52 protein-coding genes, 6 tRNA genes, 3 rRNA genes and 1 riboswitch (2 of these 62 running past the window's edge) are annotated in these 57,177 nt (G+C 45.3%); of the genes, 33 read left to right on the top strand and 28 right to left on the bottom strand.

Annotated features, from left to right (window positions below):
* The 8 genes from dgcA to phnE (OCV12_RS24835) form a co-directional block, all read left to right on the top strand.
* A protein-coding gene (dgcA, locus tag OCV12_RS24870; protein WP_261886529.1) for an N-acetyl-D-Glu racemase DgcA crosses the window boundary here: on the top strand, positions 1–202 show its 3' portion. It extends 785 nt beyond the left edge of the window; only the last 202 of its 987 coding nucleotides appear in the window; the start codon falls outside the window, past its left edge; the stop codon is at positions 200–202.
* A 299-nt stretch (positions 203–501) separates the two neighbouring features.
* Positions 502–2,475 carry an ATP-binding protein gene (locus OCV12_RS24865; protein ID WP_261886528.1) on the top strand — a complete coding sequence of 658 codons (1,974 nt, stop codon included), beginning with the start codon at positions 502–504 and terminating at the stop codon, positions 2,473–2,475.
* Positions 2,472–3,824: a sigma-54-dependent transcriptional regulator gene (locus OCV12_RS24860; protein WP_261886527.1), complete on the top strand. Its 1,353-nt coding sequence runs from the start codon at positions 2,472–2,474 to the stop codon at positions 3,822–3,824. The genes OCV12_RS24865 and OCV12_RS24860 overlap by 4 nt, the downstream gene beginning before the upstream one ends.
* A 253-nt stretch (positions 3,825–4,077) precedes the next feature.
* Entirely contained in the window at positions 4,078–5,298 is a 1,221-nt protein-coding gene (locus OCV12_RS24855; RefSeq protein WP_261886526.1) for a glycerophosphodiester phosphodiesterase family protein, read from the top strand.
* Positions 5,299–5,553: 255 nt separating this feature from the next.
* Positions 5,554–6,594, top strand: coding sequence for a phosphate/phosphite/phosphonate ABC transporter substrate-binding protein (phnD, locus tag OCV12_RS24850; RefSeq protein WP_261886525.1), 1,041 nt, complete (start codon positions 5,554–5,556; stop codon positions 6,592–6,594).
* A 130-nt stretch (positions 6,595–6,724) separates the two neighbouring features.
* Positions 6,725–7,495 carry a phosphonate ABC transporter ATP-binding protein gene (phnC, locus tag OCV12_RS24845; protein ID WP_261886524.1) on the top strand — a complete coding sequence of 257 codons (771 nt, stop codon included), beginning with the start codon at positions 6,725–6,727 and terminating at the stop codon, positions 7,493–7,495.
* Positions 7,483–8,307, top strand: coding sequence for a phosphonate ABC transporter, permease protein PhnE (phnE, locus tag OCV12_RS24840; RefSeq protein WP_210474039.1), 825 nt, complete (start codon positions 7,483–7,485; stop codon positions 8,305–8,307). Before phnC ends, phnE (OCV12_RS24840) begins: the two co-directional genes overlap by 13 nt.
* Positions 8,307–9,110: a phosphonate ABC transporter, permease protein PhnE gene (gene phnE, locus OCV12_RS24835; protein ID WP_017631563.1), complete on the top strand. Its 804-nt coding sequence runs from the start codon at positions 8,307–8,309 to the stop codon at positions 9,108–9,110. The genes phnE (OCV12_RS24840) and phnE (OCV12_RS24835) overlap by 1 nt, the downstream gene beginning before the upstream one ends.
* A gap of 163 nt (positions 9,111–9,273) precedes the next feature.
* On the opposite strand, the gene OCV12_RS24830 is transcribed toward phnE (OCV12_RS24835), so the two are convergent.
* From OCV12_RS24830 to OCV12_RS24800, 7 genes are all read right to left on the bottom strand, one after another.
* Positions 9,274–9,429, bottom strand: coding sequence for a DUF3012 domain-containing protein (locus tag OCV12_RS24830; protein ID WP_017631564.1), 156 nt, complete (start codon positions 9,427–9,429; stop codon positions 9,274–9,276).
* Positions 9,430–9,667: 238 nt separating this feature from the next.
* Positions 9,668–10,024, bottom strand: coding sequence for a ribosome hibernation-promoting factor, HPF/YfiA family (gene hpf, locus OCV12_RS24825; RefSeq protein WP_017631565.1), 357 nt, complete (start codon positions 10,022–10,024; stop codon positions 9,668–9,670).
* A gap of 317 nt (positions 10,025–10,341) precedes the next feature.
* Positions 10,342–10,809, bottom strand: a complete 468-nt coding sequence (locus OCV12_RS24820) for a hypothetical protein (protein WP_261886523.1) — start codon at positions 10,807–10,809, stop codon at positions 10,342–10,344.
* A 1-nt stretch (position 10,810) separates the two neighbouring features.
* On the bottom strand, positions 10,811–11,218 hold the full coding sequence (locus tag OCV12_RS24815; protein WP_261886522.1) for a hypothetical protein: 408 nt from the start codon (positions 11,216–11,218) through the stop codon (positions 10,811–10,813).
* A gap of 59 nt (positions 11,219–11,277) precedes the next feature.
* Positions 11,278–11,772, bottom strand: coding sequence for a hypothetical protein (locus tag OCV12_RS24810; RefSeq protein WP_261886521.1), 495 nt, complete (start codon positions 11,770–11,772; stop codon positions 11,278–11,280).
* 3 nt (positions 11,773–11,775) lie between these two features.
* The gene (locus OCV12_RS24805) at positions 11,776–12,261 is read right to left on the bottom strand and encodes a hypothetical protein (protein ID WP_261886520.1); all 486 of its coding nucleotides are present in this window, start codon (positions 12,259–12,261) and stop codon (positions 11,776–11,778) included.
* Positions 12,262–12,283: 22 nt separating this feature from the next.
* Positions 12,284–12,631: a hypothetical protein gene (locus OCV12_RS24800; RefSeq protein WP_261886519.1), complete on the bottom strand. Its 348-nt coding sequence runs from the start codon at positions 12,629–12,631 to the stop codon at positions 12,284–12,286.
* Positions 12,632–12,923: 292 nt separating this feature from the next.
* Between OCV12_RS24800 and OCV12_RS24795 the strand changes: the two genes are divergently transcribed.
* Together OCV12_RS24795 and OCV12_RS24790 are read left to right on the top strand one after the other, a co-directional pair.
* Positions 12,924–13,508 carry a hypothetical protein gene (locus OCV12_RS24795; protein WP_261886518.1) on the top strand — a complete coding sequence of 195 codons (585 nt, stop codon included), beginning with the start codon at positions 12,924–12,926 and terminating at the stop codon, positions 13,506–13,508.
* Between the two features lie 426 nt (positions 13,509–13,934).
* A complete protein-coding gene (locus OCV12_RS24790; RefSeq protein ID WP_261886517.1) occupies positions 13,935–15,365 on the top strand; it encodes a YfcC family protein in 1,431 nt (476 codons plus the stop codon).
* Positions 15,366–15,474: 109 nt separating this feature from the next.
* Here the strand turns inward: OCV12_RS24790 and glgC are convergent, their stop codons facing one another.
* On the bottom strand, positions 15,475–16,695 hold the full coding sequence (gene glgC / locus OCV12_RS24785; RefSeq protein WP_176678819.1) for a glucose-1-phosphate adenylyltransferase: 1,221 nt from the start codon (positions 16,693–16,695) through the stop codon (positions 15,475–15,477).
* Positions 16,696–17,095: 400 nt separating this feature from the next.
* Between glgC and ompW the strand changes: the two genes are divergently transcribed.
* Positions 17,096–17,737: an outer membrane protein OmpW gene (gene ompW / locus OCV12_RS24780; protein WP_017631574.1), complete on the top strand. Its 642-nt coding sequence runs from the start codon at positions 17,096–17,098 to the stop codon at positions 17,735–17,737.
* 201 nt (positions 17,738–17,938) lie between these two features.
* Complete coding sequence (locus tag OCV12_RS24775) at positions 17,939–19,747, top strand: choice-of-anchor I family protein (RefSeq protein ID WP_261886516.1); 1,809 nt, start codon at positions 17,939–17,941, stop codon at positions 19,745–19,747.
* Positions 19,748–19,866: 119 nt separating this feature from the next.
* On the opposite strand, the gene OCV12_RS24770 is transcribed toward OCV12_RS24775, so the two are convergent.
* Positions 19,867–20,586 carry an SDR family oxidoreductase gene (locus tag OCV12_RS24770; protein ID WP_010433036.1) on the bottom strand — a complete coding sequence of 240 codons (720 nt, stop codon included), beginning with the start codon at positions 20,584–20,586 and terminating at the stop codon, positions 19,867–19,869.
* Between the two features lie 240 nt (positions 20,587–20,826).
* Between OCV12_RS24770 and OCV12_RS24765 the strand changes: the two genes are divergently transcribed.
* A complete protein-coding gene (locus OCV12_RS24765; protein WP_261886515.1) occupies positions 20,827–21,732 on the top strand; it encodes a LysR family transcriptional regulator in 906 nt (301 codons plus the stop codon).
* 41 nt (positions 21,733–21,773) lie between these two features.
* Here OCV12_RS24765 and OCV12_RS24760 read toward each other — a convergent pair whose 3' ends face one another.
* Complete coding sequence (locus tag OCV12_RS24760; RefSeq protein ID WP_004741127.1) at positions 21,774–22,112, bottom strand: winged helix-turn-helix transcriptional regulator; 339 nt, start codon at positions 22,110–22,112, stop codon at positions 21,774–21,776.
* 105 nt (positions 22,113–22,217) lie between these two features.
* Here OCV12_RS24760 and OCV12_RS24755 point away from each other — a divergent pair, with 105 nt between their 5' ends.
* The gene (locus tag OCV12_RS24755; RefSeq protein WP_261886514.1) at positions 22,218–22,985 is read left to right on the top strand and encodes an SDR family NAD(P)-dependent oxidoreductase; all 768 of its coding nucleotides are present in this window, start codon (positions 22,218–22,220) and stop codon (positions 22,983–22,985) included.
* A gap of 192 nt (positions 22,986–23,177) precedes the next feature.
* The gene (locus OCV12_RS24750) at positions 23,178–23,831 is read left to right on the top strand and encodes a cupin domain-containing protein (RefSeq protein WP_261886513.1); all 654 of its coding nucleotides are present in this window, start codon (positions 23,178–23,180) and stop codon (positions 23,829–23,831) included.
* 98 nt (positions 23,832–23,929) lie between these two features.
* On the opposite strand, the gene OCV12_RS24745 is transcribed toward OCV12_RS24750, so the two are convergent.
* Positions 23,930–24,568, bottom strand: coding sequence for an NAD(P)-dependent oxidoreductase (locus tag OCV12_RS24745; RefSeq protein WP_261886512.1), 639 nt, complete (start codon positions 24,566–24,568; stop codon positions 23,930–23,932).
* Positions 24,569–24,730: 162 nt separating this feature from the next.
* On the opposite strand from OCV12_RS24745, the gene OCV12_RS24740 reads away from it, so the two are divergent.
* Entirely contained in the window at positions 24,731–25,627 is an 897-nt protein-coding gene (locus tag OCV12_RS24740; RefSeq protein WP_261886511.1) for a LysR family transcriptional regulator, read from the top strand.
* A gap of 131 nt (positions 25,628–25,758) precedes the next feature.
* Here OCV12_RS24740 and OCV12_RS24735 read toward each other — a convergent pair whose 3' ends face one another.
* On the bottom strand, positions 25,759–26,607 hold the full coding sequence (locus OCV12_RS24735; protein WP_261886510.1) for a hypothetical protein: 849 nt from the start codon (positions 26,605–26,607) through the stop codon (positions 25,759–25,761).
* Positions 26,608–26,997: 390 nt separating this feature from the next.
* On the bottom strand, positions 26,998–27,654 hold the full coding sequence (gene ribB, locus OCV12_RS24730) for a 3,4-dihydroxy-2-butanone-4-phosphate synthase (RefSeq protein WP_017054827.1): 657 nt from the start codon (positions 27,652–27,654) through the stop codon (positions 26,998–27,000).
* A gap of 187 nt (positions 27,655–27,841) precedes the next feature.
* A riboswitch (FMN riboswitch) is annotated at positions 27,842–27,992 on the bottom strand.
* 374 nt (positions 27,993–28,366) lie between these two features.
* Here ribB and OCV12_RS24725 point away from each other — a divergent pair.
* Entirely contained in the window at positions 28,367–29,110 is a 744-nt protein-coding gene (locus tag OCV12_RS24725) for a phosphatase PAP2 family protein (RefSeq protein WP_261886509.1), read from the top strand.
* Between the two features lie 91 nt (positions 29,111–29,201).
* Here the strand turns inward: OCV12_RS24725 and OCV12_RS24720 are convergent, their stop codons facing one another.
* The 4 genes from OCV12_RS24720 to OCV12_RS24705 all read right to left on the bottom strand — a co-directional run bounded on the left by OCV12_RS24720 (position 29,202) and on the right by OCV12_RS24705 (position 32,051).
* On the bottom strand, positions 29,202–29,564 hold the full coding sequence (locus tag OCV12_RS24720) for an MmcQ/YjbR family DNA-binding protein (protein ID WP_261886508.1): 363 nt from the start codon (positions 29,562–29,564) through the stop codon (positions 29,202–29,204).
* 82 nt (positions 29,565–29,646) lie between these two features.
* Positions 29,647–30,372 (bottom strand): sulfite exporter TauE/SafE family protein, encoded by a 726-nt coding sequence (locus tag OCV12_RS24715; RefSeq protein WP_165905208.1) that lies wholly within the window; start codon positions 30,370–30,372, stop codon positions 29,647–29,649.
* Between the two features lie 224 nt (positions 30,373–30,596).
* The gene (locus tag OCV12_RS24710) at positions 30,597–31,808 is read right to left on the bottom strand and encodes an MFS transporter (protein WP_261886507.1); all 1,212 of its coding nucleotides are present in this window, start codon (positions 31,806–31,808) and stop codon (positions 30,597–30,599) included.
* Positions 31,809–31,823: 15 nt separating this feature from the next.
* Entirely contained in the window at positions 31,824–32,051 is a 228-nt protein-coding gene (locus tag OCV12_RS24705) for a hypothetical protein (RefSeq protein ID WP_076668359.1), read from the bottom strand.
* Positions 32,052–32,459: 408 nt separating this feature from the next.
* Between OCV12_RS24705 and OCV12_RS24700 the strand changes: the two genes are divergently transcribed.
* Positions 32,460–33,074: a YitT family protein gene (locus OCV12_RS24700; RefSeq protein ID WP_017065874.1), complete on the top strand. Its 615-nt coding sequence runs from the start codon at positions 32,460–32,462 to the stop codon at positions 33,072–33,074.
* A gap of 150 nt (positions 33,075–33,224) precedes the next feature.
* Here the strand turns inward: OCV12_RS24700 and sigZ are convergent, their stop codons facing one another.
* Positions 33,225–33,839, bottom strand: a complete 615-nt coding sequence (gene sigZ / locus OCV12_RS24695; protein WP_261886506.1) for an RNA polymerase sigma factor SigZ — start codon at positions 33,837–33,839, stop codon at positions 33,225–33,227.
* Positions 33,823–34,119, bottom strand: coding sequence for an ArsR/SmtB family transcription factor (locus OCV12_RS24690; RefSeq protein WP_004733042.1), 297 nt, complete (start codon positions 34,117–34,119; stop codon positions 33,823–33,825). Before OCV12_RS24690 ends, sigZ begins: the two co-directional genes overlap by 17 nt.
* A gap of 233 nt (positions 34,120–34,352) precedes the next feature.
* On the opposite strand from OCV12_RS24690, the gene OCV12_RS24685 reads away from it, so the two are divergent.
* Positions 34,353–35,453 carry a permease gene (locus OCV12_RS24685; protein ID WP_261886505.1) on the top strand — a complete coding sequence of 367 codons (1,101 nt, stop codon included), beginning with the start codon at positions 34,353–34,355 and terminating at the stop codon, positions 35,451–35,453.
* A gap of 126 nt (positions 35,454–35,579) precedes the next feature.
* Here the strand turns inward: OCV12_RS24685 and OCV12_RS24680 are convergent, their stop codons facing one another.
* A complete protein-coding gene (locus tag OCV12_RS24680) occupies positions 35,580–36,782 on the bottom strand; it encodes a hypothetical protein (RefSeq protein WP_261886504.1) in 1,203 nt (400 codons plus the stop codon).
* 381 nt (positions 36,783–37,163) lie between these two features.
* Here OCV12_RS24680 and OCV12_RS24675 point away from each other — a divergent pair, with 381 nt between their 5' ends.
* Positions 37,164–37,466: a hypothetical protein gene (locus OCV12_RS24675; RefSeq protein ID WP_076656387.1), complete on the top strand. Its 303-nt coding sequence runs from the start codon at positions 37,164–37,166 to the stop codon at positions 37,464–37,466.
* A 115-nt stretch (positions 37,467–37,581) separates the two neighbouring features.
* Here the strand turns inward: OCV12_RS24675 and trmY are convergent, their stop codons facing one another.
* A complete protein-coding gene (trmY, locus tag OCV12_RS24670; protein ID WP_261886503.1) occupies positions 37,582–38,181 on the bottom strand; it encodes a tRNA (pseudouridine(54)-N(1))-methyltransferase TrmY in 600 nt (199 codons plus the stop codon).
* Positions 38,182–38,437: 256 nt separating this feature from the next.
* Between trmY and OCV12_RS24665 the strand changes: the two genes are divergently transcribed.
* From OCV12_RS24665 to OCV12_RS24620, 10 genes are all read left to right on the top strand, one after another.
* Complete coding sequence (locus tag OCV12_RS24665) at positions 38,438–38,962, top strand: DUF3087 domain-containing protein (RefSeq protein WP_261886502.1); 525 nt, start codon at positions 38,438–38,440, stop codon at positions 38,960–38,962.
* 582 nt (positions 38,963–39,544) lie between these two features.
* Positions 39,545–41,099, top strand: a 16S ribosomal RNA gene (locus OCV12_RS24660).
* 124 nt (positions 41,100–41,223) lie between these two features.
* A tRNA-Glu gene (locus OCV12_RS24655) sits at positions 41,224–41,299 on the top strand.
* Positions 41,300–41,301: 2 nt separating this feature from the next.
* Positions 41,302–41,377: transfer RNA gene (locus tag OCV12_RS24650), tRNA-Lys, on the top strand.
* A 25-nt stretch (positions 41,378–41,402) separates the two neighbouring features.
* Positions 41,403–41,478: transfer RNA gene (locus OCV12_RS24645), tRNA-Val, on the top strand.
* A gap of 25 nt (positions 41,479–41,503) precedes the next feature.
* Positions 41,504–41,579, top strand: a tRNA-Ala gene (locus OCV12_RS24640).
* A gap of 68 nt (positions 41,580–41,647) precedes the next feature.
* Positions 41,648–41,723: transfer RNA gene (locus OCV12_RS24635), tRNA-Val, on the top strand.
* Between the two features lie 326 nt (positions 41,724–42,049).
* Positions 42,050–44,941: ribosomal RNA gene (locus OCV12_RS24630) — 23S ribosomal RNA — on the top strand.
* A gap of 128 nt (positions 44,942–45,069) precedes the next feature.
* Positions 45,070–45,185 (top strand): 5S ribosomal RNA (rrf, locus tag OCV12_RS24625).
* The 16S, 23S and 5S rRNA genes sit together here with 6 tRNA genes alongside, the layout of an rRNA operon.
* A gap of 84 nt (positions 45,186–45,269) precedes the next feature.
* Positions 45,270–45,360 (top strand) — tRNA-Ser (locus OCV12_RS24620).
* Between the two features lie 189 nt (positions 45,361–45,549).
* On the opposite strand, the gene OCV12_RS24615 is transcribed toward OCV12_RS24620, so the two are convergent.
* The 5 genes from OCV12_RS24615 to OCV12_RS24595 all read right to left on the bottom strand — a co-directional run bounded on the left by OCV12_RS24615 (position 45,550) and on the right by OCV12_RS24595 (position 51,302).
* Positions 45,550–46,872 (bottom strand): CoA-disulfide reductase, encoded by a 1,323-nt coding sequence (locus OCV12_RS24615; protein WP_261886501.1) that lies wholly within the window; start codon positions 46,870–46,872, stop codon positions 45,550–45,552.
* 77 nt (positions 46,873–46,949) lie between these two features.
* Positions 46,950–48,356, bottom strand: coding sequence for a cation:dicarboxylate symporter family transporter (locus tag OCV12_RS24610; RefSeq protein WP_017111551.1), 1,407 nt, complete (start codon positions 48,354–48,356; stop codon positions 46,950–46,952).
* Between the two features lie 37 nt (positions 48,357–48,393).
* Positions 48,394–48,777, bottom strand: a complete 384-nt coding sequence (locus OCV12_RS24605; RefSeq protein ID WP_017111552.1) for a RidA family protein — start codon at positions 48,775–48,777, stop codon at positions 48,394–48,396.
* 24 nt (positions 48,778–48,801) lie between these two features.
* Entirely contained in the window at positions 48,802–49,467 is a 666-nt protein-coding gene (locus tag OCV12_RS24600) for a helix-turn-helix transcriptional regulator (RefSeq protein WP_261886500.1), read from the bottom strand.
* A gap of 497 nt (positions 49,468–49,964) precedes the next feature.
* On the bottom strand, positions 49,965–51,302 hold the full coding sequence (locus OCV12_RS24595) for an MATE family efflux transporter (RefSeq protein WP_261886499.1): 1,338 nt from the start codon (positions 51,300–51,302) through the stop codon (positions 49,965–49,967).
* A gap of 320 nt (positions 51,303–51,622) precedes the next feature.
* On the opposite strand from OCV12_RS24595, the gene OCV12_RS24590 reads away from it, so the two are divergent.
* Positions 51,623–52,738, top strand: coding sequence for a hypothetical protein (locus OCV12_RS24590; protein ID WP_261886498.1), 1,116 nt, complete (start codon positions 51,623–51,625; stop codon positions 52,736–52,738).
* A gap of 23 nt (positions 52,739–52,761) precedes the next feature.
* Here OCV12_RS24590 and OCV12_RS24585 read toward each other — a convergent pair whose 3' ends face one another.
* Complete coding sequence (locus OCV12_RS24585) at positions 52,762–53,766, bottom strand: helix-turn-helix domain-containing protein (RefSeq protein ID WP_261886497.1); 1,005 nt, start codon at positions 53,764–53,766, stop codon at positions 52,762–52,764.
* 94 nt (positions 53,767–53,860) lie between these two features.
* Here OCV12_RS24585 and OCV12_RS24580 point away from each other — a divergent pair, with 94 nt between their 5' ends.
* Together OCV12_RS24580 and OCV12_RS24575 are read left to right on the top strand one after the other, a co-directional pair.
* Positions 53,861–55,231, top strand: a complete 1,371-nt coding sequence (locus OCV12_RS24580; RefSeq protein ID WP_261886496.1) for a serine hydrolase domain-containing protein — start codon at positions 53,861–53,863, stop codon at positions 55,229–55,231.
* Between the two features lie 66 nt (positions 55,232–55,297).
* Positions 55,298–56,083, top strand: a complete 786-nt coding sequence (locus tag OCV12_RS24575; protein WP_176680035.1) for a hypothetical protein — start codon at positions 55,298–55,300, stop codon at positions 56,081–56,083.
* Between the two features lie 85 nt (positions 56,084–56,168).
* On the opposite strand, the gene ppsA is transcribed toward OCV12_RS24575, so the two are convergent.
* Positions 56,169–57,177: the 3' portion of a phosphoenolpyruvate synthase gene (ppsA, locus tag OCV12_RS24570; RefSeq protein WP_261886495.1), read on the bottom strand. It continues 1,364 nt past the right edge of the window; only the last 1,009 of its 2,373 coding nucleotides appear in the window; its start codon lies off the right edge, out of view — the gene reads right to left on this strand; the stop codon is at positions 56,169–56,171.

Below are 57,177 nucleotides of genomic sequence, written 5' to 3'. Positions count from 1 at the left end.
AGAAGCGTTAGCGCTTGCCGAAGAAGCGCAAAGGCTTGGCTTTACTCTAATGTCTGGCTGTATGCTTGGTACCTCACTGGCCATGCGTGCAGCGCTGCCTATTGCTGTGCAATCTGAGATTATCGACCTCGACGGCCCTGTATTACTTGGTCAAGACGTGTCGCCAGCACTGACTTATCGAGATGGGATGATCATTCTTTAACTCGTTGAGTCTCGACCATTAAATTGACGTGATACTGATGAAATCGCATAGGTGAAAGCCTATGCGATTTTTTGTATTGATAGAGTAATCACGTTTCTGTCGGTGAAGTCACTTTCTTCTCTCTCAAAACAGACAGTCTGGGGTTTATAAAATAATTGTTATGGTGTTTTATGTGAAATGTTAATGATTACTCTTGTTTTCATAGTTTCACTAAAACTATTTGAAGTGGCTTTAAGTCGGGCTAACCACCTAACTGATTGAATCATTGACATTTACTGTTGGTTTTTGATGAGAAGAGGGTGGGGCGAGTGAGTAGTCGTGTCTCAGAGGTGATAGACAACAAGGACCGTTTTGAACGTCCATTTCCGATCAAGATTCCGCGTCGTAAGTGGTTTGGTTGGAAAGGCATAGAGCTGCGTTTGGTGTTGGCGTTAGCCATGTTATCGATGACCACCATCTTCCTCTCGGTCGTCTCCAGTTTCACTTTTGATAACCTAAATCAACGCCTTGTTGAGCTAAAAGAAAGTGAAATTCCCGCTTTAGATAACGCTGCTCGCTTAAATGACATGGTGCGCGCCATTATCACAACTTCATCGCAACTCAGTGATGCGGAATCCAATTTAGAGCGCAAACAAGCGATGTTCAAAATTGAAGACGCTATTTCGGTCATGAATAGCGTTATGGTGCAATTCCCCGATTATCATTCCTATTTTAAAGATCTTATCGCCCAAGTTAACAATAGCCTCAGTCTGTTGTACCAAAGTGAGATTGAATCTGAACAGCTCAACCAAGAACTTCGTAATCTACTCGAAGGCTTTTACCCGCTATTGCAGCAAGCCAGTGATTCCCTCGATCGGTTGCCTGACTCAGCCAAAGAGCAGGTTCAATTCACGCAATTAAAGTCTCTGCTGTACTACCAACTAGGCTTGGTAGAAAAACTGTATAACGACTCGAGCTTTAATGAGCTAGATTACACCAGTTTACGACTCGAGCAGGTTGGAGAAGAGTGGTGGCAGCTTTGGGTCAGTGGTGATTTAAGAAGTATCTTTCCGGAATTGGATCATCAACTTACCGTGATTTACAACCTAGCCTCTAGTGATAGCAGCTTGTACGGGCTGAAAAACAAAGCGCTCGATCATCTCTATCAAGAGCAGTATTTCTTACAAAACAGCCGTGAGCATTTGAATCAGTTGACGGTGCAAATCGAACGTAACACCAGCCAAGTGAACCGCAATATTGATCAGTCGATTCAGCAGGCGCAACACTCTTTGCAATCCAACCAACGTTTATCACTTTTCCTCTCACTGTTCAGTGTGTTAGCTGCCGCGGCTATCTCATGGTTCTATGTGCGCAAGAGTATTTTAGAAAGGCTATTACAGCTTAAAGACAACATGTTCGCGATTTCGACTGGCCACTTAGATACCCAAGTAGCGATTCGTGGCAAAGATGAAGTGACGCAAATGGCGAAGTACCTAAAGGTATTTCAAACCACAGCCAAAGTCGTCAAGCAAACCAACCGTAAATTGGAGGCCGAGGTGGAAGAACGTACCTTGGCCGAGGCCAAGCTGCGTGTCACTCAGGATGAGCTCATCCAAGCTGGAAAACTGGCCGCGTTGGGGCAGTTAAGTGTAGGTATCACCCACGAGATCAACCAACCATTAACGGCCGTGAACAGTCACGTTCGAAGCGCACAACTGTGGTTAGGCAAAGAGAGGCCAGACAGAGCAGAAGAGAACCTGAAAAAGATCGAGATCCTACTAGATAAAGTGGCTGCGATTACACGTCACTTGAAAGCCTTCTCGCGTAAGAGTGACGGCAAAATTGATAACGTCGAGGTGGATAAGGTGATTGGTGATGCGATCGACCTCTTTGAAACTCGGCAGAGTAGGGTGTTGATTCATTATTCGCCACAAAGCGATCAAATGGTTCGAGCCAATAGCATTCGCTTAGAGCAGGTGCTGGTGAATTTGATCAGCAATGCGTTGGATGCCGTTGAACATAAAGAGCAGCCTCAGCTCAGCATCTCAACTCAAGATCACCTGAACACCATTCAGATATCAGTTAAAGACAATGGATTAGGGATACCCGAAGAGGACATTCCCTACCTGTTTGATCCGTTTTACACCCGTAAGACCACAGGCAAAGGACTCGGTCTCGGTTTGTCTATCGCATACAACATAATTAAAGACTTTGGCGGCTCGATTCACGTCGAATCGGTTGAACACCAAGGCACTACCTTTATCGTCACTCTACCAAAAGGCACAGACTCATGACTTCAGAAAAACACATAGTTCTTATCGACGATGAAATAGACGTTGTTGAAGCCGTGAGCGAAATGTTGGAACTCGAGGGTTTTCGTGTCACGAGCTTTACCGATCCAAACCTTGGTTTAAAGTCCCTCAAAGCAAACAGTCAGTCGGTGGTGCTGTGTGATGTGCGAATGCCACAAGTCGACGGGCTTACGTTGTTAAGCTCAATCCAACATCGCGCAGCCAATGTACCAGTGTTACTGATGAGCGGGCATGGTGATATTCCGATGGCGATCGAGGCGATGAAGTTGGGTGCGTTCGACTTTCTGGAAAAGCCCCTCAATGCCAGTGAGTTGGTAGAAAAACTCGATTTGGCGTTGGCACAATGTCAGCACAACAGCCCTGCAACGTTAGACAACGATCAGGATACAGAACTACCAATTGAATCTGTGGTTATCGGGCAATCTCAAGCGATGGACACCATACGTAAGCAAGTGCTTGCGCTCTCTCATACTGGCGTTGACACCATTATTAATGGTGAGACAGGCACTGGCAAAGAGGTGATTGCTCGCGCCTTGCATCAATTTAGTCGTCGTAAGGCAAAGCCGTTTGTCGCAATAAACTGTGGTGGCATGACAGAGAGCATTATTGAGAGTGAGCTGTTTGGTCATGAAGCGGGCTCGTTTACCAGTGCTAATAAGAAACGCATCGGAAAAATAGAACAAGCCAATGGTGGCACGCTGTTTCTTGATGAAATTGAAAGCATGCCGATTGCAGTGCAGATTAAGTTGCTACGCGTGATTCAAGAACGAGTGATCGAGCGTGTTGGCGGTAATGAATTGATACCTGTTGATATTGTGGTGGTTGCCGCGAGTAAAGCTGACCTCGCAAGCCTCAGTGAATCTGGTGAATTCAGAGCCGATCTCTTTTATCGCCTAAATATTGCGAGCTTAAACCTTCCGGCACTACGCCAACGCAAAGAAGACATTCAGGTGTTGTTCCGCCACTTTGTGATTCAGGCGAGCCACAAGTACAAGACGCGTCCTTCGACGATTTATCCCGAACAGGTACAGCAGCTGTGCCGACATGAATGGCCAGGAAATGTGCGTGAGTTACGTAATGTTGCCGACCGATTTGTACTCGGTATTGTCGGCGATGGCTTTGATCTTCAATCACCAATTTGTGAATCAACCGGGGAAGATTTCGCCTTTGAAAAGCAGATGGAGCAGTACGAGAGAAATGTATTAACTGAAGCCTTGATAGAGAGCGCAGGCAATATCAATGAAGTCTCAAGCAAGCTGAATCTGCCACGTAAAACGCTTTATCGAAAAATGAAAAAACACCAGTTGGATAAAGAGAGTTTCAAAGCCTAACTCGTTAACTTGATTCTAAAAGAGCAAAGTCAAAACCAAAAGAAAAAAGCACAAGACAACAATGACCCATTTATCATTTAGTCGAATGATTAACTGTTTCAAGTGATTGTAATAAAAGAGTTTTAACATTTGGCACAAAGCGTGCAATCCCTACATTGTGGCATCAGCCCACATGAGGTCATCTCACAGAAAGTAGATATGACTGGATTAAGGAAATTAGAAAAATAATTGCTTGTTGCAAGGAGATACAAACATGAAGCAAATACTGAAAGGTTCGATTGCTCTGATACTCGGCGTTAGCTCAATGACGGCATGGGCGGCGACAGAGTCAGCAAACCTAGGACCTCGTCCCCTCTTTTTAGTTAACAATATGGATGAGAGCCCTTTGAAAACTAAGCTGCTCAGTTGTAGCGAAGGGCCTTTTCATCGTAGCGATTTTTCTATTGGGCATCGCGGAGCTGCAATGCAGTTTCCTGAACACACCAAAGAATCTTACTTAGCGGCGATTCAGATGGGAGCGGGTGTCGTAGAGTGTGATGTGACCTTCACTAAAGATAAGGAATTGGTGTGTCGACACTCGCAAAGTGACCTGCACACTACAACCGATGTGTTGACTCACCCAGAGCTTGCTAAGAAGTGTTCAGTTCCATTTAAACCTGCGAACCCTGCGACAGGTGAAGATGCTCAGGTTGAGTGTCGTACTTCCGATTTCACGCTGGCGGAGTTTAAGAAGTTAAAAGGCAAAATGGATGGTGCTAACCCGAAAGCCACCACAGTCGAAGAGTACATGAACGGCACTCCGGGTTGGAGAACAGATCTTTACAGCCAGAGCGGTACGCTGATGACACACGCAGAAAGTGCGGCGCTGTTTAAAGAGCACGGTGTGAAAGTGACTCCAGAATTGAAATCGGCAGCGGTTGAGATGCCTTTCAATGGCTTCAGCCAAGAGATGTACGCGCAAAAGCTGGTGGATGAACTAAAAGAGGCGGGCTTTGCACCTTCAGAGACTTACTTGCAATCGTTCAACCTGGATGATGTGAAGTACTGGATTAAAGCAGCACCAAAATTCGGCAAACAAGCCGTCTATCTTGATGATCGTGTATACGAGCAAGCGGACTTTGTCGCTTCTGTTGAGAACATGAAAGAGCTGCACGATGCGGGTGTAAACATCATCGCGCCGCCTCTGTTTGCTCTGGTTGATCTAGATGAGAACAACGAACTGGTTGCGTCTAATTACGCCAAGCTTGCTAAAGGTGCAGACCTCGACATCATTGCATGGACTCTGGAACGTTCAGGTCCACTCGCTCAAGGTGGTGGTTGGTACTACAAGAGCGTGAAAGACGGCATCAACAATGATGGCGATATGATGAAAATGCTCGATGTGTTGGCGCAAGATGTTGGTGTGATGGGCGTATTCAGTGACTGGCCAGCAACGGTCACTTACTACGCAAACTGCATGGACAGCGACGCCTAAGTTATCTGGATTATTGAAGAATAATAAGAGAAAAAGCAGTGAACCAAAGAGCCTTCGGGCTCTTTTTTTACCGTTAAAATTGATGGGACATAAATGACCCAAATGTAAGCTTCTGGGTTGGACATGAATGACTCAAAATAGATTGTTGAATTTGAGTTTAAATTTAAGTTGTTGAATTTAAATAAATAAAAATATGGCACAAAGGCTGCAATGGTGAAGGTGACTTTCAACAATAAGTAAAAGTAAGGTTTGAATATGAAAATCAGTGTTAAAGGACTGTTAATCGCTAGCTCATTACTACTTCCTTCAATGGCTATGGCAAGCGACTGCTCTAGCCGTGGTGTGTTAGACGATCGATACTGTGATGAAAACCAAGATTTGGTGGCAGATTCACCAAAGAACCCAGACGAGTGGAATGACCCAAGTACGCTTGTGTTCACCTACACGCCAGTAGAAGACCCTGCGCTATACAAAGATGCGTTTGCCGACTTCCAAGCTCACCTAAGTAAAATCACAGGTAAGCGAGTGATCTACTACACGGTGCACTCGAACTCTGCACAAGTAGAAGCGATGCGTTCTGGTCGTTTGCACGTAGCTGGTTTCTCTACGGGCCCAACTGGTTACGCGGTTAACCTAGCGGGTTACGTTCCAATTGCAGTGAAAGGCGATGAGTCTGGTTTCCAAGGCTACAACCTGATCACCATTGTGCGCAAAGATAGTGGCATCAACACCATGGCTGATCTAAAAGGCAAAAAGGTTGCACACACTTCTGCATCATCAAACTCTGGCAACCTAGCTCCTCGTGCGTTATTCCCAGCTAAAGGGTTAGTACCAGATGAAGACTACAAAGTGCTTTACTCAGGTAAGCATGACCAATCGATTCTAGGTGTCTTCAACGGAGACTATGATGCAGCACCTGTGGCATCTGACGTGTACGATCGTATGGTGGCAGCAGGCCGTGTTGATGATTCTGAGCTTAAGATTATCTACCGCAGTCCACGCTTCCCAACGTCTGCTTTTGGTTACGCTTACAACCTAAAACAAGAGCTAGTTGAGAAGATCAACGAAGCTTTCTTCAGTTACCGCTTCACACCAGAGATGAGTGCATCATTCAAAGGTGCAGACCGTTTCTCGCCAATCAGCTACAAAGAAGAGTGGGATGTGATTCGTGATATCGCCCACGCGACAGGCACGGCTTACACCAAAGCAGGTTTGAAAAAACTGGCTGAAAAAGACGCCGCTAAACGTGCAAAGAAAAAAGCCGCTGAGTTAGCGAAACAAGCAAACAACGGCTAACTCTTAGTTCCAAAGAAGACTTAGGCTTCATATCAAGCCTAGGTCTCCCAGAACACTTACCTTAATTAAAATTCTATGCCCTCGCGGGTAGGGCATAGATCATTCTAAAATTCGCACAAGGAAATGCAGTATGGCCGTAGCAAGCTATGACGGAATAAAGATCAACAACCTATTTCATGAATATGTGGCAGGCAAGCCAATCCTTAAAGGCATTAATATTGATATCGACGAACCAGGTATCATCGCGATTATAGGCCCGTCGGGTACGGGGAAAAGTACACTTCTGCGTTGTATCAATCGCCTTAATGACCCAAGCCAAGGTGAAATCATCTTTGATGGTGCTGACCTGACTCAACTAAAAGGCCAAGCACTTCGTAAACAGCGCCGTCATATCGGTATGGTCTTTCAAGAGTACAACTTGGTAGAGCGCTTAACGGTTATCGAAAACGTGTTGAGTGGACGTTTAGGCTATATGACCGCTTGGAATGCGTGGCGTCGTAACTACTCAGCACAAGACTTAGCAAAAGCGTTTGAGCTACTGGAGTTTGTTGGCCTGCAAGACTTTGCAAACCAGCGTGCCGACAGCTTGTCGGGCGGTCAAAGGCAGCGTGTTGGTATTGCTCGCGCGGTAATGCAAGACCCTTATATTCTTCTTGCTGATGAACCAACCTCATCACTTGACCCGAAAACCGCGGTTGAGATCATGGAGTTGATGGAAACCTTTTCCGAACAGAAAAACATCCCGGTGTTGGTGAACATCCATGATGTGAACTTAGCCAAGCGTTATGCCAAACGTATTATTGGTATGTGTAATGGCAAGGTGCATTACGATGGCAGTCCAGAGGGCATTTCAGAGGAAGATCTGAAAATCATCTATGGGGGTGAGTCATGGCTGGATTAAACCCAAGCTCGTCGCCAAGCGTTTCGTCAAACACATCGCCAGCGAGCCATGAAAACCCATTCAAGGTGTCATGGACGAATCGCGCGATCATTGCTGGCATTATTGCTTACCTGTTCTACAGTTTTTCAACTTTAGGGCTGACGTTTGATCGTTTGATCATCGGATTTGGTGAAAGTGAGCGATTACTATCTCGAATGTTTCCGCCTGATTTTTCGCGTACCAGTTTGCTGTTAAGTGGCTTAGCAGAAAGCTTACAGATCGCGATCATCTCAAGCTTCTTCGGCATTGTTATCTCCTTGTTTCTAGGCTTGCTTGCCGCGAGAAACATGATGCCGTCAATCGTATCAACGCCAATTCGTGGCTTTATTGCCTTGTGCCGTTCTTTTCACCCGGTGATTATCGCCATCTTGTTTGTGAAAGCGGTGGGCTTTGGTGCTCTGGCTGGGATCTTGACCTTGGTGTTCGCATCGATTGGCTTCATTGCCAAGCTTTTCGCTGAAGCAATTGAAGAGATCTCTTTTAAACCGGTTGAAGCGATTAAAGCGACCGGCGCTAGTTTTACTAGTGTGATTTTGTATGCCGTTATGCCACAGGTTTTCACGCGCTTTATCGGCTTTGCAAGCTACCAGTTAGATTCCAACCTACGTAACTCAACCATGGTGGGCATCGTAGGTGCGGGTGGCCTTGGCGGAACGCTTTTCTCTGCCTTCCAACGTTTCGACTACGACTTCGTCGCCGCTATTTTGATCACTATTATCGCACTGATTCTTGTCGGTGAATTTCTTTCCAACATTGTTAGGAGAATCTTCTAATGACAACTGCATCTATCGATAGAGAGTGGCAGCGCTTTACCCCTAATGAGCGTGTGGCTCGATTCGCCGTTTACCTTAGCCTTGTATGTGCCATCGTGTGGTCTTGGCAGACGGTAGAAGTGATTCCTGAGTTCCTTTATGACGCGCCCGCTCAGTTTGCAGATATGTTCGAGCGAATGGTGCCAATGGACTATGGTTTCTATCCTGAGTCGATTCACGCTGCAATGATTGAAACCTTACACATCGCGACATTGGGCACACTGTTTACTTTGGTGTTTGCGATTCCTTTGGCGTTGTTGAACGCACCAAACATTACACCTAACAAAGCGTTGAACTGGATCGCTCAATTCTTCCTCGTGTCTTCACGTTCTGTGAACTCGCTAGTTTGGGCATTACTGTTTATCGCACTGTTTGGCCCCGGTGTTCTCGCAGGCATCATGGCAATTGCAATTCGCAGTATCGGCTTTGTAGGGAAGCTGTTAGCGGAAGCCATTGCCGAAGTGAACATGGGGCCTATTGAAGCTTTACGCGCAACGGGTGCTTCGTGGATGAGTATCTTGCTGAAAGGGTATTGGCCACAAGTGATGCCTGCGTTCTACTCAATCGTATTGTTCCGTTGGGACATCAACGTACGTGAATCTGCGGTATTGGGTTTGGTGGGCGCTGGTGGTATTGGCGTGGTGCTAAACGATGCGCAAAACCTTTTTGAATGGCAAAAAGTTTCGATGGTATTAGTGAGTATTTTTGCGGTGGTTATTGTTGCAGAAGCGGTGGTTATCCATATCCGTAACAAACTGATCTAACCGATGTGCTGTGTTCACTATGTTGTGTGTGACATGTGTTTCGTGTGAAAGTTGAGAGCTTGTCTATCTAGCATTTTAAAGCTCAAACGACCCTAGGTAATTCGGTCTACCTAGTGGTCGTTTTTTTATGCGGTGTGTTCTGTATTTAACGGAAAGCGATCGCTTAGAAAATACAGTGCTTAGCAAAATCACCCGCTTCATTCGCCGTCCAGTCACCTTTAGGCTTTTCTTTCATATCCGCACACCAAGCTTCACTGCCAACCTCAGTACAAGCCATTAATTGAGTGGCTAGGAAAAGTATCAACGCGACTTTTTTCATAACAAACATTCCATTTTGGTCTAGGTTTCTGGGTATAACTCTACCAAATACTATTCGTGATTGTTATAGCAACCAGAGACTTAAGGGATTTAAAGACGATATGGATTTGAGCTGAAATAGCGATTTGGTAACGAGAGGGGATGATTGAGTCTCAAGATCGAAAAAGCCAGCAACGTGTGCTGGCTTTGCAATTCTTGATAAGCTTCCATTCGTTAGTAAGCTCGAGCTACTTGAGTAATTATACCAGTTTCATCTCTTGGATGATGTCCGAAGCAATCTCTGGCTTGGTACTTGTTGGTTTCTCGTGTAGGTCTGCTTTTAATTGTCCCTTACGGTTACTTAGGCCTGCTTCTAGCTTCTTAATCGCTGATGCGATAGCCGGATACATAACGTCATCTGTAGCTTTTGCGTTTACACGTACACCTTCGTAGTTGGTGAACACTTCAACCTGATGTTGACCATGTTCTTTTGTAATGATGATGTCGCAGCTAATCAGTGATGGAAAATGGTTAGATATCTTTTCGAATTTACCTTCGATGTCTTTACGTGAGTCGTCGTTAATTGATACGTGATGTGTTTGAACGTTTATTTTCATAAATCATACCTTTCCAATGACTGTGTCATTTAAACGTAGCAAACATCGGATAGATTAACCAACAGAGAAAGTACACATGTGTGATTCACTTCAGTGTTATCAAATAATCTCTACTTCCTCCCTTGAAAGTCCGAATAACTGATCGCATATTATGTTTCGTGTTTTCGAGACATGTTCAAAAATACTCCATCCTTGATAATTTGCTCTAACTCAGCGCTCAATCCCAGTGAATCTCTCTTTATCAGTTTTATAATTCCGAACTTGTCACTTAGTGAATATCTTTGGTTTTGATAAAAAGCTGTGCTCAAGTTGTGAATTTATAGACACTCAATTGCCCACTCCATATTGAAGTGAAACTCACCTGCTGTCAGTTGCGACTCTGGGATAGTGATACGCGCTTGAATCGCGACCTCATTATTCGATGCGAGTTGCTCGCTAGGAAACTCCACGCCCTGACGCCAATAATTGATGTCTCCTTCATAACGAACGGGCGTTTCAACTTTGAATCGTACGAGCTCTGCGATACGAGACTCATTAATTGAGCCTAGATCAATATGTTGCAACTTGAGCAGCAATCGCGAGTCTTTTCGATTGGATTCCAGCCTAAGCGTGATCGCTCGGCCATCGTAGTCTTGGCCAAAGCTCATCTCACCTTGGTTATTAATCACCTCTAGCCCGCAGCGCTCCCGCACATGCTTTTTAAAGCTCAATGTAGAGTGATTATTGGATGCAAATGTACAGCTAGATAAGCTAAGTAGCATGAACGCGATAACAAAACGCAGCATGTTAGTTCACCATAACGCGGACAATAAAGTCCGTGACCGCTTGTTCGGTGACTGCCACATTGCTGATGGTTTGCTGATCTTTGAGGGATACCTGATAGCTTGAGCTCAGTACAATATCGGCGTGATGGTATTTGTACTCAACAATCAGATCACAAGTGACGCGCCCCTTTTGCTTAGCTGCGACTGTGGTATCGGTGTAGTTAACACGACTTTCAGTGTCGATTAACTCGATACTCGACCAGTCGATGTATTCAGAATTTGAGAGTGCATCAAAGATTCGGCGCTCGTGATTGTTTGAACCATCGACACATATTTGATTGAACTGTTCGACTTCTTGTTTATCAAACCCAGTGCTGACAGCGTAGGGGGCGATAAATAAGATCGACAAGAATAATAGTAAGGTTTTCATAAAGCCTCTAAGTCAGTAAGCCCTCGTGATTAGAGGGCTTGCCGTGGGAGAGATGATGGTTAATTACACTCAATCTTCCATTTTGTCTTCACTTCGTAATCTTCATTTGCATCTAGGTTGCTTTCATCAACAGCAACACGCGCGAATAGATTCATATTGTTGTCTTCACGGATTTGATCACGGGTGATGTCTACACCTGACTCCCAACCAAGAGCGGATTGGTCGAGTTCTGTGGTACCCGTTGATTGGAAAAAGACATCAGTTTTTTGGATTTGTCCGTCAAAAGATTCGATTTGTATCTCTTCGGCTCTAACTTTAATTCCGTTTCTGTTACTAACTAGTTTCACAGTCGCATGGGAATCATTGTAATTTTCGCCAAAGGCTAGATCGGCTTTATCTTCTGTAGCCTCTATACCGCATTGAGATTCAACCGATGCCGAAAACACGACATCTCCGGTTTTGTCATCTCCATCACCGGGAGATTGTGCAAATGCCGATCCAGTGGCAAAAATAGTTATGGCTGCTAGGCCAAGTAATGGTTTTTTATTAAGCATCTTTTACTCCGAAAAAGTGGTATTGCTTTGTTTCATCTTCAGCAGGCGATATTTCTCTGCTTCGATTTGTAATAGCTTTAGCTCATGTTCCGCTTGAGCCAGCTCTTCTAAACGTTCTCGCTCACGTAACTCGAACTCGTAGAGTCGACGACAGTCAACTCGATCTTCACCACCAAACTGCAGCGTGACGGCGGCGTAAATGCCTGCTTCATCCTGATTTTGGTAGTAATAGTTGTTGTAATAGCTGTCGCTATCTTCATTGCCCGTTGAGCCATAGGTACCAAACTGAACGGTTTTACCCGTGGAAATGGCTTGCTCACACGAAGCACCTTCAGAGGTACGAACTCGGTCGGTTCCTGATGGGTTGGATACGCTCGGTATCGGGTTCGCCATTGCAGGGCTCGGTATAGAAAGACTGGTCAATGAAGCGATAGCCAGTGCTACGACAGTCAATAAAGCCCTGCGCAGCGTTGTTATGATTTTTTGCATCGTTAGTACCGTTTGAATTGGGTTAATAGCGCTTGAATTTAAGATTGGTGCACACTTCGTAGCTGTTCGGAGAGTCCGTCACCATGCGTGTGCAGATCTTTTTCTTGGTCGTTTGACCTGCTGGTGTCTTCACATTGATATCCAGCTCAATCTCTTGATTGGCAGTTAATTGGATCTTGTTTGGAAATTCTTTGTCATCAATTCGCAGGTAGTAGTCGGCTTGTTTGGTGTAACGGTTTACCAATAGAAACCTGACCTGTGTTTTGTCTGAGTAGGTCTGAAATTCGGTATTTTTCCATTTGTGCACGTTTGCGTTTGCCAAAGAACTGCTCAGCAATAGCGGGGCAGCAATGATGTAAATAGCCTTCATGAGAACCTCAAAATGATGATCGAGGTCTCATTTTAGTTTTGTTCGAATGCAGGACTTACCATTTTGCGCCACTGACATAAGGCTGACAGTACGGTAAAAATAGGACTGATTTATGATTTGAAATTGGGGGGAAGGGGAATTTCGTCGCGGTAGAGTCGAGAACGGGAATACACTAACTACTGATGATTTCGTCACTCAATATCACAATTACCAATATAAGCGGCTACAGTTTATTGAGGTATTTGTTAGTACGGGATACCATAACAACTTCGTTAAACTTGGATCCGTTACCATGAAAATGCCTGTTAAATTGGCTGCCATCGCAGCTTCACTTTCTTTCGCTTTTAATGCTTTTGCTGCGCCTGTTGAGTTCCAGAAAATTCCAGAGATCATGCAGCAATTTGAAACTGCAGAACTTTACGTTAAGAAGTCGGTGACGTTAGGCCGTTTGCCTGCTGAATCTGAAATTGGCGTTGATTTTCCTACCTACGTTTCAGATGGAAAGGGTGGTTACAGCTTAGAAACCAATAATGTAATGACAGACGATGTGGTTATTGCAAGCATGCCGAAAGCGATTGTTGATGATGTTTTCAACCAATGGTTGGTGCCAAAAGAGACGTGGATCAGCAGCTATGGTTCACTGCCAACATCGACCACAGAATTTAAGCCGTTTAAGCGTATTAAAACCATCAAAGCGATTAAGATCGATGCTGAGATGTTAGAGCTGATGGGTAGTGAAGATGGCAAAACTGCGGTGATTAAAGTGAGCTGGGACGAAAAGGGAATGAAGGTTTATAAGGATGGCTACTTAGCAGATTATGAGTACGGTATTGCCCCTCATGAAATGCAAGAGAACTACGAGCTAGCACCTAAATAACCGATTAGATCTGTCTCTCGATATATTTGTCAAAGCGCGCTGTTTTACAGGGCGCTTTTTTATGGCTCAATAAAATGTGACAAAAATCACGCTTTCCTGACATTTTACCGCCTGTTGTGCTAGTATGCGCCGCTTGTCTTTGTAATTGATAAAAAACGCATTACCCAAACAGTCTTTTTCTGTTTATCTGCTTGTAATGACCTCATTCAGTTTGGCCTGACTTGGCTGAACATCTGCATTTTGCTCGGACGCAAAGAGAGTAGTTCTCACTACTTCACTATGTACATTTGAGAGCACCATCTATCAAAGGCCTTTTAGAAACAGCCTAGTTAGCGCGAACTTAGTTCAGCGTGAAGGGTTTCGTTTTCCCAAAAATCCCCCTTGGCGGCCAAGTACTTCTTGGTTGCTGACAAGTAAGGAGTCTATATGACGTCTACGGTATCTACGTCCGTACCTACATCTCCAGCTGGTAACTCAGCTTCGACAGAGAAAGAAGTAAACCACCCGTTTCTTTCTTTGGTCATCATGGTAATTGTTGCAGCAATCGCAACCTACTTTATCCCTGCTGGTGAATTTGAACGAGTGGTTATGAATGGCCGCACGGTTATCGACCCAGACAGCTACACACTATTAGCGAGCAATCCAACAACATTAGCCTCTTTTTTCGAATCATTTTTTAAAGGCTTCAAATCCGCTTCTGGCGTGATGGGTGTTGTGGTATTTGTTGGTGGTGCTTTCGGTATTATCAAACACATGGGTCTGCTAGACGCATCGGTTGTTGCGCTCACCACTAAGCTCAAGAAACAAGGCTTGTACGTGATTGCGCCTGTGATCATGACGGCGATCTTCTTCAACGTAACCTTCACTGGTATGCGTGAGCTTGATGTCATTTTCATATCGCTGATGATCCCTATCTGTATCAAGCTTGGCTACGATGCGATCACGGCTCTTGGTGTAGTCTTACTCGCGAGTTGTGCGGGTTTTGCGGCCGCGCTGGCAAACCCATTCTTCACGGGTATTGCACACACTATTGCTGAACTCCCTATGTATTCGGGCATGTGGTATCGCTTTATTGTCGGCATGTTCATGCTATTGACGGGGGCTTGGTATGTGTTGAGTTACGCACGCAAAGTAAAGCAAGACCCAACTAAGGGCTTGTTACACGGCACGGGTTACCACTACGAATCAAATGTTGAAGCGAAAATACTGACCACGCGTGAAAAGTTCGCGGGTATCGCATTCTTAGGCGTATTCGCATACATGATCTTCGGTACCCTGACGATGGGCTTTGGTTTTACCGAGATTGCGGGTGCATTTGTGGCGATGGCGATCATTCCAGGTTTGGTGGCGGGTTTGTCTCCCAACAAGATTTGTGAATACTGGACCAAAGGTGTCAGCGATGTGTTGGTTGCTGTGTTGATCATCTTCTTCGCGCGCTCAGTGTTGACCATTATGGAAGACGCGAAGATTGTTGATTCAATCATCTACTACCTTGCACAGATCATTTCAGGCAGTTCTAAGCTTGTAGCCGCGGCGGGTATCTACTTCTCACAAGCTGCGATTAACCTGTTTATTCCGTCGGGCAGTGGTCAAGCGGTGATCACCATGCCAATCATTATTCCTTTAGCGGACATTGGTGAGGTAACTCGTCAAGTTGCGGTATTGGCTTCTCAATTGGGTGACGGTATCTCTAACTACATTTACCCAACCAATGGTGGCTTACTGGCTGTACTGGCGATTGCAAAAGTGCCTTACACCAAGTGGGTTCGTTTCTTCTTGCCGCTGTTCTTGTTCTGGTCAGTGGGTGCGTTAGTTTCGGTTGTGATTGCTCAAATGATTGATTTAGGTCCTTTTTAAAGAGTTCGCTCTGATAAAATAAGCTTGGCTTGAGAGCATCTAACCAAATAAAAAGGCAGCGAATTCGCTGCCTTTGTTGTTTTAGAGAGAAGCTATTTCAACTGAAGCATCACTCTTCAAACTGATAAGAAGACGGCACCACTATTACACCTTGTTTCGATATGTGGAAGCGCTTGGCATCCGCAAGACTATCTATGCCAATCTGAGTCCCATCCGGCACCTTAACGTTCTTATCGATAATGCAGTTTTGAATGTGGCAGTTTCGCCCGATCTCGACATCTTCAAACAGAATACTATCAATCACAATCGCGGCATTGCTGACTTTCACCTTAGGGAAAAAGATAGAGTTTTGCGCTGAACCACCTTCAATCACTACGCCATTCGCGATCATCGAGTTGATAAAGATCCCTTGGTTACCTTCGACCGAAGCAATGGTTCGTGCGGGCGGCAGTTGCGGATCATAGGTGCGAATTGCCCAATCCGGTTGGTACAAATCGATAGGTGAGGCTGGTTTCAACAGGTCCATATTCGATTGGTAATAAGAGTCGATCGTACCCACATCTCTCCAGTAAGCGTCTTGGGTTACGCGTCCTTCTTCATCACCAAACTTATACGCATAAACACTGTTGTTGCCGACTAACTTTGGAATGATGTCTTTACCAAAATCGTGGCTTGAGTCCGGATCTTCTGCGTCTGCTAATAATGCCTGTGTCAGTACTTCTTTATCAAAGATGTAAATCCCCATGGAAGCCATGCTTCGGGTCGGTCTACCGGGTACGCACGCGGGGTAACGTGGCTTCTCGGTAAAGTTATTGATCTGCAGAGACTCGTCTATCTCCATCACACCAAACTCTTTGGCCTCATCAATCGACACTTCCATACAGGCGACCGTCAAGTCAGCTTCATTCTGCTTATGTTGCTTGAGCATTGGAGCGTAATCCATGCGATAGATATGGTCGCCGGATAAGACTACTACATGCTTGGCTTCACTACGCGACAGCAAATACAAGTTTTGATAAATCGCATCGGCAGTGCCGCTATACCAGCTGTCACCTGTGCGCATTTGCGGGGGAACATTGGTGATGTATTCGCCGAGCTCGGGGTTAAGCACCGACCAACCATCACGTAAGTGTTTTTGCAAAGAGTGAGATTTGTACTGAGTCAGCACCAGTATTTGGCGAAGTCCGGAGTGAAGGCAGTTCGCGAGTGTGAAATCGATGATTCGATATTTGCCACCAAAAGGTACCGCAGGTTTTGCGCGGTTATCGGTGAGAGGGGAAAGCCGAGAGCCAACACCGCCGGCCAGAACGATTGTTAGAGTGTCTTGCATAGTCAGAACCTCAATGTATTTATGATTATGAACATAGACTTGCAAGCACCACGCCAAATGTAACTCATTGAATATTAAACGAGGTGACAATGAACTCTGTGAGACTGCACCAAATTGATGCGTACGGGATGTTGGATTGCTCTATTTTGATCCAAAGAGATCAGAGTAAGGTGACAAGGCAGAGTTAACAAAATGATGCACGGAAAAGTTGCATTACAAAACTGTCAATAAAATGAAGGAATAAAGTGATCGGGTCGATATAAATTTACACAAATAATCATAACCTTTCACAAATTGATTTCCATCAATAAAGTAGGGTTATTCTATGATAACTTGCACGCAAAATAAGAAATGATTACTCATTCACCAATAAAGAATAAGCCCTCAAAAGGAAATAATAATGAAAAAAACAGTATGTGGTATTGCGGTTATTGCGGCTCTTATGTCAACGAATGTTCTTGCTCATAAAGAAGGTGATTTCATCATCCGTGCAGGTGCAGCAACGGTATCTCCAAACGACAGCAGTGATGCTGTACTTAACAACCCTGACCTAGAATTTTCAGTTGATTCTGATACTCAACTTGGTCTTACTTTCGGTTACATGTTCACTGACAACATCAGTTTTGAAGTCCTAGCAGCAAGCCCATTTTCTCACAGCATTTCTGTTAACGGTCTAGGCAAAATTGCTGATACTAAACACCTTCCGCCAACGTTCATGGTTCAATATTACTTTGGTGAGGCGAACAGCGACTTCCGTCCTTACGTAGGTGCGGGCATCAACTACACTGTGTTCTTTGACGAAGGATTGAATGCTAACGGCAAAAATGCAGGCCTAACGGATGTGTCTTTGGATGATTCTTGGGGCCTTGCTGCAAACATTGGTATTGACTACATGATCAATGAGGACTGGTTCCTAAACGCATCGGTTTGGTACGCAGACATCGGTACTACAGCGACATACAAAACGGCTACAGACACATTCAAAACAGACGTTGATATCGACCCATGGGTATTCATGATCGGCGGTGGTTACAACTTCTAATCTACCTATTCAGTTTACTAAAGGCGCTCAAGCACCAGCCAGCTTGGGCGTTTTTTTTTCTTGCTTGTTAATGGAATGCTCATTCCAACCCTCTGTTGTTATGGGTAAAGAAAACCGATTGTCGTCACCTATTGTTAATAAAAGGGAAAGATAACTGTCATAAGCGGCCTCTATGATCGCGATTCAAATTATGGAGGATATATGAATCGTAAATTTAATAAGCTGACTTTATTACTACCTATCGCGGTAAGCTCGGCTCTAGTTGGTTGTTCTCAATCAACTTCAAAGCCGACAACATCATCTCAAACATCACTTGATGCTTTTAGCCTTCAATGCCAATCCATCCAACAGCCAATCGCGAGCGATGCGGTGGTAAGTGGGCTTACTTTGGTGGGCAGCTCTATTGCTGACGCTCCGTTTGATACTTCTGCAGCCGAAATCGTCAGCTACGATTCATGTACCGATAAGCTTTATGTGGTTAACGCGCAAGCGCAGAAAGTCGATGTGTTGTCGATGAACGCTGATAGCGCACCGACATCTGAGGGTTCTATCGACCTTCAATCAGCCGCTGCGGCTTCGGGTATTAATATCGGTGCTGCGAACAGTGTATCGACTCATCAAGGCTTAGTTGCTGTCGCGATCGAAAATGCTGACAAACAACAGAATGGCATTATTGCTCTGTATCGCTCAGATACATTAGAGCTGATCACCACATACGCTGCTGGCGCATTGCCAGACATGGTGAGCTTCTCGAAAGACGGCCGTTACATCGCATCAGCAAACGAAGGCGAGCCGAATTCGGATTACAGCATTGATCCTGAAGGCTCGGTGACGCTGGTTGATTTAGCTAGTGGTCCTTTACAAGCAAAAGTGACTCAAATTGATTTCAAGGCATTCAATCAAGGTCAGCCTCGCCATGCTGAACTGACCGACAAGGTTCGAATCTCAGCTCCGAATGCGACCGTTGCCCAAGACCTAGAGCCGGAATATCTAACGTTTGCAGATAACGGCAAACTCTACGTTGCCTTGCAAGAGAACAATGCATTGGCAGCAATTGACGTGGCAAGTGCACAAGTCGATGCGATTCTTGAACTAGGCGGCAAGCCTTGGGATACCGCTCAGTTGGATGCGTCGAATAAAGACAAAAATATCGGCAATCTACAAAGCTACGTAATGTTAGAAGGGCTTTACATGCCTGATAGCATCACTAGCTACAGTGTTGATGGTAACACCTACATCGTGACGGCAAACGAAGGCGATGGCCGTGAGTATGGCATCAAGACGACGCAAAAAGTGTGTGATGATAAAGGGTTTGAGTGGGATGGTGACGATTACAAAGGCACTGAAAACTACACAACAGAAAAAGACTTTTGTATCGCTTATGTTGATGAAGTACGTGGCAAGAAGCTAGATGTTGACGCTAACCACCCATTGGCTGGTGCGTTGAAAGACAATAAGCAACTGGCTCGCCTTAAGGTGATTAAGCTACAAGCAACACTTGCTGCTGACCAAAAAGTTCAAGCATTCGGTAGCCGTTCTTTCTCTATTTGGGATGAGTCTGGCGAGTTAGTGTTTGATAGCGGCGATGATTTTGCTCGAATCGTTCTTGAACAAGATCCTGCAAACTTCAACAGCACCAATGATAACAACCAAAGTGGTGACGATCGCAGTGATGATAAAGGGGTAGAACCTGAAGCTATCGAAGTGGCTGAGATTAACGGTAAGCACTATGCCTTTATTGGTCTTGAGCGCCAAGGTGGCATCATGGTTTACGACGTAACGCAGCCTGAAAACGCAAGTTTCATCAGTTACTTGAACAACCGAGACTTTACACAACCAGTGTGTACCAAAGTTGATGAAGACGGTGATTGCGACAACGATACTTACAACTCAAAAGCCGGTGACCTAGGCCCAGAGTCAATCAAGTATTTCACTCGCTCTGGTAACCACTTTATTGCGGTTGGCAACGAAGTAAGTGGTAGCACATCAGTTTATCGCATTGAGTTCTAATCTCGCTTATTGTTAACAACTAGATTGAATCAAAACAAAAGCGCCACGACTGGTTAAGTCGTGGCGCTTTTTTATTTCATCGCTTATTTCATCGCTGATTTAGTCGCGATAGCAAAGACCTATGGCTGTTGCTTCGTTGGTGCTAGAGCAATCTCACGGATACATACGTTTTGTGGTTGTTGGTAAGCGAATGATACCGCGCGAGCGATATCGTCAGCTGCCAATACGCCGCCCATGTCTTCTTTCCAAGAATCGTAACCGTCTTTGATCTCTTGAGATGTCGTGTGAGACAGAAGCTCAGTCTCAACAGCACCCGGTGCGATAGTCGTAACACGAACATTTGAAGCCGCAACTTCTTCACGAACGTTCTCAGAGATTGCGTGTACCGCGAACTTAGTACCACAGTAGGCAGCGTGGCTTGGGAATGTTTTCTTACCCGCAATTGAGCTGATGTTGATGATAGTACCTGTATTGCGTTCCATCATAGGAGCAAGTACAGACTGCATGCCGTTGAGAAGACCAATTACGTTCACATCGAACATTGTCTTCCATTCTTGAGCGTCTTGAGTGTCGATTTGACCAAGAAGCATTGCACCTGCGTTGTTGATAAGCGCATCGACAGGGCCAAACTTCGCTTCACCTTGTGCGATTGCCGCATCAAAAGACGCTTTGTCTGTTACGTCTACTTTCACAGATAGAGAGTTTGGTAGGTTAAGCGCTTCAAGGCGGTCAACACGACGAGCTAGAAGTAGCAGAGGGTGACCTTCATCGCTTAGACGACGAGCGATTGCTTCACCAATACCAGAGCTTGCACCTGTAATTACGATTAGTTTTTTCATTTTATTTCCTCTGTACTTTAATTGCGTCGGTTGGCTACGACGTATTGTTTAAGTGCATTCGAATCAAGTGCTTGTTGCCTTGCTTCGTTGCGATGGAGGTATATTAAGGAAAATAGCATTGTTGATATATAGCGCTTTACTTGAAACACTGTTGCTGTAGTGCAACAATAAATGCGTTCACTTTATAGCGTCATAACTCTATAGCTTCATCATCTTAAAATTTCACAAGTAAGCTGGCCTATGCTCAATCAAATTAACCTATCTGATATTCGTTCTTTCGTGCTTATCGCTCGTTTAGGTAACTTCACTAAAGCTGCGGAGGAGCTTGATGTGTCTCGCTCCCACGTGTCACGCCAAGTGAGTAGCTTAGAAAAGCAGATGGGTGTAACGCTGTTTATCCGCACCACTCGAACTTTGAGGTTGACTCACGCAGGGCAAGATCTGTACGCGAGATGCGAACAAGCCTTAGATAATATAGACCAAGCCTTGATTGCTGCTGTGGACGATGTCGAAGAAGTGCGCGGTGACATAAAAGTAAACTGTGTTGGCGGTTATTTGGGTGAGGTGATTATCGCGGATCTGATCAATGAGTTTATGCAGCTCTACCCAGACATCAGCATTAGCCTTGATTTCAGTAGTAACCGAGTTGATTTGATTGAAGACGCGTTCGATATCGCTTTTCGTATGGGGAGCCTAGAAGACGCGGGTTTTATAGCAAGAAAGCTTTTGGACATAGAGATGGGAACACTCGCGAGCCCAGAGTATTTTGTTCGCAAAGGAAAGCCAAATCACCCTAAGGACCTTATCCATCATGATTGCTTAACGGGCTCAGTGCGTAAGTGGAGTTTTCAAGCGTTGGACGACACCAAGAAAACGGTCGATGTGCATGTGACGGGCAGGCTGCAATGTAAAAATGGCCGAGTGTTGGTGCAGGGGGCGAAGTCCGGTAACGGAATTATTCGAGTTCCCACTATCTATTGCTTACAACAACTCAATGACGGACAACTAGAGCAGGTGTTTGATGAGTGGGTAGTACCTAAAGTGGACTTTTCAGCGATCTACCATCGAGACCGCTATCAACCAAGTCGAATTCGAACCTTCATTGATTTCGTAAAAGGTCGCTTTGAGCAAATGCCAGTGAGTTAAGCGTACTTGCTGTGTCTGCTATGCGTTTGACTGGTTTGGGCTTACATCTCGTCGATTTCGTTTTGTAGGCTTTCCAGTTGATCCAGAATCAGTAAAAACTTCTCACCAAAGGGTGTCACTTGATACTCAACTCTTGGTGGCAGTTCGTTGAACATTTGCTTATCTAAGATCCCAAATTCTACATTTCGCTTCAAACATTCATTCAATACCTTGGTCGATAACCCTTCGACCGAGCGCACCATTTCACCCGGGCGATTAATGCCATTTGCCAATAATTGGTAAACCGTTAGCGACCATTTACAGCCGTAGATGGTTTCGACCATACGAGCGGAACGCTCTGGTGCTGATTTTCTTGAAAAAAAGTTTTCCTGATTTTTCATAAAGATGTACCAATAAGTACCTACCTAACCGATTTGTACTTACTATTCATAGTGTTAGTTCAAAGCCTAAGATTACCACGTTCACATGACTTAGGAGATAACAAAATGAACTTCACAAAAAATGGTATTGCAGTAGTAATCGGTGGCACAAGCGGTATGGGCTTTGAAACAGCGAAGCAGTTAGTCGCTCAAAACATCCATGTGTTGGTTGTAGGCAATAACCCAACTAAGTTAGATAAAGCGGTGTCAGAACTGCAATCACTAGGCCACGCCTCTGGTTGGCAAGCTAACCTTTACGATGATGCAAGTGTGTCGAATCTTATCGCGCATCTAGAGTCGCTTGAAGAGGGTATTGGTTACCTTGTTAATGCGGCTGGCTACTTCAACCCTAAGGCGTTTATTGAGCACCAAGAGTCGGATTACGAGCAATACATGCAGCTTAATAAAGCGACTTTCTTTATCACTCAAGCTGTCAGCAAGTTGATGATCAAAAACGGTGGCGGAAACGTGGTAAACGTAGGCTCTATGTGGGCGAAACAAGCGATCAAAGCGACGCCATCTTCTGCGTATTCAATGGCAAAAGCTGGACTACACGCTTTAACACAGCACATGGCAATGGAATTGGCGGACCACAATATTCGTGTGAATGCGGTTTCTCCAGCTGTCGTTAAAACGCCAATCTACGAATCATTCATTAAACCAGAAGAGGTGGACGAAGCGCTAGAAGGCTTCAATGCTTTCCACCCAATTGGTCGAGTGGGCCAACCTAAAGACATCGCAAACAGCATCTCTTTCTTGCTATCAGACAGTGCCGATTGGGTAACGGGCGCAATCTGGGATGTTGATGGTGGTGTGATCGCGGGCCGCAATTAATCAAGCCGAGCTTTCAATATGGGGGATGCTTTGTTAGCAATTAGCAATTAGCAATTATCAATTAGCAATTATCAATTAGCAAATAAGCGTTAGCAGCTAACAGCGAAGTCTCCCCCTCGCTCGTTATTCGCGTAGAATAGACATTAGCAAGACAATAATAATTAAAACAATACTTAGAGTAAGGTCGTCATTATGTTCAACATGGACTTTTCAAAGAGACTGGTTATCGAAACCGATAAACTAGATTGGGTAGCAAGCCCTGCCAAAGGGGTATGGCGTAAGCCCCTAGAAAGAGAAGAGAGAGAATCGGGTCACACGACTAGCGTGGTGAAATACGATCCTCAATCTTCATTCTCTGAACACCCACATCCGCAAGGAGAAGAGATCTTCGTGTTGGACGGTGTGTTCTCTGATGAAACTGGCGATTTCCCAGCAGGCACTTACATTCGCAACCCACCTGGCAGTGCGCATTCTCCATCGAGTAAAGAGGGTTGCACGATCTTAGTTAAGTTAAATCAGTTTGATGCGAGAGACTTAACTCAAGTTCGAATCAATACGCTAGAAACGGAATGGTTACCGGGTATTGGCGGGTTACAGGTGATGCCACTGCATGAGTTTGAGCATGAACATGTTGCTTTAGTGAAGTGGCCTGTCGGTGAACGCTTTCAGCCACATCGTCACTTTGGCGGTGAAGAGATCTTTGTGTTGTCAGGCACCTTTAAAGATGAACATGGTGTGTACCCGAAGCATACTTGGATGCGCAGCTCTCACATGAGTGAGCATTTCCCTTATGTGGAAGAAGAGACGGTCATTTTAGTGAAAACGGGTCACTTGCCACTGATATGATGATTATCTCGATAAGCAAAATAGAAAGCCGCTTACCAAAAGTCAGCGGCTTTTTAGACTCTAGTGCTTATTGAGCTTGCTTGATACACGTCTGAGCACTAGTAAGCAACTCCAATGCGTTGGCGCGGGAACTCACCGGCTTCGAGTTCATCAATCATCGCGATAGCGTAATCGCTGACTGATATTTTGCTGTTGCCATCTTCGTCGGTGAGCAATTGGTCGCCACCAGTACGATAGGTTGATAGTTTCTCGCCCGGGAATATTTCTGCTGCAGGGCTAACAAAAGTCCAGTTAACTTCGCTGTTAGATTGCTTGAACACTTCAAGAGCTTCGCCCTGTGCTAACGCTTCGTTTTTGTAATCCGTTGGGAAGTCAGGAACAGTCACTAACGGTACATTTGGTGCTACTTCTAATGAGCCTGCACCGCCAACCCAAAGTAGGCGCTCGATACCGATGCTTGGTAATGTTGCGAGCAATTTAGTCGCAGTGTTTTTTACGATGTCGTGATTACCCAGAGCACGTCCGCCAATCGAAGTAATGACTGCATCAACGCCGGCTAGTGCGTTTGCTAGACTTGCGGCTTCGTCTTGTAAATCAAATGAACGAACTTCAATGCCTTGGGTTTCTACGCGGTTTGCGTCTCTTACAACAGCAACGACGTCGTGACCACGAGATTGAGCTTCTTGAGCGATGTGACTACCAATCCAACCTGATGCGCCTAATACTGCAATTTTCATAATGTCTCTCCAATTATCTAATTTATTGAGTCGTTTTCTCGACAGCCATTGCAGTCTAATAGCTCACTAGGTTGCGATAAATATCGCAAAATGATGTAGATTGTATCTATATAGTGATCTAATAAGATTCGACTAGCTACGAAATAGTTCAAGGAGAGTGTGATGGATAGGTTGACGGCAATGCGTAGCTTTGTCGAAGTTGCGAATTGTGCCAGCTTCACCCAAGCAGCTGAGCATTTGGACATGAGTCGGTTGCAGGTTTCACGTCATGTTCAAGAGATAGAAGGGTGGTTGAAGCAGAGGCTATTACATAGGACAACTCGAAAGGTGAGCTTAACCGCGGCAGGGGAAATCGCTCTGCAGCGCTGTGAGAAGATCCTCCATGAGACCGCTGAGCTAGAAGTTACTTCACTCAATCAAACCGATGATCTTTCTGGAACCATTCGAATTGCTGCTCCCATTGGTTTAACTCAGCACATGTTGTTGGATGTGGTCGAACAGTTCACCGAGCGCCACCCTAATATCACGGTCGAACTGTTTGCCTCAGACCGTTTTACCCAGCTGGTGGATGAAAGGATCGATATCGCACTTCGCTACACAGATCAACCTGACGATAGTTTGATTGCCCGAAAGCTAATGGTAATCGATTCTGTTGTGTGTGCCTCGCAAGCCTACTTGGACCAACATGGTGAACCTGAAACGGTCGAAGCGCTTCGACAACACAATTGCTTTCGTCATTTGAATGTCTCGAAGTGGGATTTTGTTAAGGATAATCAGCACTATTCGGTTGAGGTGTCTGGCACTATCAAGGCCAATGATGTTGGAGTGCTAACTCGCGCGGCACAGCATGGAAAAGGGGTGGTTCGTTTACCTTGTGACTTAGCCAATCCACTGATTGCGAATGGCAAATTGATACGCATATTGGGTGATTTTGTTTCGCCAAGCAGCGTGCTTTGGGCGGTGTATCTGTCTCGCAGTTATCAGCTTCCAGTTGTTCGCCAGTTCATTGATTTTGCAGCACAAGCTTGGGCTAGAGATATCAAATCTGGGGATGTTTGAAACTTCATAGGCAATGATACATAGCGATAGAAATTTAAAAGCCTATAAATACAAAAATCCGATATCAATGGTGATATCGGATTTGAACTCAATAATTCAGAGTTCCAGCACGCTCTCCTCTCACGAAGTCTTTACATGTAATGATGTACGGATAATCGAGTATTTATCACCTTTTCGTTGATGTCTGGTAAAGGCTGATACAAGCTTTTCGTAATGTCGGATAATACTTGGTCGTAGACTTGCGACACGACGCTAGAGATATCACTGGTTAATTCGTACATGCTATCTGCCGGTTGGGTTGCTTCGTTACTTGATGCAATCTCTGTAAGTGCATGCATCGCTCGTGTACAAACCGGTGACCCACTGCTAATCGGGCAGATAATCGATAATTGGTTGAGTTTTCTGTGTGTCTGAGACGCGTAGAATTTGAATCTCAAATACTCCTCAGGCTTCTCCATATCTGGGATACACATTCTGAGCTTGGTCAGGATCTCCATGCAATCCAAGATCTGTTGCCAATTCATGTGGTACTCACGGCTCATGTCTTCTCGTTCAGACTGAATCAGCCAGATGATCATCACTTCATCCATCAAGAACATGCTGTGACGAATCGTTTTGCCATGAATTGATTGGTTACGCACCAAGCTGCGGTTTTGCCAGTCACTGTGCATGGCGATGAGCTTGAGGTGATAGATGCGATACATAGGGCGGCTATCAAACGACACATGCGATTGAAGCAGTTCAGATACCTCAAGTATGTTGTCGTAAATCTCATTCACTTTGCGAATCGAGTCGCTAGATAATTTATACGCGAGGGCGTAATGCGTTGCTGCGCGGTGTTTGCGTGATAACAACAATAACTCTCTAAGCAGAACTAAGGTCTCAAACCTGTGTGATAGCGCTGTTTGTCTCTTCCTTGAGAAATGAAACAGGGCTGCAAGTACTAATAGGGATAAACCCACTGAAATAACTACAAACATATTCAACTCCTAATATTTGTATACCTACTTAGTGGTAGTGCAGACACCGTGCCAAAATAAATAAGTGTTATATTTCATTTAGTTATGTTTTTAATCTAATTATGGATGATCAATCATGGTGCATGACTTCACCATTCGAGTGAATGTTTCTCATATTTTGCAGGTTTTTTTGAGAGGTTACGCTTTTCTAACGATTAGATTGGGGAGGTTTCGATAAGTAGAGACACTTTGGCGATCCCATCCATGGGGCGTTTTACGCTACGCAAATTAAAAAGGCCTCACTCTTTATATGCTTTTAATTATAAAAAGCAGTAAGAGTGAGGCCTTTCAGTGTTCATTTCGCAGTTTAGTTAGCTTCAATGCTAAGTGTTTAGCATTGAGGGCTAAACGTTATGCAAGCTTAAGATCGAACTCAGTGCGGTACATAACCATATCTTCAATGGTCAGTACTGGCATGTTGTGCAGTTTACCGAAAGCAACGATCTCTGGCGCTTTTGCCATTGTGCCGTCTGGGTTGGTTACTTCACACAGTACGCCTGCTGATTGAAGACCTGCCATTTGCATCAGATCCACAGTACCTTCTGTATGACCGCGGCGAGCAAGTACACCACCTTTGCGAGCACGCAGTGGGAATACGTGACCAGGGCGAGCAAGATCAGTAGGCTTAGCTGTTGGGTTTGCAGCTGTCTTGATCGTTGTTACACGGTCAGCGGCAGAAACACCGGTTGTTACGCCCACTTTTGCTTCGATAGTCACCGTAAACGCAGTTTGGTTTGCGCTGTTGTTATCAACAACCATAGGTGGAAGTTCAAGTTGGTTTGCTTGCTCGTCAGTTAGACACAGGCACACGATGCCGCTGCATTCACGGATCATTAGTGCCATTTGAGCATTGGTTAGGTGTTCTACTGAGTAGATGATGTCGCCTTCGTTCTCGCGATCTTCATCGTCAAGTAAAAGTACGCCACGACCTTCGCGAAGAGCTTGCAGTGCGTTTTCAACGCGAGTGATTGGTTCGCCAAATTCGGCAAGTAGTGAAGACTGATTCATGGTTAAACTCCTAAAATATCACCAGAATCAGGGCTGTATGAGGGATCTCAACCGAGCACGACAAAGCCGACTCATTACAAGTTGACCTTAGCTCATTATGGTTTTATCCAAAACGAAATGCACCCGTTCGAGTTGGAGGCATGAACCCAATAATATAGGTACGCCTTTCCAACTTAAACGAGTGTGTTTCCATTCTCTCTCATCCGGACTATAACCGTCGGCTCTGGCATCTCACCAGATCTGCTGACCTCGACGAATCGAGCGCTCGCGGGCTTATCTTTAGATTTTGCTAAGGACATACCGCCGGTGGGGAATTTCGCCCCGCCCTGAGAATAAAAATTAATAATTTGTTTTGCTTTGAAAGCAGACCAGATGGTAATCCTTTCAATAGTGGATTTAAAGGACTGACAGCAAAGTTTTTCAGATTCTGGCCTGATAATCCGGTGAGTGTTCACTTTATCAGCAGTACACAATGCCGTTGTGTTTAGTCAGGTATAGCTGGTCTATGGTCGGTTTTACTGTCGGTATGCGTATAAATGGATGGCAAAGATTATTGGTGATGAGGTGAGGGTTCACCGAATCAATACTCAAGCACCGCATTAATCGAATATTGTTACACCATGACGGCTGACTGACCGTTTTGACATAAAATTGATATTGGCGATGCTAAGCTGCGATAGCATCCGACCACTTTACCCAAAAGATCTTAGCCATGACTTCTCTGTTCTCTAACAAATCCAAAGGCTTATTACTGCTCGTTCTAAGTTTGTATTCTCTTGTACCCTTTTTGATCTTTGGATCTGATTTCGACCTTGGAAGTGCGGTTCTGCCTTTCTATGGCGCCTTCATGACTTTCGTGACTTACTCGGCAGGCAATCAAGGATTCTTGGTAACGCTCGCTGTTTTGTCTTTAGTAGTGCTCACGATGAAGTTTTCCAAAGCTAAATTGGTCAGCCTTTGTTTGCAGTTAGGGATTTTGTTGGTGCTTAGCTTTGCTGCGAAGACCTTCTTAAAGCATTCAACAGAGAGTCCACGCCCTTATTCTGAGTATTTGGTTACGCAAGAAGTGGTTGAAATGCCGGAGCTGTTCTATGAGTTGCCATTGGTAGAAAAGAACGTGGCGATTGAATCTGTTCAAGATAAGGTCAGTGAGTGGCGAACGCGTCACTGGCTTGGTGAAACCGACTATTCTTTCCCGTCTGGACACATGATTTTCGTTGGTGTGTGTTTGGCGTTCTTTGGTGGCTTGTTCTTAGAAGCGAAGCGCTTTTATTTAGTGGGTGGTTTGTTGGTATGGGCTGGTGGTGTTGCTTATAGTCGTGTTTGGCTAGGCATGCATCGCCCTGAAGACTTAGCGGCGTCTATTGCTTTTGCGGGTTTAATCTATCTATTGGTGCCACTGGTGCCTACGCAAAAAATAGAGCCTCTATTGCCCAAGTTCCTTAGAACGGTCTAAGTTTTTAAGAGCGACTTAAGCTTTTAATAGCCGCCTAAGTTTTGAAAGGTTATCTAGTCTTAGGTGGCCTATTAACAAGCAGAAATTCTGGCTATTGATTGAGCCCGAGTTCTGCTTGTTTCTTTTTGGTTAGCCCTAAAGAGACAATTCGGTGTGATTCAGTGAGGTAGTATCTCAATTCCTCATCCCTTTCTGGCATGCTCTCAAACAGCTGAATCCACTTCATTCCGCGTGAAGCAAAGTAGGGTGCAGGTTTATAACCGGGCTCTTCTTTGAGAAAATCGAAATTTTGATCCGACGCTTTGAAGATAAAAGCAGGCTCGTCGTTCGGCCCCCAACCTCCAATTGCAAACACCTTCCCTCCCACTTTCCAAACGTGAGAGTTATTCCACTGCATCACATAGCTGGTGGCAGCTTGTGATTCACAGAATGCATTGAACTCATCGTATGTCATAGAACGCCCTTTCAATCGTTTGGTGGTGGAGCTGTGTATTTGTTGTTTTATCGATGTTTCTTCTTCGAGCTTCTGCTTCGAACTAGCCAGCTAAGCCTTGCCAAATGGCAGTAAAGCCGCTGATAGAACATAGCAACAAAGAACCGATGCGTATCTTCTCTTTAGGAATGCTTTGCGTCGTCAATAACGCCACTTTGTAACCCAACCAAGCCGCAGGCAGCAGCGGGATTGTGATGATCAAATGGTGCATGGTGAAGAAGCCAATTGGGATCTGTACCAGTAATGAAATGATAGAACTAAACACAAAGAATGCAGAAAGGTTACCACGAAGTTGATTGGCATCTTGGTGTTGAAGAAGGAGTGCCATAGGTGGACCACCAATACCTGAACTGGTACCGAAGAAGCCTGAGAAGAACCCCGCGATGCCCATTTTGGCAGGCGTCGGTTCTAACCTAAACGGAAGTAAGCTAACAATCACGGCGAACACTACTAACAAGCCTAACCATAGTGACAGCACACTCGTTGAAACCATCACCAACAAAGCCCCGCCTGCCAGTGAGCCTGGAATACGGCCTAATAGTGCGATTTTCAATCCGCCAATAGAGATGTTTGCTCGGTGTTTGAACGCGTTGAATACAGAAATGAACAGACCAACGAGACAGATAGGCGCGGGTACATAGTCAGGTGAGACCAAAAATAACAACGGGGCAGCCACAATAGCCAAGCCAAAGCCGATTGCTGTTTGTACAAACGAGCCGACAAAAATGAGTGCCATCGCGATAAGGGCGGTCTGATCTAGGTATTCCATAAGCCTGCGAATAAGTTCAAAAGGTGAGAACGAATACTATAAAGTAAAACGGCAGGAATAGTCTTATTATTCAGTGAGGTTTATGCAATTTTCGCTAGTTATAATTTCGATTTCAACGCCCAATAAAAAAGAGAGTGAATATCTCAGGATGCGCTCCTTTCAATATCCACTCTCTTATTGGATTGCTTATCGTTTTTCGCTGCTGGGGGAGTCAGCGTTAAATGTTAAGCCATTGCCAATTTGATGCGCTCAATCGGCTTGTCATTGATTGGTAAATGGATAAGCGCTGCTGCAAATGCCAATACCACCGTTGACCACCAAATTGGCTCGTAAGATCCGTAGTAATCGTAAATACGACCACCAACCCAAGCGCCTAAGAAACTACCTACTTGGTGAGTGAAGAATACCAAGCCATACAAAGTCGATAGGTAACGAGCACCAAAGATTTGGCGAACTAAACCCGAAGTGAGTGGAACCGTACCTAGCCAACAGAAACCAATGGCCGCACCAAAGATAGCTGCGGTTGATTCCGTTACTGGCAGAGTCACAAACGCACCAATAACTACTGTACGCACTAAATACAATGCCGACATTACATGACGCTTGCTGAATTTATCGCCCATCACACCCCAGAAGTAAGATCCGAAGATGTTAAAGATACCGACATAAGCCAGTGCCATCGCTGCGCTGCTCGCAGGTAAATTCTTGTCTGCTAAGTAACTTGGTAAGTGTGTTGCGATAAACATCACGTGGAAGCCACACACAAAGAAGCCTGCATGAATCAGCCAGTAACTCTTGTTAGAGAACGCTTCAGACAACGCTTCTTTCAATGTTTGATTGTCTTCAGCTTGTGCCTGTTTGTTTGATGCCGCTTTTGGCGCACGCATGAACAGTGCAAAAGAGATCATCAAGCAACACAATACGCCAAACACTTGCATCGCACTCTGCCAGTCAAATTCGTTCAACATATATTGCGCGCCCGGAATCACCGCGAACATACCAAATGAACCGGCAGCTGTGGTTAAGCCAAACGCTTTAGCGGCATGCTCTGCGGGTACTACTTTCGCGACAGCACCCAACACAATCACATAGCTTGTTGCGCTTAATCCAAGGCCAACCAGTGCGCCCAATGAAATGTAAAGCATGCTTGATTCGGTAGAAATTGAGGTAAGAAGTAAACCCAAACCGTAAGCACATGCGCCTGCAATAATGATGCGTCTTGCTCCCCATTTGTCAGCGGCCATACCAACAAAAGGTTGGAACACACCGAACAAAAGGTTTTGTAGAGCAATAGCGAAGCTGAAAAACTCTCGCCCCGTGCCGAAATGCTCTGAAATTGGCATCATAAAAATGCCGAATGATTGTCTGATCCCTAGACTGATAATAAGTGTGCCGATCCCAAGCCATACCAGTAAAGGAAAACGGAAAATGCTCATTCTAATACTCTTAAATTAATGGTGGTGATGTGAGTGGTCTTGCGCTGACATGTGTTGGTCAGTCATCTCATGGTGATGTTCGTGCCCAGAATGATCATGCCCTGACTGCTGGTGGCAACCACTGCTTACGGCATGCTGAGCCAAGAGATCAATCAATGGCTGACTGTGATGCACAATAACCAAACTAATGACGAGGAATAACGTCATTCTGGCCAGTTGGGCAAAAAGAGATTGTGAAAACATAAGGTGTTTACATGCGCTCTATGTTGTAAGAAGTCGCGCATCATAATGACGAGTGAGATATGTATCAAATGACCATTTGTGATTTAGTTTATGCGTTTTATGCATAGTTCTATCCATGGATTGATGCGTTGCTGGAATTGGGATGAAACATGACCAATAAATAAGAAAACGCTAAGCTCACCGATTCAACGGTAGAAGTGTGTAATTCAGAATAGATACTTAATTTCATGTTCGTAACTGATTGCTTTATTGAGACATTTCACAAAACTGTAAAAACTAATATACAAACTAATCACCTCGCAAGATCGGCTGTTCGCTCGACTTATCTGATAAACATCGTAAATTTGGGCGTAAATCGTTTCAACTGACTGAAACGCGATGTTAAAAGATTCAGGGAGAGTCATTCACATGGATAAAGATCATAACCTTCGCGAAAACTTACTGGCGCTGATCTTAGGTAGCGCATTGGTATCACTCGGCGTTATCTTTTTCAATCAGGTCGGTCTGCTCACCGGAGGCACGGCTGGTCTAGCTATCTTCATTACTAAAGTGACAGACTTGAGCTTTGGCCAAGTATTCTTCGCACTTAACTTACCTTTCTATATTTTGTCTGTCGCTCGTATGGGGTGGCGCTTCACTATCAATACCTTTATTGCCGTTTCGATTGTTTCGTTCGCCGTGGATCATTTGTATCACGTGATTCAGATTGCCGAAATTCATGCATTATATGCAGCGTTATTGGGCGGTGGTTTAATTGGTACCGGCATGCTGGTGATCTTCCGTCACAAGATGAGCTTGGGTGGCTTCAACATTCTGGCGTTGTTCCTACAAGAACGTTTTGGAATTCGTGCGGGTAAGGTTCAGATGGCACTAGACTGCACGATTGTTGTGCTGTCACTGTTTATCGTTGATGTGTCATTGGTTCTGTTGTCTGTACTGGGCGCGATAGTCACCAACTTGATTTTGGCGATGAACCATAAACCGGGGCGCTATCAACCGGTCGTCAAAGCGGAAGCCGCGTAGCTAAGTCCGCCCAAGCTCTTGGTTCGCTCAAGCACTAGGCTAGCTTAAGCCAACTGACTTACAGATTATGAAAACAACAAAGCCAGCATCAATTGCTGGCTTTGTTCTATTTCAATAACGGGTTTGAGCTAACTAATATCAGTACATCTATTAGCACTTACCGCAATCGGCGTCCGACTTAAGCTCACAATCAATCACATTGCCTTGCTTATCCAGTGACAAATTACAGCACTGTTCAAATAGGTTCTTAAGATCCCCGCGACTTTTCTGAACGCGAGATTTCACCGTTGAATAGCTTATGTTTTGTGCCTCTGCGATCTCTTTCTGGCTTTGGCCTTTGATATCAACAGCAAGCAGTAGCGATGAACTTTGTTCTGGTAATGCTTGAATAAACGGCTCAATACACAATGAAAGCTTCTGTTTAAACTCAGTGTCGTGGTCTAAATCGGCAAACCAAAGATCTTCAGCATCAATTTGGCTGTCACGCTGTTGGCGAGCATGTTTACGGTAGAAGTCGATAATGGTGTGATTAGCGAGTTGGAATAGCCACGATTTCACACTGCTTGCATCTTTGACTTTGTCTAAGTTCTGATACGTCTTAATCAAGATTTCTTGAAGCAAGTCGTCAACATCAGCGGTGTTGTTGACCTTAGAATGCAAAAAAGACTTTAACGCTTGTTGGTACTCAGCCCAAACCTGTTCTAAGTCCAAAGAGGCTCTATTCAAAGGTGCCTTATTCGAAGGTGCTTTAGTTACACTGTTCATTCACGCAACACTCGTCTTGTAAGAAATCAATCACGCCTTCTAGGCATTCATACTCTGCCACGCAGAATAAGGTTCTTCCCTCACGCCTTTGGCTGATTAGGCCTGCCGACGCTAGGCTTGAAATATGGTGAGACAAGGTAGAACCAGGAATACCGAGTTCTTCTTGTAGGCCGCCAACTGCAATGCCTTGGTAGCCAGCTTTAACGACACTCTTATAGATAGTTAGGCGGATAGGGTGCCCCAACTCTTTAAGTGCTTTCGCAACGACTTCTAAGTTCATATTAACTCCTCAAGATTTAATTTCGATAATAGTCGAAATGAATCCCAAATACAAATGTAAAAAGCGTGATTATGTAAGTCATTGAAAATCCGTTCTTTTGAAGTTCAATTCGATTTTTATCGAAATAAAGCTTGATCTGTTACTAAATATTTCTATAATTCGAGAATATTCGAAATTAAGGGTTGGTTACTTTCCTCATAGAGTCCGGCCTTCAATCCTGTTTGGAGTTAATTATGAGCAATGAAATGTTAACAATGCTAAAAGACGCACTTGATATGTTCGCTTTCTTAGCAGTCGAGCTAATCATCCTTTTCTTGGCGATCAGCTACATTGTTGGGATTCTGCAAGAGTTTCTTACACCAGAGAAGATTCAATCTATTCTGAGTTCGCGTAACGGTAAGGGCTATGTGGTTGCAGCGCTACTGGGTGCGATTACGCCTTTCTGTTCATGTTCGACCATTCCTTTCTTAAAAGGGTTGCTGCGTGCACGAGCGGGTTTCGGTCCAATGATGGTGTTCCTATTCGGTAGCCCACTATTGAACCCTGTGATCATTGGTCTGTTCGTGATTACGTTCGGCTGGCAAGTAGCCGTGTTCTACTTCTTAGTAGCAATGACAGTATCTGTAGTGGCAGGTTACGCACTAGAGAAGCTAGGCTTTGAGCGTTACGTGAAAGCAGAAGCGTATGAATCAACAGGTTCTTCTTCAAGCTGTGGTACTAGCTGTGGTGACTCTGCTCCTAAGAAAGCAGCACCAGTAAAAGCTGAATCTTCATGTGGCACAAGTGCATGTGGTGAACCTGCACCAGTAATGGCAAAAGAGACATCTTGCTGCGATTCTAAGAAAGAAGAGCCACAAGTTACTGTTTCATGCTGCTCAACTGATGGAAGCGCGACTGCTGAAATCGTAGAGAAGAACGAGCCTAGCCGTTGGATGAGAATTTGGTTCTCAACTTGGAAAGACTTCAAACAAGTTTTCCCTTACCTAATGATGGGTATCGCGATTGGTTCATTCATCTACGGCTTCATTCCTACAGACCTAATTGCAGAGTACGCTGGTGAAGGTATGTGGTATGCGATTCCCGTAGCCGCTGTGATTGGTATTCCACTGTACATTCGTGCTGAAGCGGTAATCCCACTAAGTGCAGCTCTAGTACAAAAAGGTATGGCGCTAGGTTCGGTAATGGCATTGATCATTGGTAGTGCAGGTGCAAGTTTGACTGAAGTTATCCTGCTTAAATCAATCTTCAAAAACCAAATGATTGCAGCATTCCTATTCGTTATCCTAAGCATGGCGATGGGTGCAGGCTTCCTATACAGCTTCATCTTTGGTTAATCAGGTCTGATTCCTAGATAACCCGATTGATAACAAGATATAGATAACAAAAAAGAGCTCACTTAGTTGAGCTCTTTTTCTGTTTGAGTTGCCCCGACCTGAAATGTGTTAAACAAAGCGTAATTATCAGACTGGGTTTGGTAGTGCCGCCGAAGTACCGTGTGCTGCGAAAGCATTAGTCGCTAACACATCACAGTGGTGACGATTAATTGCATCGCCATAATTGTTAGTGATTCCGGGGAACTGAAAACGATACATTGGAATGCCGTAGCGACGCTCTCTCTGCTGACCGATTCGATCTTTACTTGTCCATAATAGTCGGTTTTTTGCTGTGTAAGTCATGCCGTGCATTTTATTGAAGTACTCTTCGTGACTGCGCATCTGCTCGTATAACTCGATGATGCGTTGTCGGGAGAAGTTTAATGTTGTACTCGCTTTAAGCTGGGTTCCCCAACCGGTTAACACCTTCTCCATGAAGTCTCGTGTGACGAGGCCGGGGCCTGTAAGTAATCCCGCCCCTTTGCTTCCGCCAGAGGTATTGGCATTACCAACTAAAGTACCGTGTCGACCAGGCATATAGGTTGTGTAGTATTTAGTTGAAGGGGACAAGCGGGGCATTCTTGCTTTGAAAGCAAGTGAACGTTCGTCTTCAGCGAAAACACACACGATCTGTTTAACGTTTTTTCCGAGTGATTTGTAATCCTTGAATGCGTTCATCCCTCCGGGTACGGGATCACATGCAAAGATGTTTACTGGGATGTGGCTAAGTTCGGGATCTTTGAGCATACGGTTCGCCAATTCAAAACAACTGACACCACCGCGGCTCCAGCCTACGATGTTCACTTGGCTAATTGGTTTACTTTGGCGCTCAATCGCGATGTTCTGTTGGCGCGCTGCAATACCGTGTTTTAGGTCAGCGGCTAATTCTTGCGAATCTTTCAACCAATCTTGATATTTCTGGTTGGTTGCAAAAGGCCAAGCCGATTTGGCAGGACGAGACTCACTGAGCAGTCCTTTCGCTCGCTTCATATAGTCATTCTTATCTTGTTGGTTTCCACGCAAGATATTCAGAACATGGCGCATATTGCTATCAATGCCTTTGCCCTGCAGCGTTCCTCTCACTGCTGAGTAGGTGTCATCTTTGCCTTGCTTCAACCACTCGTTCTGATTGCCACTACCAACCCCATCTACTTGAATGTAGTCAATCATGTCTCTGCCCGTTGCATTCTTTGCTAACGTCGAAATCAATTCGCCAGACACATAGTTTTTGTGATTGTTGTCTTCTGAGTTGGATCCTGTTCCACAGAAGAATACGGTAAAAATTGACATACATTCCCTTAAATTAATTCACCGGATTTATCGGAAGTATAACTGTCGAATCAAAAGGTTGGAGAGAAATGTCTATTTATTCGCAAAGGTCAGACCAACAGGCAGTAGAAATGGAACGAAGCGCAAGTTTTATAAATTGGTTGTTTGGTCAGTTTTATTGGACTCCTGAGATCGGTTATACCCGTCAAGAAAGATCAATCGAAGTGTCACAATACTCAACGCTATTTTGTCTAGTATCAAACAGCAGGCTGATTTTGCTCTAGTACCGAAATCTGAAGCCTACACTTTGTATAGATACTTGCTGTTCAGGGGAAACCTATGAATAACGGGTAATTTATAGCAGATCGCTTACGAGCTTAGATTGAGGTTATAGGAGGGAGTATGTTCGCAATACATAGGGAATATGAGTTACAGAATCAGCAACATTTTCATGCCCACATTCAAGTAAAGCCAACCGGAAATTTAGAGTTTGAGATTTTAGAGTCTCATGAACATCATGATACAGACTTTAACCATTTGTCTTTTGAAGCTGAAAAAGGGAAGACGAAAGTGCTTGGACGAGATGAAAGTGGTCAACAGACAGATTGGCAACTTTTATTGGCAGAGGAAGATGCAAAAGAGCTTAATCATCTGGTGGTATTGGTGTCGGAACAATATGAGACGTTAATGCGAGATCTGATGTGACGGGTCAAGCTAGCGATAAACTAGAAGTGATTCTCTGCATCCAAAAAATCAAAAGCCCGGCGAATAACCGGGCTTTGTTCACTGTGTTGTGTTAAATGTCATTGTGTCTTTCGAGTTAGAAACCGCGAATATCAAGCTCATTGTTGATCAACACCACACACTGAGAAGCGAACAACATGTTCGGACCTAAACTGATTTTCTCTGTTCCCAGACGCTTTAAGCTGTTGTAGCTCTTCTTCGGCATAGGGATGTGGTCAGTTAGAAGGAAACATGGGTTTTCAGCAATCTCTGCATCACGGATAAAGTCACCTTTCTTATCCATCATGTACAGCTGGTGGTCTTCAGCTAGCTCTTTTAACAGCTTTTCAAAACTCATAGTACGAACCATGATGCCCGGTTCAACCTGACAAGTCTGCTCTTTTGTCATACCTTGAGATGCGTCAACCGCTCTTACTACCGCTGATAACAATGCAGACTCATGGAAGCCACCAATGTTGGTGATCTCGTTTGAATCAAATGTAATCGTACGTGAAAAGTCTTTAGTACTTTCTAATACAAGGTGTACGGTGACATTCTCACGGTGAGATTGAGCAACGAAGATCGTGTTCATCAGAGTATGAGCCAGAATCTCAGTATGAGCATCTTGCCCAACACCTTCTAAGATAAGTTTGCTCTCTGTAGGGGCTGCGCGAGCGCGTAATACAAATGAACGCATGGAATGTACCTTGTCAGTATGTGATAAAGCGAAACGGGCTTTATCAACATGAATTGATGAATAACCAAAATTGTGGCGGTATGTAACTCTTTTCTATTAATGAAGTCAAATAGAGTTGCGTATAGCGCCAGCCAGAAGAACTCTACGTATTAAATAGAGAATGACCACATTACAAGATGGTAAGGGTTGAAGCGACCCAATGTTTACGTAGATAGTATGCGCAAATTATTAGGTGGCTTGCAGAAGGAAGTAGTCGATGAAGTTACAGAAGATCAATAAAGAAGAATACAGAAAGAAGATGAACCTGCTGTTGGTTTCGTTGGTTGGTTCACTCGCCGTGTTCGCTATTGTATTCGGAACCATACTGATTGACCTATTCGGTTCAGGACAATCAATCGCTGGCGAATCGACAGGTAATTTCCACTTGAATGTATTAGGTGTGATCTTATCAGTTGCATTGAATGCATTTATCGCGAGTCGTGTAAAAGGGCATGACTACTTCAAAGAAGCACTTTATGTGTGGAACCTTAAACAAATCCATAATCAAATCTATCGCAAGCTCAAGCGTATTCAACCCAAAGCTGAGCAAGGAGACCGAGACGCACTGACCGTCCTTTACTTCTATTACACCACGCAAAAACAGGTATACGACCTAGACAACAACACATTGACGATAAAAACAGTTCAACAATCGCTAGATAACATCCTAGAACTGAGTGAGAAATGGAGTATTGAGCTAGATATAGAGGCTTTTTCGAAAGATCTAATCGCAAAGTTTTAAGTAATACACCCATTATTGTATGAGCTTTGAGCTACGAAAGAACCTTTTGACGTAAAAGTAGCCAGTTAAGCAAGTTTTTTGAATTTTTATCAAAAAAGGGGTTGCCATGTTTTCGATGATCTCTATAATGCCGCCTCACTGACACGGCAGACGCCACAAGGCTTCAGCAGTAATCAGTAAGACGGAAAGTTCGAAAGAAATTAATTTTAAAAAGTGTTTGACACTTAAGATTAAATCGCTAGAATTCACGTCCGCTTTCAAGGGTTTCTTTGTAAAAAGAAAGTTTCGATAAGCAAAGCTCTTTAACAATTTAAACCTATCAATCTGTGTGGGCACTCGTTGATGAATATCAAAACGTCATTCTCAGGAATGGCAGTTACTACGGTAACAAATTGATTTCAATGAACTGAGTGACCAATCAAGTCTTAGGACTTGGCACAGTCAATTCATTATCATTCTGTTGGAATGGTAATAGCTTTAGAATTACATGTTCTTTGTTTATTTTCGAATAGGCGAATGAATATTAGTTTTGAAGTCAGTATTCGTTGAGTCACACCTATTAATTTAGGTAATCAAAACTTTAAATTGAAGAGTTTGATCATGGCTCAGATTGAACGCTGGCGGCAGGCCTAACACATGCAAGTCGAGCGGAAACGACACTAACAATCCTTCGGGTGCGTTAATGGGCGTCGAGCGGCGGACGGGTGAGTAATGCCTAGGAAATTGCCTTGATGTGGGGGATAACCATTGGAAACGATGGCTAATACCGCATAATGCCTACGGGCCAAAGAGGGGGACCTTCGGGCCTCTCGCGTCAAGATATGCCTAGGTGGGATTAGCTAGTTGGTGAGGTAATGGCTCACCAAGGCGACGATCCCTAGCTGGTCTGAGAGGATGATCAGCCACACTGGAACTGAGACACGGTCCAGACTCCTACGGGAGGCAGCAGTGGGGAATATTGCACAATGGGCGAAAGCCTGATGCAGCCATGCCGCGTGTATGAAGAAGGCCTTCGGGTTGTAAAGTACTTTCAGTTGTGAGGAAGGGGGTAGCGTTAATAGCGCTATCTCTTGACGTTAGCAACAGAAGAAGCACCGGCTAACTCCGTGCCAGCAGCCGCGGTAATACGGAGGGTGCGAGCGTTAATCGGAATTACTGGGCGTAAAGCGCATGCAGGTGGTTCATTAAGTCAGATGTGAAAGCCCGGGGCTCAACCTCGGAACTGCATTTGAAACTGGTGAACTAGAGTACTGTAGAGGGGGGTAGAATTTCAGGTGTAGCGGTGAAATGCGTAGAGATCTGAAGGAATACCAGTGGCGAAGGCGGCCCCCTGGACAGATACTGACACTCAGATGCGAAAGCGTGGGGAGCAAACAGGATTAGATACCCTGGTAGTCCACGCCGTAAACGATGTCTACTTGGAGGTTGTGGCCTTGAGCCGTGGCTTTCGGAGCTAACGCGTTAAGTAGACCGCCTGGGGAGTACGGTCGCAAGATTAAAACTCAAATGAATTGACGGGGGCCCGCACAAGCGGTGGAGCATGTGGTTTAATTCGATGCAACGCGAAGAACCTTACCTACTCTTGACATCCAGAGAAGCCAGCGGAGACGCAGGTGTGCCTTCGGGAGCTCTGAGACAGGTGCTGCATGGCTGTCGTCAGCTCGTGTTGTGAAATGTTGGGTTAAGTCCCGCAACGAGCGCAACCCTTATCCTTGTTTGCCAGCGAGTAATGTCGGGAACTCCAGGGAGACTGCCGGTGATAAACCGGAGGAAGGTGGGGACGACGTCAAGTCATCATGGCCCTTACGAGTAGGGCTACACACGTGCTACAATGGCGCATACAGAGGGCAGCAAGCCAGCGATGGTAAGCGAATCCCAAAAAGTGCGTCGTAGTCCGGATTGGAGTCTGCAACTCGACTCCATGAAGTCGGAATCGCTAGTAATCGTAGATCAGAATGCTACGGTGAATACGTTCCCGGGCCTTGTACACACCGCCCGTCACACCATGGGAGTGGGCTGCAAAAGAAGTGGGTAGTTTAACCTTTCGGGGAGGACGCTCACCACTTTGTGGTTCATGACTGGGGTGAAGTCGTAACAAGGTAGCCCTAGGGGAACCTGGGGCTGGATCACCTCCTTATACGAAGATATTCACGATAAGTGTCCACACAGATTGATTAGGTTTAGAAAAGTAAAGAGAAGAAGAACTCCCAAGGTTCTTCGAAGTTTGTTTCTACTTTTTAAAGTGGAGATAAATTAGCAGTGTCCCGTTCGTCTAGAGGCCTAGGACACCGCCCTTTCACGGCGGTAACAGGGGTTCGACTCCCCTACGGGATACCATTGGGTCGTTAGCTCAGTTGGTAGAGCAGTTGACTTTTAATCAATTGGTCGCAGGTTCGAATCCTGCACGACCCACCATTTCCTCCCAAGGAAATAAAATTTGGGGCGATTAGCTCAGTTGGGAGAGCACCTGCCTTACAAGCAGGGGGTCACTGGTTCGAGCCCGGTATCGCCCACCATTTCCTCCCAAGGAAATAAAAATATGGGGCTATAGCTCAGCTGGGAGAGCGCCTGCCTTGCACGCAGGAGGTCTGCGGTTCGATCCCGCATAGCTCCACCATTCTTTCTCCATGTAAGGATGGCTTTTATTTTCACTTTTTAAAAAGTGAAGACAAAAGAAACTATCATGGGCGATTAGCTCAGTTGGGAGAGCACCTGCCTTACAAGCAGGGGGTCACTGGTTCGAGCCCGGTATCGCCCACCATCTTTAAGCATTCTCCTCGGAGAGTTTTTAAAAATGGTTTTGAAAGTTTAAAACTTGAAAAACTCTTGCTCTTTAACAATTTGGAAAGCTGACTGATTGATTTACTTACGAGTAATTCAATCAAATTTAAAAGTTCTCAATGTTTATCTGCTCTTATTTAATAAGAACGGTATAAACACAACAAACACATTCAAGTGTCTTGTATTCGAATCAAACTTAGTTTGATTCACATTGAGTCCGGCAAACAGTCATTGAGAATTAACCCTTCTTAATGACAACCAAAAACCTTGGTTAGTTGCCATACACAAGACCCTTTCGGGTTGTATGGTTAAGTGACTAAGCGTACACGGTGGATGCCTTGGCAGTCAGAGGCGATGAAAGGCGTAATAACTTGCGATAAGCCCAGATTAGGTAGTAATAACCTTTAAGTCTGGGATTCCTGAATGGGGAAACCCACTTACATAAGTAAGTATCCTGTTGTGAATACATAGCAACAGGAGGCAAACCGGGGGAACTGAAACATCTAAGTACCCCGAGGAAGAGAAATCAACCGAGATTCCGAAAGTAGCGGCGAGCGAAATTGGATTAGCCCTTAAGCTTTTAATGAGACAGATGAAGGCTCTGGAAAGTGCCGCAATAGAGGGTGATAGCCCCGTAATCGACATCTCATCATCAGTGAAAACGAGTAGGGCGGGACACGTGATATCCTGTCTGAATATGGGGGGACCATCCTCCAAGGCTAAATACTACTGACTGACCGATAGTGAACCAGTACCGTGAGGGAAAGGCGAAAAGAACCCCTGTGAGGGGAGTGAAATAGAACCTGAAACCGTGTACGTACAAGCAGTAGGAGCACCTTCGTGGTGTGACTGCGTACCTTTTGTATAATGGGTCAGCGACTTAATTTTAGTAGCAAGGTTAACCGTTTAGGGGAGCCGTAGGGAAACCGAGTCTTAACTGGGCGTACAGTTGCTAGGATTAGACCCGAAACCAGGTGATCTAGCCATGGGCAGGTTGAAGGTTGAGTAACATCAACTGGAGGACCGAACCGACTAATGTTGAAAAATTAGCGGATGACTTGTGGCTAGGGGTGAAAGGCCAATCAAACCTGGAGATAGCTGGTTCTCCCCGAAAGCTATTTAGGTAGCGCCTCGGACGAATACTACTGGGGGTAGAGCACTGTTAAGGCTAGGGGGTCATCCCGACTTACCAACCCTTTGCAAACTCCGAATACCAGTAAGTACTATCCGGGAGACACACGGCGGGTGCTAACGTCCGTCGTGGAGAGGGAAACAACCCAGACCGCCAGCTAAGGTCCCAAAGTATAGCTAAGTGGGAAACGATGTGGGAAGGCTCAGACAGCCAGGATGTTGGCTTAGAAGCAGCCATCATTTAAAGAAAGCGTAATAGCTCACTGGTCGAGTCGGCCTGCGCGGAAGATGTAACGGGGCTAAGCTATACACCGAAGCTGCGGCTACGTACCTTAGGGTATGTGGGGTAGGGGAGCGTTCTGTAAGCCGTTGAAGGTGGTCTGTAAGGGCTGCTGGAGGTATCAGAAGTGCGAATGCTGACATGAGTAACGATAAAGGGAGTGAAAAACTCCCTCGCCGGAAGACCAAGGGTTCCTGTCCAACGTTAATCGGGGCAGGGTAAGTCGACTCCTAAGGCGAGGCCGAAAGGCGTAGTCGATGGGAAACGGGTTAATATTCCCGTACTTCTTACAATTGCGATGGGGGGACGGAGAAGGCTAGGTGGGCCTGGCGACGGTTGTCCAGGTTCAAGTACGTAGGCGGAAAGTTTAGGTAAATCCGGACTTTCTTAACGCTGAGATACGATGTCGAGCTACTACGGTAGTGAAGTCATTGATGCCATGCTTCCAGGAAAAGCCTCTAAGCTTCAGATTGTAAGGAATCGTACCCCAAACCGACACAGGTGGTCGGGTAGAGAATACCAAGGCGCTTGAGAGAACTCGGGTGAAGGAACTAGGCAAAATGGTACCGTAACTTCGGGAGAAGGTACGCTCTTATCAGTGAAGTCCCTTGCGGATGGAGCAGACGAGAGTCGCAGATACCAGGTGGCTGCAACTGTTTATTAAAAACACAGCACTGTGCAAAATCGTAAGATGACGTATACGGTGTGACGCCTGCCCGGTGCCGGAAGGTTAATTGATGGGGTTAGACTTCGGTCGAAGCTCTTGATCGAAGCCCCGGTAAACGGCGGCCGTAACTATAACGGTCCTAAGGTAGCGAAATTCCTTGTCGGGTAAGTTCCGACCTGCACGAATGGCGTAATGATGGCCACGCTGTCTCCACCCGAGACTCAGTGAAATTGAAATCGCTGTGAAGATGCAGTGTACCCGCGGCTAGACGGAAAGACCCCGTGAACCTTTACTACAGCTTGGCACTGAACATTGAACCTACATGTGTAGGATAGGTGGGAGACTTTGAAACCGCGTCGCTAGATGTGGTGGAGTCGTCCTTGAAATACCACCCTTGTAGTTTTGATGTTCTAACGTTGGTCCCTGAATCGGGATTACGGACAGTGCCTGGTGGGTAGTTTGACTGGGGCGGTCTCCTCCCAAAGAGTAACGGAGGAGCACGAAGGTGGGCTAAACACGGTTGGACATCGTGTGGTTAGTGCAATGGCATAAGCCCGCTTGACTGCGAGAATGACAATTCGAGCAGGTGCGAAAGCAGGTCATAGTGATCCGGTGGTTCTGAATGGAAGGGCCATCGCTCAACGGATAAAAGGTACTCCGGGGATAACAGGCTGATACCGCCCAAGAGTTCATATCGACGGCGGTGTTTGGCACCTCGATGTCGGCTCATCACATCCTGGGGCTGAAGTCGGTCCCAAGGGTATGGCTGTTCGCCATTTAAAGTGGTACGCGAGCTGGGTTTAGAACGTCGTGAGACAGTTCGGTCCCTATCTGCCGTGGGCGTTGGAAAATTGAAGGGGGCTGCTCCTAGTACGAGAGGACCGGAGTGGACGAACCTCTGGTGTTCGGGTTGTCATGCCAATGGCATTGCCCGGTAGCTAAGTTCGGAATCGATAACCGCTGAAAGCATCTAAGCGGGAAGCGAGCCCTGAGATGAGTTTTCCCTGACGCTATAAGCGTCCTTAAGGGTTGTTCAAGACTAGAACGTTGATAGGCAGGGTGTGTAAGTGCTGCGAGGCATTGAGCTAACCTGTACTAATTGCCCGTGAGGCTTAACCATACAACACCCAAGGGGTTTTGTGGACTCAAAGACAGACCTTGAATGAGTTTGAAGAGACTTTTAAATACAGTTTTCCAGATTATTTTGCCTTCAGTTTTTAAAAAAGCTGAAAGTAAAAGCAAAATTTGCTTGGCGACCATAGCATTGTGGACCCACCTGATTCCATGCCGAACTCAGAAGTGAAACACAATAGCGCCGATGGTAGTGTGGGGCTTCCCCATGTGAGAGTAGGACATCGCCAGACTTACTTTACGTTTTCAGTTTTAAAAAACTGAAAGCAAAACTAGAAACAGCATACAAGTAAGACTGATTTTAGTAACAATTTGTTGGAGGGATGGCTGAGTGGTCGAAAGCACCGGTCTTGAAAACCGGCAACCGTTAATAGCGGTTCTAGGGTTCAAATCCCTATCCCTCCACCACCATTAGAAAGCCCGCTGAGAAATCAGCGGGCTTTTTTTCGTCTTGAATTTGGCAAAAGAAAGCTCAAATACTATTAGATACGTCGTTATCTTATTCTGCTTTAGGTTATGTAGAGTTTAGGTATTAAAAAGCAGAGCGCTCAGGCTCTGCTTTGATGTTTTAGTTGTATGTCCTGCGACTAGCAAGGCCTATTTAGCGACGTTACCTGCCACGTTTAGCGCATCCCAAGTCCGTGAAAAAGGAGGGGCATAACAGAAGTCCATGTAGCCTAACTGTTGAGTTGTCATTTTTGCGGTGATGGCAACAGCTAGAGCGTTAATACGACCTACTGCCCCTTTCTTACCCACGATCTCGCCACCAAGTAGAACGTTAGTCTCTGGGTGGTAAAGCAGTTTAACCTTGATGTCTTCTTGGCCTGGGTAGTAATCCGTTTGGTTCTTATCTGAAATCGTTGATACTTTCACATCCAAGTTGTGTTCTTTCGCCAGAAGTTCATTTACGCCAGTGCAGGCTAATTCGTAGTCGAGCACTTTCAAGCAAGACGAACCTAAGAAGCCTGACATATAGGTATCTTTACCTGCTAGCTTGTCCGCCATCATACGCGCTTGCTTGTTGGCTGTGGTTGCTAGAGGAACATAAACCGGTTTACCTAATGCCATGTGATGAACCACTGCACAGTCACCGACAGCGTGGATGTAAGCGTCTTCAGAAGCACCAAATTCATTCACAAGTAATGCGCCGTTTGCAGCTTTTGGCAGTTCGAATGCTTCAGTATTTGGTTTGAAACCGAGTGACAGGATCACGACATCGGCTTCTACGTTGCCGTTATCAGTTTCAACGATGTAACCACCTAGCTCAGCATCGCGAATAGCAGACACGCTACAACCGGTTTTAAGGTCAGCACCGGATTCTCGAATCGCACCTTCAACGACTTCAATGATCTCAGGGCTGAACTGACGGCTCATAATGTGCTGTTCACGTTCTATGATCGTCACGTGTTTGTCTAAGCCGTGCGCCGCATCGAATACTTCCAGGCCGATAAAGCCAGCCCCAATAACACATACACGCTGCTTGTTATTATCCTTTAGCGCTTCCTTAACCGCCAAGCCATCTTCCATGCTGGTTAGTGTGTATACGTGTTCTGGATTGAATTCACCGAATGATGGAACGATTGGTCGCGCACCTGTTGCAATGACCAACATATCGTAATTGATGACGCTTTCTTCATTTTGGTGACGTACCGTAATTTGCTTTTCAGTGCGGTCGAACGACACCATTTCTGTTTCTACACGTACATCCAAGCCAGATTTAATGGCTTGTTCTGGCGTGCGAGAAATCATTCGTTCGGTGTCATCAAACATGCCACCTGCAAAGTAGGGTAGACCACATGCTCCAAAAGAGATGTAGCTACGTTTATCTAAAACGATGACTTCGTCTGATGGTTGATTACGTTTGTACTTTGCTGCGAAACTCATACCAGCGGCGCTACCGCCTATAACAACAACTTTCATATTTACTACCTAAATAACCTGAACTCAGGAAAAACAGAAGAGCACTCACGTGGAGTGCCCTTAATTAAGTTTGAGAATTATACTGCTGCTTCTTTTGATACTGTCGCTGTTACGTCAGCGTCGTATTGTTCTGTGTTTAGCGAGCCGTTCTTCTTAGCTGTTAGAACACCAGACAGCATAGAGCCTGAGATGTTTAGCGCTGTACGAGCCATGTCAATTAGCGCTTCGATAGACACCAGAATCGCTACTACTGTGATGTCTAGGCCCATGATGGTCAGTACCGCTACCGCTGCGAACGTTGCTCCACCACCCACACCAGCGATACCGAATGAAGCAATCGCGATAACAGCAATCAGTTGTAGGATGAAGCCTAGGTCAACTGGCATGCCCATCACTTGTGCTGCCATGATTGCTAGCATTGCTGGGTAGATGCCTGCGCAACCGTTCTGACCGATACTGGTACCGAATGTCGCTGACATGTTTGCTGTTTCTTCGTCTACACCTAGGCGTTGAGTTTGTGTTTCAACGTTTAGTGGGATAGCCGCCATGCTCGAACGAGAACCGAAGCCGAATACTAATACTGGCCAGATTTTCTTCATGAACTTAGCAGGAGACAGGCCGAACATTGACACCATCACGAAGTGAATGCCGAACATCACGCCGATTGCTACGTAGCTTGCTAGAAGGAAGCGGCCCATTTCAGCCAGTGCGAATAGGTCATTCGTCATCATGAACGTGGTCATCAGAGCGAACACACCGTAAGGCGTTAGCTTCAGGATTTCACGAACCATTGACAGCACCACTTCTTTTGCAGAGTTGATGAAATCAACGAAGTTTTGCACTTTTTCAGGCTTACGGTTTTTCACTTGTAGGATACAGTAGCCTAGGAACATGCCGAACAGTACAGTCGATAGTGTAGAAGTACGTTGAGAGCCCGTTAGCATGTCGAAGATGTTGGTTGGAATGATAGACAGAGCCATACCAGACAGGCCACTGCTCGCCATTGCATCTTGTGTTGCTACCAGTGAATCACCGCGAGCTTCAATCGCACTGTTTGTGCCAATTGTGCTTACTAGTGCGTTCGCATCGATACCAAATAGGTAAATACTTGCGATACCAACGGCTGCTGAGATTGCACAAGTGAAAAGTAGAATACCGATGATTTTTGGTGCGATACGAGATAACGCGCCGCCGCCTTCAACGTTCATGATCGAAGAGATCATCGCCACGAATACGAGCGGGATAACGATCATTTGTAGAAGTTTGATGTAGCCTTTACCGAACACTGAAATCAGTTCAGCGAAGCCAGATGTCGCAACGTTACCGACGCCGAAAACAAGTTGAATCGCGCCACCGAACAGTAAGCCAGCAGCAAGCGCACTCAGTACGCGGAAGTTAAAACTTTTCTTTTGTTTTTTGAAGTTCGAGAGCAGTGCGTAGAACCCAAAGAACAGTATGCTTAATCCAATAAATGAAACGCTCATGAGAATCTCCTATGATACCCATTAATAACTAAGTCGGTTATTTCTTGTATGCGATGGCTTCAACTTCAACCAATGCGTCTTTTGGTAATCTTGCAGCTTCAACACAAGAACGAGCAGGTGCGTTCTCTGTACCAAACACTTCTGTGTACACTTCGTTGAAGGCTACGAAGTTCTCCATGTCTGATAGGAAGCAGGTTGTCTTAAGCACAGTGTCCAGTCCCGCATTACTCGCTTCTAATACCGCTTTTAAGTTTTCTAGAGACTGACGAGCCTGCTCTTTGATGCCGCCCTCAACAAACTGCATGGTTTCTGGAACGAGAGGTAATTGGCCTGATGTATAAACCATGTCGCCGTAAGACGTACCTTGTGAGTAAGGGCCGATAGCTGCAGGTGCTTGTTCAGTGGCAATGATCTGTTTCACGATGTAACTCCTAAATTATTGGTTTTATTCTGATTTAAATTCACGGATAAACTTGTAAACCGCCTGACGGCTGATCCCAAGTTGCTCTGATACTTGTGTAGTCGTCTCTTTTAGCTCAAATACTCCGTTATCAAATAAGCAACGGATGATGGCTTTATTGCGACCTTTGGAAGAAATCGTCTCGTCTTGGTCAACTTCTTTAATGGCTGAACTCAATGCTTGCTGAATGACGTCATTCGCATTGTTGCTGAATGTTTCGCTGACAATGGTTTGTGGCACATTGCACTGCGGCATTAGCGTCTTGACGATTTCTGGGAATGGGAAAGATAAGTTCATGTTGATACACAGCATGCCAATCGGCTTTTTTTGTGGACCAGCCAGTACACAGGTGGTTGATTTCAGTAGGGAACCGTCTGCTGCGTTGGTGAAGTAGCTCTTCGGTGAAACTTCGCCAGTTTTCTCGAATGTACTCCACATGCGTAAACCTAAATCGGTGATAGGCGAGCCGATTTCACGACCGGTATGATGACCATTAACGATCTTCACGACAGAGTTTTCTAAGCTTTCAAAGGAGTGAATGACCACCTCACAGTAAGGGCCAATCAAGTCAGCAATTGTGTCCGCTAAGCGGAAGTAATTGCTTAAACATTCTCTGTCTTCATCGGTGAATCGAACTTGTTTTACATTCATGATTGCGGTTTACATTTTTGAACTCAATGACTGAAATCTACTCCTTTGGGGGTATTTGAACAAGATGCAGTAAACTTCTGTAAACCGTAAAAAACGTTCAAAACATCAACAAATAACGAAAATTTAACTTAAATTAAGAGCGTAATTTGAACAGGATCACCAAACCATCTTCGATATGGTTTAATTTTTTAAACTCCATCAAAGTTTACATATTTAAAACCACAGGTTACGTTTTCGAATACTTTAATGATCTAGGACAAGTTCTAAAGGAACATAAAAATCGGCTCGATGGATGTTTCTTATGTGTGGAAATCTAACCAGTAATTCTGAGACTGAAATGACGACCGGTCGGCATTCTTTTTTTTTGTGTGTGGGGGGGAGAAAGGCTTAATCGAAGAGACTTTATTAACAAAAGGATAGTCAGAGGAAGGATCGTAAATCAGAGCGTCGATAACTAAAAAAGCAGCCTAAGTGGCTGCTTTCTTGTTTCTTCCGGTTCACTCGCTGGCTAGCTTAGCCTTTACTTGTCCTAGAGCGCGTCGGTACATAAACCATGCACAGGTTCCGGCAAGCACATTACCTACCATAGCACCCCAGAACAGACCTTCAATTCCTGCAAGCTGAGAGCCAACCCATAAGCAAGGCAAGAAGAAAGCGAACAGGCGCAGTGCAGAGATCGTTAATGCGGTGTAAGACTTGCCTAGCGCGTTAGAGATCGACACCATCAGCATACAGATACCCAAAGGCCCTAAACTGATTGGAACGATCAGTAGGTGATAGTTCAGAATCGTTGATACTTCGTTGTCACTGGTCATGAGGTTCGCCAATCCGCCAGAGAATAACCAAGTCACCAGTGCGATGACCAGTTGGAAACCTAACACGAAGGTAACGGCAATCTTCACAAGACTACGTATGTTGCCAAGGTTCTTTTCACCCAACATGCGACCAATCATAGGTGGCATCGACATAGTCAGTGCTAGCACGGCCACAATAGAGAAGAATTCAAAGCGAGACCCCAAAGCCCAAGCTGCAACGGCTGCAGTACCATAACCCGCAAGCAGCTTAGTCGCCAACATAGAAGAGACTGGCGGCAGCAGTTGGCTGATCATCGCTGGGCCCATGATGTTACCGATGGAGCGAACGCTCTTGCCAATATCTAGGTCGTTCCAATCGAACGTCATCCAATGCTTCTTGGTCACTTTTGGAGCCACGATAAAGATGCCTGCGCCGAACGCCAAGATAGTCGCAATCGCTGCACCATTGATGCCCATATCGAGCGTAAAGATGAAGATTGGGTCCAATATCAAGTTGATGATACTGGTCGCGATCATCATTGAGCCGGGTAGCATGGTATTACCGTTGGCACGACACACGCTGTAAAAGAAGTAGAGCAGAGCACCCGTCCAAGAGCTGACTAACCAATAGATCCAGTAAGAATCAATGATCGGTAACACCGTCGGTGGCGCATCGAGCAGCTGTAAAATAGGTCCACGAAGTATATAGATGATGACAGAGAAAAGCGCGACACTCACGCTGCCCATCGCAATCACTAATCCACCTAGTTGTTTAGCGTAATGTGTTTCGTTGGCGCCAATGGCTCTCGCAATAACAGCCGTGGTTGCGATACCTAGCCCAACCTGAATACCAATGATGATCATCTGTATTGGAAGCGTGAAACCTTGAACAGCAAGCGGTAGAACGCCGAGCTGACCAATGAAAGCACTGTCTACAAGTTGGAAGCTCATCAGGGAAAGCACCCCAAACAGCATTGGCCATGTCATGGTATAGAGTTGTCGGCCAAGCGAAGGCGAGGGAGTTGCGGTAGTCGAATTCATATCTGTCTTATTGGTCTTGAAGATAGGCTCACTGTGGGGAAAGCCTGTCTGTGAAGAATTGCGTAAAGGATAACGTAAGGTCAGCTCGATACCAATAATTGTTACCGGATCTCGGCATATTCCTTCGCCAAGAGGTAGCTGGGCTTAGAGCATTCTGTGCTGTGACTTTATGGAACTACCTCTCAAACCTTATTTATTTTATAGGGTTATCGTTGTTGCTTAATGTAATTATCAAATCCATAAACTAATATCGTTGTAGGGAAAAGAATTGCGAGTCAGCAAGCACAAATTTAACTGCATATTGGAGAGGGAACCTAAATATGCCGACGACAGAAGAAATTCAGATCAGCCAAGAGCAAGTCAGGAAGAACAAAGCGAAGGTACTCGCTAAGATAAACCAGCAGGGCATCATGTCACAGGGCTTTCGCTTGGTTAACGTCAAAGACTACCAACAAAAGTTACAAGCACTGAAGCAGAAGGTCGAAAACTTCGATTACCTGAATGACGCCAACAAAAAGCAAGATCAGGTGATTCTCGACATCATGACTCAGAAAGAGAAGATCCATAACTATCTGGATGAAACATCGAGTCAGAAGCTAGCAAACGGGAATCTTGATTTTGGCTCTCGAAATCAGGTTGCCAACGCCACGCTCAAGAAGAAGCAGCTCTTCATGATGTTTATGGAAACGGTTGAAGCACAAGAGGCGCTCAGAGAGTTTGCTGTGAAAGTGGCTTCGGTGTGCAATGGAACACTCAAACAACCGCCTGGCGCTTATTTAGGTGTAAAAGATTTCCATGGTGCGCTAGATAAGATCACCAATCGTAAACGTCATTACGATATTGGTGATCTGAAAGATGCAGCCCGTATGACTATCGTATTTGAAACGATGGAAGATATGATCATAGCCAAAGCGATGATCATTCTGACCAAGGAGTTTGTCGAGCTGAAGCATCACCAATCTGCGATGAAAGATCGCTACGGTACCAGCCAAGGCGACAACGCTAAGTTCAACTGTGGTGCAACTGACGCTGGCTATAAAGACATTAAGTTCTTCTTAAAAATGGCCAATGGACACATTGGTGAGCTGCAACTCAATACCAAGAACATGATGGTGGCGAAGAAGAACGGCCACATTATCTATGACATCCTTCGCGACGGAGGCAACCTTGATAAAGCATTTACGATTACTAACAGCGAAGTGCTCGCCAAGATAAGTCGTAACATGAGTGAAAAGTGGTTCACCTTTATGAATACTCGCGTGCCAAAAGCGAGAGATGATTTGCAAGCAGTTCAACAACTCGTTAACCGCCTAAGAGCGAATCTAGGAAGAGGGCAGAACTCACTTCAAGTCAGCATGGAAGAGATAACCATACTGTCTCGCGTCAGCCTCTATATCTACGAGCAAGGAGACAACGCGAGAGCTTTGTTAGAGTGATGAAGCGATATTGAGATCTGCGATTAAGTCCGGTTATTTGACCGGACTTTTTTATTTCGGCTCCGATAACTTGGTGCTGTAATGCCAGTCCAGCCTTTAAAGGCGCGGTTAAAGTTACTCAAATCACTGTAACCCAACTGCCAACTGATCTCTTGTACTGATAGGTCGGTTTCATCGAGTAATTGTTTTGCTTTGATTTCTCGAACCTGTTCTTTAGCTTGCTTAAACAGAATGTTCTTACTCTTCAGGTTGCGTTGCAGTGTCCGTTTGGTCATGCCTAGCATGGTCGCAAACCACTCGATGTTGAACCACGGCAAGGTCGCATACGTCTTAATCAGGGCTTGGACGGCTTGATGCCAATCTTGATTCGTGTCTTGCTCAGAAATAGCACGATACCCATCCGGCAAGGGAATGGTGATCGCGCCATATTGCTGCTCAAACTGTATATCCGAATTAAAGAAGTGCTTGGGTAACTTGCGTTCACGATTGTTTGTCGAGATGAGCTTTGCGTGTGATGGCTGCCATGTGCTTACTATGAACTTACGACATAAGCTAATCACAGTTAGCGTGCGAAACCATTCAGATTGTTCAAAACCCGCGGTAGAGGGATGATAGCAACTGCGATGACATAACCACCACATCCCATCTCGTTTTTCTGTCCACATGGTGACGTGATTGCTCAGGGTAGAGATCTCAGTAATCAAACAACGTATTGCGTGCTCAAGTGATATGCATTGGTCGATTTTTTGGCTTAACTCTGGCGACAGTTGTTCTAAAGAGGCTTTACGCCCAACCTCAATCCCAATCGAATAACCAAACTTACGCTCTAAGCCATGAATAAAGCGAATCAGATCTTGAGTCGGTAGCCACTGGTTGGAGTGTGTTAGCTCAATTGGCAGTCCACATTCGATGGCAACCGAGCGCCAGTCAAGAGAGCGTTTTTCGCAATATTGAATATAGGGCGCGATGTTACTGGTAGAGCTCAGCAGTATGTTGGTAGTGTTCGATGATGCTTTCTTAATTTTCATAGCTTTCTGAGTTCACCTTTAAATGTCACCAAATGACCTAATTAAGTGTAGCGCATCTCCATATACTTCTTCCAACCCAAATGAGGAGAAGAATATGAAACTTAAGCCCCTTGCCCTAATTATCTCGTCACTCACGATTTCATCGCTTGCTGTGTCATCAACTGTATTTGCAGAGAACCCAGTTGAAGCAGCACTGAAAGTCGAAGGTGCAGCAGTCACCCTTCCGGTGAAAGATGCTCAACAATCTTTTACCCCTGCTTTTGTTGCATCAGCACGAGAAAACTTCAATAACTTCCATTGGCAAATGGGTGGTGACCACAGTGTTTACTACAACTTGCACATGAGTGAGTTCATGCCAACGGCGTTTGCTGCACCGAGCGAGAATTATAAGCCACTGGTTAAAAACATCGATCCACGCCTTGCCAAGCTGAAGGTTGAAACAGACACCAAAGGTGAGCTGACAATGGCTGATTACCTTGCTGATGAACAGTTCAGAACTCAAGGTTTCATGCTAATTCACAAAGGTGAGATTGTTTACGAAGCGTATCCGGGTATGAGCCCGACAGACAGTCACGTTTGGGCTTCAACGGCTAAAACTACTGTTGGTACGGTTGTCGCGATGCTGGTGGAAGAGGGCAAAGTCGACCCAGAAAAGAGCGTCACTCACTATGTTCCAGAGCTGAAAGGGACCAACTGGGAAGCGATCACTGTACATCAGGTGCTCAATATGTCTACCGCGTTAGATAACGAAGAGACGCTTGAATCGATCCTAAACCCTGATTCAGATGTGGTGCGTTTCTTTGCGGCTTCATTCAACTCACCAAGAGCTAAGACAGGCGAAATGGAAACATGGATGAATGTGGCTAAAGGCGCTCAGAAGATCGAAGGCGAGAAAGCGGGCGACCATTTCCGTTATGCGTCTATCAACACCATGGTACTGACCAAAATGGTGGAGAACATCGAAGACAAAACATGGACCCAAGTGTTTGAAGACCGTGTTTGGTCGAAAGTACATGCTCGCCAATCAATGGAATTTAACTTAACGCCTGATGGCATGGCGATCGCTGTTGGTTTGGTATCGACCACAGTTGAAGACATGGCGCGCTGGGGCACTCTGTTTACACCAAGCTGGAAAGCGGTAGCGGACGAGCCGGTTATCTCACAAGCGGTGATTGATCGTATTCGCAACGGCGGTGATCCAAAAGCCTTTGTTGGTACCAGCAAAGAGAGCAGCTCACTGCATGCCTACAACGAAAAAGCCGATTACAACGCTTACCAATTCGACTTCATCTTCAATGACGGTGCAATGTCGAAAAGTGGCAACCTTGGTCAGTTCATTTACATCGACCCAGAGCGTGATTTTGTTGGCGTAATGTTCTCGAACAACCCGTACCATTCTGGTTTTGGTGAGAACAAAGGCCCTGCATTAATGCGTTCTGCTGCAAAACTACTTGCTGACAAATAACAACCCATTTGAGAAAGAAGGACTTTCAAGCTTCAAGGAAGAAGCAAACGACTTTCGAGAGATATAATGAAAAAGTTTGCCCTTATTATTCCATTGAGCTTAGGTTTATCGATTCCTGCCTATGCCGAATCAGAGCGAGTTATCGACCCTGCTGACGTGACTAAGGTGTATACACAAACTGCTTTGATGGTGAGCGGCAGTTCTGATATTCAATTTCAGGGACAGGTTTCTGGTGGTATGGACAACGGTCAGCAATTTGCGTTACTCGCAGAAGCGACCTTTGTTGATGACAATGACGAATCACAACGCGATCCGAACGACTTTGGTTCGGAATACAGCAACTCGCGAATTCAATATTTCCATGTCTTCGAGACTGGTGCTAAAGCCGCGCCTAAAGTGGGTCTGTCGTTAGACTACATTAATACACGCACAAGCATTAAAAATGACTTATTGTCGGTCGGCGGTGTTGTGGCGATCAATCCGGCTTATACCGGTGGCTTCTTGGTTTTCCCAAGAGCTGGCTTGATGACAGGCAGCATGGAAATTCCCGCTATGAGCTCATCTAAAGATGACTTAACGGGTTACTCACTTGGGCTTATCACAGCAAAGCACTTAGGTGATTCAGGGGCTTATGTTTCTTTGGTGCCAGAGTGGCAAGACCTATCGGGCAGCGATATCAACATGCAAAACTTCTCGTTGAAAACGTCACTGAATGTACCAATGAACAGTGCTCGTACTTGGTGGTTGAATACTCGTTATGACATCACCAAAGGCGATATCGATGTGAACGGTGTGTCTATGGCAAGTGAGTGGCAGACAGAAGCTTGGGTAGGCGTTAGATACTACTTCTAAAGTGCTCAATATCTTGTATTGAAATACAGTAAATAAAAAAGCCAGTCGCAATGACTGGCTTTGTTCGTATCTCGATTAGAGAAGGTTACTTGCTAGCAACGTTGCCTAGTTTCAACCAAGTATCGATAACCGTGTCTGGGTTCAACGAAACAGAGCTGATGCCTTGTTCCATTAACCATTCCGCTAGGTCATCATGGTCAGATGGACCCTGGCCACAAATGCCCACGTACTTACCGGCTTTGGTTGCCGCGTCGATAGCCATTTTCAGCATCGCTTTCACAGCTGGGTTACGCTCATCGAATAGGTGAGCAACATCACCAGAGTCACGGTCTAGACCAAGCGTTAGCTGAGTCATATCGTTTGAACCGATAGAGAATCCATCGAAGTACTTCAAGAACTCTTCAGCCAAAATCGCATTCGACGGCAGCTCACACATCATGATGACTTTTAGACCTTGGTCGCCACGGCGAAGGTCGAATTTAGCCAGAATGTCGATAACCGAAGCTGCTTCACTTGGCGTACGAACGAATGGAATCATGATTTCAACGTTCTTAAGACCCATTTCGTTGCGAACACGTTTGATCGCTTGAGTCTCTAGCTCGAAACAGTCTTCGAATACTGGTGAGATGTAACGAGATGCACCACGGAAGCCCAGCATTGGGTTCTCTTCATGTGGTTCAAACGTTTTACCGCCGACTAGGTTGCTGTACTCGTTCGACTTAAAATCAGACATACGTACGATTACACGTTTAGGCCAGAATGCAGATGCGATAGTCGCGATGCCTTCTGTCAGTTTGCTTACGTAGAAGTCGATAGGATCTTTGTAGCCGCGAATACGTTCGCTGATTTCTGCTTTTAGCTCGTCAGTTTGCGCATCGAAGTTTAATAGGGCTTTCGGGTGAATGCCGATCATCTTGTTGATGATGAACTCTAAACGAGCAAGGCCAACACCTTCGTTTGGAATCTGTGCGAAGTCGAAGGCGCGATCTGGGTTACCCACGTTCATCATTACTTTGGTTGGCAGCATTGGTAGCTCATCAACTTCAGAACGTTTGATCTCGAAGTCGAGTTCGCCTTGGTAAACGTAGCCAGTT

Origin of the sequence: Vibrio pomeroyi (assembly GCF_024347595.1) — a bacterium.
GTDB classification, from domain to species: Bacteria; Pseudomonadota; Gammaproteobacteria; order Enterobacterales; family Vibrionaceae; genus Vibrio; species Vibrio pomeroyi.
The sequence above is the reverse complement of the archived record's forward strand: the minus strand, read 5'-3'. Positions and strand labels throughout refer to the sequence as shown.

Bases quoted from the DNA above. Each gene is read 5' to 3' on its own strand.
- OCV12_RS24800 (WP_261886519.1), bottom strand. From the start codon at position 12,631: ATGAAGGCTATTTACATCATTGCTGCCCCGCTATTGCTGAGCAGTTCT.
- hpf (WP_017631565.1), bottom strand. From the start codon at position 10,024: ATGAAAATAAACGTTCAAACACATCACGTATCAATTAACGACGACTCA.
- OCV12_RS24810 (WP_261886521.1), bottom strand. From the start codon at position 11,772: ATGCTTAATAAAAAACCATTACTTGGCCTAGCAGCCATAACTATTTTT.
- phnC (WP_261886524.1), top strand. From the start codon at position 6,725: ATGGCCGTAGCAAGCTATGACGGAATAAAGATCAACAACCTATTTCAT.
- phnD (WP_261886525.1), top strand. From the start codon at position 5,554: ATGAAAATCAGTGTTAAAGGACTGTTAATCGCTAGCTCATTACTACTT.
- OCV12_RS24685 (WP_261886505.1), top strand. From the start codon at position 34,353: ATGAGCAATGAAATGTTAACAATGCTAAAAGACGCACTTGATATGTTC.
- OCV12_RS24690 (WP_004733042.1), bottom strand. From the start codon at position 34,119: ATGAACTTAGAAGTCGTTGCGAAAGCACTTAAAGAGTTGGGGCACCCT.
- OCV12_RS24750 (WP_261886513.1), top strand. From the start codon at position 23,178: ATGTTCAACATGGACTTTTCAAAGAGACTGGTTATCGAAACCGATAAA.
- OCV12_RS24610 (WP_017111551.1), bottom strand. From the start codon at position 48,356: ATGAGCGTTTCATTTATTGGATTAAGCATACTGTTCTTTGGGTTCTAC.
- OCV12_RS24820 (WP_261886523.1), bottom strand. From the start codon at position 10,809: ATGCTGCGTTTTGTTATCGCGTTCATGCTACTTAGCTTATCTAGCTGT.
- OCV12_RS24720 (WP_261886508.1), bottom strand. From the start codon at position 29,564: ATGACATACGATGAGTTCAATGCATTCTGTGAATCACAAGCTGCCACC.
- OCV12_RS24590 (WP_261886498.1), top strand. From the start codon at position 51,623: ATGCCGACGACAGAAGAAATTCAGATCAGCCAAGAGCAAGTCAGGAAG.
- glgC (WP_176678819.1), bottom strand. From the start codon at position 16,695: ATGCAAGACACTCTAACAATCGTTCTGGCCGGCGGTGTTGGCTCTCGG.
- OCV12_RS24675 (WP_076656387.1), top strand. From the start codon at position 37,164: ATGTTCGCAATACATAGGGAATATGAGTTACAGAATCAGCAACATTTT.
- OCV12_RS24705 (WP_076668359.1), bottom strand. From the start codon at position 32,051: ATGTTTTCACAATCTCTTTTTGCCCAACTGGCCAGAATGACGTTATTC.
- OCV12_RS24580 (WP_261886496.1), top strand. From the start codon at position 53,861: ATGAAACTTAAGCCCCTTGCCCTAATTATCTCGTCACTCACGATTTCA.
- OCV12_RS24715 (WP_165905208.1), bottom strand. From the start codon at position 30,372: ATGGAATACCTAGATCAGACCGCCCTTATCGCGATGGCACTCATTTTT.
- OCV12_RS24755 (WP_261886514.1), top strand. From the start codon at position 22,218: ATGAACTTCACAAAAAATGGTATTGCAGTAGTAATCGGTGGCACAAGC.
- OCV12_RS24815 (WP_261886522.1), bottom strand. From the start codon at position 11,218: ATGAAAACCTTACTATTATTCTTGTCGATCTTATTTATCGCCCCCTAC.
- OCV12_RS24615 (WP_261886501.1), bottom strand. From the start codon at position 46,872: ATGAAAGTTGTTGTTATAGGCGGTAGCGCCGCTGGTATGAGTTTCGCA.
- phnE (WP_210474039.1), top strand. From the start codon at position 7,483: ATGGCTGGATTAAACCCAAGCTCGTCGCCAAGCGTTTCGTCAAACACA.
- OCV12_RS24790 (WP_261886517.1), top strand. From the start codon at position 13,935: ATGACGTCTACGGTATCTACGTCCGTACCTACATCTCCAGCTGGTAAC.
- OCV12_RS24795 (WP_261886518.1), top strand. From the start codon at position 12,924: ATGAAAATGCCTGTTAAATTGGCTGCCATCGCAGCTTCACTTTCTTTC.
- phnE (WP_017631563.1), top strand. From the start codon at position 8,307: ATGACAACTGCATCTATCGATAGAGAGTGGCAGCGCTTTACCCCTAAT.
- OCV12_RS24770 (WP_010433036.1), bottom strand. From the start codon at position 20,586: ATGAAAAAACTAATCGTAATTACAGGTGCAAGCTCTGGTATTGGTGAA.
- OCV12_RS24855 (WP_261886526.1), top strand. From the start codon at position 4,078: ATGAAGCAAATACTGAAAGGTTCGATTGCTCTGATACTCGGCGTTAGC.
- OCV12_RS24585 (WP_261886497.1), bottom strand. From the start codon at position 53,766: ATGAAAATTAAGAAAGCATCATCGAACACTACCAACATACTGCTGAGC.
- OCV12_RS24680 (WP_261886504.1), bottom strand. From the start codon at position 36,782: ATGTCAATTTTTACCGTATTCTTCTGTGGAACAGGATCCAACTCAGAA.
- OCV12_RS24735 (WP_261886510.1), bottom strand. From the start codon at position 26,607: ATGTTTGTAGTTATTTCAGTGGGTTTATCCCTATTAGTACTTGCAGCC.
- OCV12_RS24830 (WP_017631564.1), bottom strand. From the start codon at position 9,429: ATGAAAAAAGTCGCGTTGATACTTTTCCTAGCCACTCAATTAATGGCT.
- OCV12_RS24725 (WP_261886509.1), top strand. From the start codon at position 28,367: ATGACTTCTCTGTTCTCTAACAAATCCAAAGGCTTATTACTGCTCGTT.
- sigZ (WP_261886506.1), bottom strand. From the start codon at position 33,839: ATGAACAGTGTAACTAAAGCACCTTCGAATAAGGCACCTTTGAATAGA.
- OCV12_RS24860 (WP_261886527.1), top strand. From the start codon at position 2,472: ATGACTTCAGAAAAACACATAGTTCTTATCGACGATGAAATAGACGTT.
- OCV12_RS24665 (WP_261886502.1), top strand. From the start codon at position 38,438: ATGAAGTTACAGAAGATCAATAAAGAAGAATACAGAAAGAAGATGAAC.
- OCV12_RS24575 (WP_176680035.1), top strand. From the start codon at position 55,298: ATGAAAAAGTTTGCCCTTATTATTCCATTGAGCTTAGGTTTATCGATT.
- OCV12_RS24765 (WP_261886515.1), top strand. From the start codon at position 20,827: ATGCTCAATCAAATTAACCTATCTGATATTCGTTCTTTCGTGCTTATC.
- OCV12_RS24805 (WP_261886520.1), bottom strand. From the start codon at position 12,261: ATGCAAAAAATCATAACAACGCTGCGCAGGGCTTTATTGACTGTCGTA.
- OCV12_RS24600 (WP_261886500.1), bottom strand. From the start codon at position 49,467: ATGAATGTAAAACAAGTTCGATTCACCGATGAAGACAGAGAATGTTTA.
- ompW (WP_017631574.1), top strand. From the start codon at position 17,096: ATGAAAAAAACAGTATGTGGTATTGCGGTTATTGCGGCTCTTATGTCA.
- OCV12_RS24745 (WP_261886512.1), bottom strand. From the start codon at position 24,568: ATGAAAATTGCAGTATTAGGCGCATCAGGTTGGATTGGTAGTCACATC.
- OCV12_RS24760 (WP_004741127.1), bottom strand. From the start codon at position 22,112: ATGAAAAATCAGGAAAACTTTTTTTCAAGAAAATCAGCACCAGAGCGT.
- trmY (WP_261886503.1), bottom strand. From the start codon at position 38,181: ATGCGTTCATTTGTATTACGCGCTCGCGCAGCCCCTACAGAGAGCAAA.
- OCV12_RS24700 (WP_017065874.1), top strand. From the start codon at position 32,460: ATGGATAAAGATCATAACCTTCGCGAAAACTTACTGGCGCTGATCTTA.
- OCV12_RS24775 (WP_261886516.1), top strand. From the start codon at position 17,939: ATGAATCGTAAATTTAATAAGCTGACTTTATTACTACCTATCGCGGTA.
- ribB (WP_017054827.1), bottom strand. From the start codon at position 27,654: ATGAATCAGTCTTCACTACTTGCCGAATTTGGCGAACCAATCACTCGC.
- OCV12_RS24595 (WP_261886499.1), bottom strand. From the start codon at position 51,302: ATGAATTCGACTACCGCAACTCCCTCGCCTTCGCTTGGCCGACAACTC.
- OCV12_RS24740 (WP_261886511.1), top strand. From the start codon at position 24,731: ATGGATAGGTTGACGGCAATGCGTAGCTTTGTCGAAGTTGCGAATTGT.
- OCV12_RS24710 (WP_261886507.1), bottom strand. From the start codon at position 31,808: ATGAGCATTTTCCGTTTTCCTTTACTGGTATGGCTTGGGATCGGCACA.